This window comes from Deltaproteobacteria bacterium HGW-Deltaproteobacteria-6 (assembly GCA_002840435.1).
Taxonomy (GTDB): Bacteria; Desulfobacterota; Syntrophia; order Syntrophales; family Smithellaceae; genus UBA8904.
This window is the reverse complement of record PHAT01000005.1, coordinates 692057-748760: the sequence shown is the minus strand read 5'-3', so window position 1 is coordinate 748760 and position 56704 is coordinate 692057. Positions and strand designations below refer to the sequence as shown.

Genomic DNA, 56704 nt, shown 5'->3' with positions numbered 1-56704 from the left:
GCGCCTGAGCGCATTATCTCTGGTTGGGATGGTCATGACTCTGGCAGGCATCATTACGGCCATATTCAGACCGGGCGGCGGGAATGGGATGATAACCGTCAGCAAACCCGTCCTGGGTTTGCTGCTCGCCTTGGGCGGAGCAATGGGCCAGGCGCTGGGCATCGTTTTCAGCAAATACGGCATGCAGCAATACAGTCCGTTTGCCGCCACGCAGATTCGGATTATTGCGGGCATCGTCGGTTTTACATTGATCATTACCATCCTTCGCAAATGGGCATCCGTCAAATTCGCCCTGAGCGACAAAAAGGCGATGATGCCGATAGCGATCGGTTCATTTTTCGGTCCCTTTCTGGGCGTGTCTTTCTCCCTGCTGGCGATTCAGCATACGTCTACCGGCATTGCTTCAACCATCATGGCGCTGGTGCCCATATTCATCATTCCGCCGAGCATGATTATTTTAAAACATAAAATAACGGTCCGCGAAATTCTGGGCACCATCATCAGTTTATGCGGAGTCGCGTTATTCTTCCTGTAAAGGTTCGTTTGCCCGCTCAAAACACGGCAAGACATTATAAGTATTATTCCGTGTGATTAAGAGAAGCGGGCAGCGGATATCGCCATCAATTTTATTGACACACCCATCCCTTCCCTCTATACTTCGCGCACTCAAGGACACATTCGGGAAAAAATGAATTCGCTGTCATATTTACTTTTGTATATTAATAATTAAGAGGTCTTATGCCGCAAATCTATCGCTATGAATTAACCGTGCTGAAAGAAGCAGAGGATCAAAACGGGCATGTCAACAATGTAGAATACCTGCGCTGGATGCAGGACGCGGCAATGCAGCACTCCGAAGCAGCCGGTTGCACACAGGCCACCAATGCCGCGGGCGCGACCTGGGTGGTGCGCATGCATAAAATTGAATATTTAAAACCGGCGTTTGCCGGAGACCGGATTGTTGTGATGACCTGGGTCGTAAACTTTCGCCGGGTGCTGTCGCTGCGCAAATACCGGATCATCCGCCCGTCGGATAAAGCCCTGCTTGCCGAAGGAGAGACGGACTGGGTCTTTGTGGATGCACAGAAAGGCACGATGCGTTCGATTCCCAGGGAAGTCAAAGCCACGTTTGAACTGTTGCCGGAAGACAAAGAAGCGGAAGCTTTTCGTGATTAGAGACATACTCGGCCTTTTGGGTTTTTTTCAGAATGCCATAAGGATTTAATCGTCATGAGAGTTTAATTTCTCTAATGACTGTGATAAGGTGCATTCAACAGGCATTTTAAAAAAATTGTTCCGCCAGGGAATAGGACACTATGGAAAAAAAGATAATGGCGCAGGAGCAGGTATCTCCTGATGGAAATGCCGAAAATCTTTTTTCCGAATATCAGCGGGTTTCGGAAGAATTGCAAAAAGCGAAACTCGATCAGGAACAAATCAGAACCGATCTTGAAAATGCGATCGAGCGGGCGAATGTCATGGCCATGAAAGCCGAAATCGCCAATGTCGAACTGAACCAAATCATCAATACGTCCATCGACGGCATGTACCTGGTCTATCAGGACTTCACCATTAAAAGAATTAATGCAACCCTGCTGTCGTTTCTCAATATCAGCGAAAGCGACGCGGTGGGAAAAAAATGCTACGAACTGATGCCTTGTGACTGGTGCGGCACACCGAAATGCACCCTGACAAAACTGTTGCATGGCCAAGCCCAAATTGAACTGGATATCGAGGTTGCGCGACACGATGGCGTGCAGGTGCCTTTTATCTTTGCGGCGACACCCTTCCGGGGAATTGACGGTGCGGTGATCGGCATGGTGGCCCGCTTCAAGGATATTACGGATCGGAAATATGCCGAAAACACATTGAAAGAGGCCAACGAGCGGCTCAAGCGCCTCGCAACCAGTGACGGCCTGACTCAGGTGGCAAACCGCCGCTCGTTCGACCAGACCATGGAACGGGAGTGGAACCGCCTGCGAAGAACAAAAGAACCGCTGTCTCTGATTATGAGCGATGTGGATTTTTTCAAGCTCTATAATGATACCTATGGCCATCAGGGAGGGGATGATTGTCTGAAATCCGTTGCCGGGGCCTTAAGTGAAACCGTGCGGCGCGGCGGAGACTGCGTCGCGCGGTATGGCGGCGAGGAATTTGCCGTCATCCTGCCCGCAACAGATGAAAAAGGCGCCTTGCGGGTCGCTGAAAAAATCCGCCAGGCCGTGGAAAATCTGGGCATGGAGCACAAAAAATCCAGCGTCGCCCCATGTGTCACCTTAAGCCTGGGGGTTGCCGCAACTATTCCTTCCGAGGCGGGAACGCCGGAGCTCCTGATCAAGTGCGCCGACGAGGCTCTCTATTCGGCCAAATCTTCCGGTCGAAACCGCGTTGTGGTCCGGGAGTGCCGGGAGATTGCCGCAGAAAAAAATTGAATACCGCTGTGCATCAAATCTTTGCCGCAACCGGGTTGCTGGTCATCCAACTAACAGATATCTATAGTATTAACCTCCTATTCTCCTGAGATTTTATTACCATTGTCTTTACACTGTTCTCCGTTACATTAACTGCAACAAACCCGTTGGCTTGTCTCAAGTGGTTTTCCGGGACGAGAGACGAGGAGGAGTTGCGGCAGGAAGGTCTGATATAAACAGTAATAATTTCTTTCAAGGAGGTCACAATGAAAAAGAAGATCGGAATGTTATCGGTTATGTTGGGGGCGTTATTCCTTCTGGCCCTGTTGATCAGTTTTGACGCAAAGTTGTCTTTTGCCGCTGGTCCGCCCGAAGTAAGTCTTCAGGTGATCGGAACTGAAGGCGATAGACTACTGGCTGCAACGTTTGTCCATCCCGTAATGGATCCCATGACGGATTTTGTCAGATCCGTAGAAATCTATGTCAATGGGAGTTTTCACTCAGTATACACATACAACAGGCAGCCGGGCAAAAAAACATTCACCTACTACTACTATGATCTGCCGTTAGAGAAAGGCTACACAATCGAAGTCAGGGCGGATGACACGATGGGACATGGCGGCAAAGCAGCAAAAATAGTTGTCCCCTGAACCAGGCATCCTGTCGCGTAAAAAAATCTTAGACGCTGTCACTCACCGGCCACTTCATTTTCTCAGCCTGCTGATGCAGGCGTTCGAAAATAAGTGGCTGGTTTTTTTGTAACCGCAGGCAACAGGTTATTTTCAGGAAAGGATTGTAAAGAGCTTTATGCAACCGGCGTAAGCAAAATAGCCTGCAAACACCACCAGAAAAACGGCGCACAGCGCAATAAGACCGCGGTAGAGGCGATCCGTCAGAAAATGTTTTCCCCCGGTCACTGCGGCTGCAACCAGTGAATACCACACCAGATCGGCCAGAATATGCCCCGCAAAGAAAAAAGCCACGCCCCAGAGGCCAAACTGCCGGGAATAGAGAATATATCCCACGCCAATGGTCGCCCACCAGATAATCCAGTAAGGGTTCCCGATGCTCATTAAGATGCCGGAGACCACCGGATAGTTCAGCTTTTTTTGTTGACCTTCCCAGGACAGGCTGAGGGAGGGCAGCCCGCGGAACATACCGAACGCCATCCACAAAAGAATGGCGGATCCGGCGAGGGCGCTGATCACAAAAACAACCGGCATCTGAAAAAAAGGCGCCAGTCCCGTAAGCAGGGCAATGACCAGTCCCAGCTCCAAAATCGCATGGCCGGCAATCATCAACGGCCCGGCAATAAAACCACGCTGCGAACTTTCGCTGATCGTCGCGGTCAGGAGCGGTCCCGGCATCAAAGCGCCGGACAGGGCAATGACAAAAGAAGAAGCAAAAATTGTAAACAGGTTGATCAACATAAATTTTTTCCGTGATCCGGTCGTTGCATGAAGGCAGCTATCATTGGGCCGCATCATCCGGCATCAAAGCCTTTTATATATCAATTTTCAGCCCGTCATAAACGGAAAAAGTTTCAGGAAATATCATCCGCGCGCGCGCCTGCGCCTTTTCTCTTTTTGCCATGGTCGTATATAATGCGGCGTCGAAATGGGTAAGCGCAAGTTTTTTTGCTTTTGATTCAACCGCTAGTTTTGCGGCAAGCTGCGGATTCATGTGCGGCCAGGAGTCGGAGGTCTGCCCGCTGAGCAGCGCGCATTCAGAAATCAGCAGATCGGCATTTGCGGAAAGTTCCACGGAGTTCTTACAGTAGCCGGTGTCGGTGCAATAACTGATCACCTTGCCGTCAATTTCCAACCGGTAGCCGAGACACCTGGAAGCGTGAACCAGTTCACGCGCCAGAAATTTAAAAGGACTGCTGTGTCGGCCCTCTTTAACGTCTGTCACCTTGCAGGGAAAAGGCAATTTATGGACGGGGATGGAATATACGGGAGCGAGAAATTCTTTGATGATCGCTTTTGTCCCGGTTTGTCCCATGATCGTCAGCGATTTAAATTTGAATTTTGCCAGAATGTGGAGCCCTTCCATATGGTCGATGTGGAAATGACTGAGCAACAAATAAACCGGCAGATCTTTTTTGATATACCTGTCCGCTTTATGAATGCCATTTCCGGCATCAAGAATAATATACGCCGTTTTTGTCTCGATCAGCGTGCAAATCGTATTACCGCAATCCGTATCGTACCAGCCGTTAGTGCCCAGAAATGTGATCTTCATTTTACCTTCATCGATGCGTTTATCTGATTCCGAAAAAGCTTTTTCATGCCGGATAATATTTATTAGTCAATTTTACTACCTTATCAAAAATTGTTTTACAAGGAGAAGAAATCCATCAATGCGGAGGTCAATTTCCATCGGTTGCGCTCACGCGCCCGTGATAAATCGTAATGCGCAGCAGGAAGACCTTTCCAAGTCATCCCGTTGCAGGTATAATGATAAATCAATCCGAGACTGGGGGCGATAAACAGATGAACTATAAACTTGGGGCTATAGGCCTTGCGCCGCTCTTAATCGTGCAGGCCCTTTATGTCCGTGCCGTAACGCCCAGGCTGCCTGAGCCTTCTGGTGACCGGTCCGGCATTCATGGATCGGGACCGCTCTTCAATCTGCTCATTCTCGGTGATTCCGCGGCGGCAGGAGTGGGGGTATCAACACAAAGTGAAGCCCTGTCCGGTCAACTGGTTTCCGCTCTTGGCGGCGATTTCCGGGTGTCCTGGAAACTCATTGCGCAAACGGGCCGAAGAGCGAAAGATATCGTGGCAGAACTCGAGAGGCTTTCTCCGGAGACGTTCGATGTCGTCGTCACTTCAATAGGCGTGAATGATGTCACCCACGGAACGGACGCTGAAAAATGGATCAATCAACAAGCACGGATTGTGGAACTGCTTCAGTCAAAGTTCCATGCACAGCATATCATCCTGTCGAGCGTTCCCCCGATGCACCTCTTTCCCGCTCTTCCGCAGCCCTTGAGGTGGTATCTCGGCACAAGAGCTCGACGATTCAACAGGGCATTGGAAAAATTGGCGATGGTACATGAGCGGTGTGAGTTTGTTATGATAGACTTTCCTCTGGATACAGCCACCATGGCAGCAGATGGGTTTCATCCCGGAATACCGGCTTATTCCATCTGGGCTATGCATATTGCCTCCATCATTCGCAGCCGGCTGGGTATGTTAGCAGGCAGGAAGTGACAGACTGCTTCCGGCAGTCAAGCGTTCGGCATTTTTCCGGTGTATGCTCTGGCAGTGTTCTTTAATACCGGATTTCAACACTCTGGACAAATTTCACATGATATACTCACACACGGCTTTTAGTCCTTATTACCCAAAAATGCCGTGTGCCCGAATTTCTTTATGATTGATTTTATGATGATTTTTCACGTTGCATTTTGTTTTAGATAGAGTAAAATCGCAGCAAATTTCGGAAAATACTTGCCACGTATATTAATTGTTAAACGAAAAATGAGAGGGAAATGAAATATAACTTCGATAGGTCAAAGCCTTTCTATCCTTTGGTCATGTCGTATTTAGCCCAATTGCACGGTCTCAAGGAGATTTGCGCAATTGGAGCAATTGCCGTTGCGAATGGCAAGCGAGACTTTACTATTCCTTCACACTGTAACGATACTAGAAACGATATAGAAACAGGCATCAAAAGCTTGCTATCCCCATTGAATCTCGCTGTGACAGGAGATACAGAAAAGTTAGATGTGAGTATAGAATTTGTGGCTAAGGAAATGGCTCTTAATCATGGCTATCTTTTGCCATTCCAAGCACGAGCGGCATCGGCATGCCTTGCGATGGCGCATGAAATAACAAAATACAATGCATGCCGAACCAATGAAAAGAAGTGGGAATTTCTTCGGCATTGCCGTAATGCAATATCCCACAATGCAAAGTGGCATTTTCTGAATAAAGAACCTATAAACGAGGCTGAGTGGCGAGGTATAAAACTGGAGGCCAAAATGCACGGAGAACCGTTGTTTGTCCAAGCTGATGGAACTGGTAATTTGAAGTTAGGAGACCCTATTGCGCTTCTTTGGGATATTGAAAGTGAATATCCGAATATGACCGTTTAACAATCACATACAGCCGATCGCTGCGCTCCGGCTAATGTCGTCGTTGCACCTTTCCAAGCCTGATCAATAACATCTTGAATTTTCAAAATCGTTTATTTACTGGTGAAAGCAAGGTGCACAAAGATTTTTATCGGGCATCGTGAAGAAGTGCTTCGATTATCCTGCGGCAATCTGTTGTAAAAAATAGTTGAGCAGGAAACGGTTGCCCCGGTTTATGCCGAACAACCGTCCCCCACCAACCGGTAATAGTTTCTTTATTTATCCACGCGGATCAGCATGGCATCGCCCTGCGCGTGGCCGGAACAAATGCCGCAGACGCCATATCCGCCGCCGCGTCTTCTCAATTCATAGCCCAGCGTCATGGCAATACGGGCGCCGGTTGCGCCGATGGGATGGCCATAGGCCACCGCGCCGCCGTTGATATTCACCTTTTTAAACATGTCTTCTTTGGTCATGCCCAGAATGGAACGGCAGCTCACCAGCGCCACCGCGGCAAAGGCTTCGTTGATTTCGATCACGTCCATCTGATCGAGCGTCAGATCATTTTGCTCCAGAATTTTCTTAATCGCCAGCCCCGGCACGGTCGCGATATCTTTGGTCGGCTGCGACACTTCGGCATAATCGACGATGGTAAAGATCGGCTTGAGACCCAGTTCATCGGCTTTTTCCCGGCTCATCAGCAGACAGACATCACCGCCATCATTGACGCCCGGCGCGTTTCCGGCTGTGACACTGCCGGGCTTACCGGTGACGGTGCTGAGATGTCCGAACACCGGCGGAAGCTTGGCCAGCCCTTCCATCGTTGTCTCCGGCCTGGGCCCTTCGTCTTTATCCATGATGATGACTTTCTTTCCCTGTTTGATTTCCACGGGGAAAATTTCAGCATCAAGCTTTCCTTCGTTCATCGCGCGCACGGCGTTCATCTGGGAATTAAGCGCCCATTCATCCTGTTCCTCTCTGGTAAAGCCGAACTCATCGGCCACCTCCGAACCGTGAATCGCCATGTGGCGATTGTAGAAGGCGTCCCACAAACCGTCATAAACCATGGCATCCACCACGCGGCCGTTGGGCAGGCCCATCTTGGCGCCCCAGCGCATATCCGGGAGCACAAACGGACAGTTGCTCATGCTTTCCTGCCCCCCGGCGATGCAGATATCGGCGCGTCCCAGCAGAATCATCTGAAACGCCAGATCAATGGTTTTGATGCCGGATGAACAGACTTTATTGACGGTAATGGACGGAACGGATTCCGGCACACCTGCCAGAATGGTGGCCTGCCGCCCCGGGATCTGACCGCACCCGGCCGGAACCACCTGCCCCATGAAAATGTAATCCACATCAGCGGGGTTCACCTTGCCTTCGGTCCTTCGTAAAACCTCTTTAATCGCCAGGGCGCCCAGCTCCATCGCCGAAAAATCTTTCAGCGCCCCCCCGGAACGGCCATACGGTGTCCGGCAGGCTTCCACGCAGACGACCTCGCGAAATTTCTTATGAGGATTTTTTATCTTTCGCCCCATGGTGGTAAAGTCGGGCTTTCTTTCGCCATATTTGGCAATGGGCGCATCTTTATAGATTTCAGATCTTTTTCTTTCCAGTTTTTGCGGCACTTTCGACATGTCGTCCTCCCCCTCCATGATGATCAACAGGTACCCGGTATTGTTTTAAAATTTTCTTAAGAATGCGTTTTTCTTGCACATCCATTTCATTTAGTCAACTATTTTGAATCGGTGATGCCCGCCTCAATCGTCTGAAATAATCCCGGCTTTAAATAATTTGACGACCAAAAGATTATGAGGTAGTTTATCACACAAACTGCAGGAAGCCTTGGGAGAGATGTCTGTATGTTCGGGGGACTTTTCCAACCAATGCACCTTATCGTTAATTTTGATTATCATTCTGATCATTTTCGGTCCGGGGAAATTATCCGGGTTGGGAGATACAATCGGCAAGGCCATCAAAGGATTCAAGCAGGCCATGAATGAACCGGATAAAAAACCGGAAGAGGACGCGAAAAAATTGACCATCAAGCGAAGCAAGAGAAAGCGCCCGATTCCTTTATGAATAAACATCTCGTATTAAGATTTTCAATCCTTTTATTCCTCGCTGTTCTGGCCGCTTATCTTTTTGTCCATTTTGACCTGTTCAGATTTTTTAAAGACAAACAGCAAATCGTCCACTTCATCAAGTCCTACCGTTACGATGAATTGATCTTTATTGTACTCCAGATTGTCCAGGTTGTTGCCGCCCCGATACCGGGAGAATTAACCGGTTTTATCGGCGGTTATATTTACGGTCCTTTCTGGGGAACGATTTATTCCACTATCGGCCTGACGCTTGGCTCATGGCTCGCGTTCATGCTGGCGCGTTTTTTCGGCGAGCCGCTTCTGGAAAAAGTGGTTAAAAAAGAAGTCTTCGAGAAATTCGATAATTTCATGGAACACAAAGGTATTCTGGTTTCCTTTCTGCTGTTTCTGATTCCCGGTTTTCCCAAAGATTATCTTTGTTTCATCATGGGAGTCAGCCGTATTCCAACGTTGACATTTATTATTGTTTGCACCGTCGGACGCTTTTTCGGCACCATGATGCTGTCCATCAGCGGCAACATCGCCCACAATGAGCAGTATATGCTTTTAGCCGTTGTCACAGTCGCGGCTGTTATTGTTTCCATATTTGTCTGGCGGTATCAGGATAGAATTCTGGATTTGCTCAAGAATCAAAAGAAGTAGAAGTCCGCATACCGGCAACTGATGCGTGAGCACCTTCAAGAGGCAACCATAGGGTAAAGACCGGCCATGAAAATCAGCTTAAAGCCCTCTATAACCGGCAATGCCGACCCGCGTAAAACAGAATCCGTCCCCGCCTGGATCGCCTGGCGGCGCGCGCTTCGACTCTATTTTGTCCTGCCCAGCATCCTTCCCGCGCTTCTGGGCGGCGTGATCGCCTGGGCTCAGGGGCACCCGCTTCACCTATTTCATTTTGCACTGGTCGTTATCGGCGTCACCGTCAATCATTTCGGGCTCAACCTGGTGGACGATGTACTCGATTTCCGTCACGCTATCGACTTGAAAAAAGGAGACGAGAAAAATTTCTTTGCCGGCGGCAGCGGTGTTCTGCCGGAAGGATTGCTCAAAGACACGCAAATGCTGAAAGCGGCGGGCTTGTTTTTTATGACGACCGCGGCAATCGGCGTCTATCTGACCCATGCCTGCGGATGGCCTGTTTTAATGCTGGGAATTTTCGGCATGGCCTCTTCTATTTTTTACACCACGCCGCCGATCCGTTTTGGCTACCGGGGGTTTGGCGAACTGGGTTTGCTGGTCAATTTCGGGCCGGTCATTGTGATGGGATCCTATTACGTTCAGGCACAGACATTAGCCGTTGAACCGCTGATCGCATCACTGGTGCCGGGATTCATGATGTGGTCGATGATTATTATCAACGAGATTCCCGATTATGAAACGGACCGACGCGGCGGCAAATGGAATCTGGTCGCCCGCTTCGGCAGAAAAACAGGCGTGGTTCTCTACGGAATCGGTCTGACGGTTGCTTACGGAATCCTGATTGCCAGCGCGTTTTTGAACACGTTGTCACCCTTCATTCTTCTCGGCCTGATCAGCCTCCCCTTCGCCGTCAAGTCCTTTGCCGTTCTGCGACATCACCTGAATGATCCTCTTAAAATGGCCCCGGCCAATCTGGCGATGATCAAGGTGCACGGCATTACAGCGTTGGCCATGATTATCGCCTATCTCATCGAAGTCATTCGTCTCTAGGGTAAACACTCCGCCGGCCGGGAAAACATGAAGCGTCAACAGGGTCGCGTTTGTGCTTTCGAATGCAGGATGCCATTATCGCTATTGCGACAGGGCCCGATTTTATGGTAAAATTTCATATCTGGTGAACCTTCGGGAGGGGGTGCTGTATGAAAGAAAATCCCAGGTTTCCTCGGAAAATAGCCTGCAATGAAACGCCGACTATCTTTGAACGATCCTGCATGAATTTAGTGGTCAGCTTATTTAATAAAATAAGAACGGGAAGTCTTACTTTTCACCTGCCGGACGGCGGCGAAAGGCATTTCGGCGATCAAAATTCATCTCTCCGGGCCCGAATGATCATCCATGATTACCGCTTTTTTAAAGATGCGGTTCTCGGCGGCGACGTGGGCCTGGGCGAAGCTTACATGCAGGGCTTCTGGGACACGGATGACATCCCGGCGTTGTTCAGCGTTTTGATTAAAAATCGCGGGGCGCTGGAAAACGGACACATGGCCACGGCGTGGCTGATGCGTCAGAAAGACCGCCTCCTGCATACGTTGCGTGCCAATACGCTCAAGGGTTCGCGCCGGAACATCGGCAAACACTATGACCTCAGCAACGATTTTTTTCAGACGTTTCTGGACCCGACCATGCTGTATTCCTGCGGTTTATACGCGGATGAGAACGACACCTGCGAAGACGCGCAGCACCATAAAATACAGAGCATCATCGAAAAGGCGCATCTTACACCTGCGGATCACGTTCTTGAAATCGGCTGCGGCTGGGGCGGTTTCGCCATGGAAGCGGCGCGGGAAACGGGTTGCCGCATCACCGGCGTTACCGTTTCCGGAGAACAATACGAATTGGCGCGCAAACGAGTCCTTCAGGCAGGCCTCCAGGACAAAATCACCATCCTGTTTCAAGACTACCGGCATGTGACAGGACTCTTTGACAAGATCGTCTCCATCGAAATGCTGGAAGCGGTCGGCCATCAATATCTGGGAACATTCTTCACAACCTGCGATAAACTGCTTAAACCGGCGGGAAGGCTGGTTATCCAGGTAATCACCATTCCCGACCAGAGCTATGAGAATTACCGGCGCACGACAGACTGGATTCAAAAATACATTTTCCCCGGCGGCCACCTGCCGTCGGTCACCGCACTGGCCGAAATCGTAACCCGTCGCACCGGTTTGCTGATGGAAAACCTGGAAGATATCGGCCTGAATTACGCCCGGACGCTCAGGGACTGGCGATCCTCATTCACGCGCAATATGGATAAAATCAATGCGCTGGGATTTGATGAGGTTTTCCGGCGCAAATGGATTTATTATCTGGCCATGTGTGAAGCCGGCTTTCGGGAAAGAGCCATCGGCGACATTCAGGTGGTCTTTCGCAAACCGGCATAGATTGAAAAAACAGGACCAGGGCCAAAGGATCAACTCCCCTTGCTCTAAAGAATGAGTTTGTATTTTCCATGATCACTGAAATTTCGGACAGCTTCTATCGCATCACTCTGCCCATGCCTTTTCGTCTGCGTCATGTCCATGCCTACGCGGCGGTTGACGGGGGAAGCGTGGCCCTTTTTGACACGGGAATGCAAATGCCCGGCGCTTTTGAAAAGCTGGAAGAGGATTTGCAAAGCATCGGCCTTTCGGTTCACAACATCAGCGACATTTATCTCACCCACGTGCACACCGATCACTGCAGCATGGCGGGCATCATCCAGGATAAATCAAAAGCCCGCCTTCATCTGTCGGAAGCCGCCCATCAGGTTCATACGCATTTCCAGCAGGGGGAATATCTTATTTTGCAGGCCAGACGCCTCTATGCCAGGCACGGCCTGCCCGCCCGCGAGGTGGAAGCAATCGTCGAAGAGATTGAAGATATGAAGAGCCGTATCCCGCAATTTACGGTGAATACCTTTTTGCAGGAAAATGAAATACGCCGGTTCGGCAATCGTTCATTTGAAGTTATTTTCACGCCGGGCCACGCCGCGGGGCACGTCTGTTTTTTCTTCCGGGAAGACGGCCTGCTGCTGGCCGGCGATCATATCCTGCCTTATATCGCGCCAAGTCTCAGCCCCAATATTTATGATGAAATTTTTCAGCCGCTGAAAAACTATCTGGAGTCGCTCACCGTTGTTGAGAAGCTGCCGATTGCCACCATCTATCCGGGGCATGGAAATTCTTTCAGCGGCCTTGCAGAGCGCATTCGGGAAATCCGCGCGCATCATGCCTTGAAAAAGGAAGCGCTCCGGAAAAACCTGAGCACCAAGCCCAGAACAACCTATGCCATCTGCGCGGAGGTAATCGGCGAGGCAGCGGCTGATTGGGACGACTGGGATAAGTTCATGGCGCTCAACGAAACCTATGTGTACCTCCAGGAACTCAAACGCGACGGGGCACTGAAGGAAAGCCTGATCAACGACATATTGTTCTATACCGCCGCTTAATCTCAGGATGCGCTTCCTGTTTTTCCGACTGTTAAACACGGCTGCGGAACCATGCAGCTGCCGTTTACCAACCATGGATACTAACGACCCATCTGCGTACTCAGATCGAATACTTCCGAACCACCTTTTATGTTTAATAATTGGCAGAACTGTCGCCGGACAATCCAGAAATTTAAAATAATCAAATAATATTAAGGCTGTTGCTCGCCACCATTTGCCTGGCATGAGATATGCGTTATACAAAAGCAACGAAAGGTAAGCGAAAGGAGAATGAACAATGAAAAAATTAACCATGGCATTTGCCACAATTCTAGTCGTTACGGGTTTTACTTTTTCCGCATTAGCGGATCCGGGCTGGGGAAATGGCCGGCGCTTTGACGATCGCGGCAGGCAAGACCGAATACATCACCAATATAATCACAGAGATTATCGTGATCATCATTATTATCAGAGGCCTTATCGTCAGCCGGTGATTGTGGAAAGAATTCCTGTTTATGCCTCGCAGCCCGTTGTGCGTGTTTATGAACCTCATCAACCCGGGTTCAGTTTGTATTTGCCGAACTTCAGCATTCAGATTCGTTGAAAAAGAATGCGTGTGAAAGAGTCAAAGCTGACTTAACCCATCATGATTATCTCAAAAAATGCCCGGATATGTTTCAGTGAATGATTGTATCCGGGCATTACAATTTCCTGGAAAACTACGCCCGCTTTAACATCCGGTGTTCAAATTAATTTAATAAGTATCTGCAAAATGAACTGTAAGAAAAACAGCAGGATCATATCTTAGGTCATGGTAAAATTGGTCTTGACCGGCAAGGTCGTTCCTTGTATATACGCCCACCAATTCACATGAAGGTCCTGATCAAACGATGCCAAGCAAAAACAAAATATCCTCAACCGCCGGCCGCCGGACACAGGTGCGCAAGTCGGGTATTCACGGAAAGGGCGTCTACGCCGTCAAACCTATTCGGGAAGGCGAGAGAGTTCTGGAATACAAGGGAGAAATCATCACCTGGCGCAAGGCTCTGGCCCGGCACCCCCACGACCCCAGCCAGCCCAACCATACGTTTTACTTTCATCTGGACGACGGCCATGTCATCGACGCCAAGTACGACGGCAACTCGGCCCGGTGGATCAACCATTCCTGCGAGCCGAATCTGGAAGCCTGTCAGGACGGTTACCGCGTCTTTCTTAATGCTGTGCGCGATATCGACCCCGGCGAGGAACTCTTTTACGACTACAGCCTGACCATCGAAGGCCGTAAAACCACCAGGGTCAAAAAGGAACACGCCTGCCTGTGCGGCGCGGCCAATTGCCGTGGAACCATGCTGGACGTAAAAAGCTAGGCTTGGGGCACCAGGCCGCCTTGAAGCCCCGGGGGCACATGACGGCACATGGGATCTCGTCAACCGGAACCGAAGAGAACCGGCTGCCTATTCATATTTTGTCTGCAATGTTATTTTGCCACCGGATTATTCTCAACTTTCTGCAGTCAGGCATCCGCAATACCCGCGAACTGCTGCTTTTGTTAATAATCATCCATCAACACAGCCTCTTGACTTTTTCATGAATTAGACGCAAATATCAGTCTCAAGGAATTTAATTCGGCTCCCCTTGTATGGGTGATGGCATGAGGCAATAATTGAAACCCTGTTTCTGAAAGGAGATGTGGTTTAATGTTATCCATACCCGATCAATATTTTCATCAAATAAACCCATTCAAAATAAAGCTTATTGCCGCGAGCCGGCGGAACAGGGTCAGCTTTATATGGTCAATCATGTTGATTATCATTTGTTTTTCACCCGTCATTACCCATGCCGATGAGGCAGAAAAAAAACCTTACTATTTAAACATTTTTGCCGGTCAAATGACGACCAATCATTGGGAAAATTTTTTTGGTGTCGGTGAAGCGCTGGACTTTAAAAATTCCTATTTTGCGGCGGCCAGCATTGCCAGGCGGATAGGCGCCTTTAAAAAAATGGCGAGTTTTGAGATAGAAGGGCAAGTCGTCAAGCATTTTAACATTCAGAACCATTGGGAGCTGAACGCGCTTGTGACCGCCCGATGGGATGCGTTCTGGTGGGATAAATATATCGATACCAGTTTGGCTTTTGGACTTGGACCGTCTTACGCGACGGCGGACCCGGAAATTGAAATCATGAACGACGGAACGACGTCCAAGTGGCTGGCCTATTGGATGATGGAGTTAACCTTGGGGCTGCCTGAATACTCGCGCGTCTCTTTAATCACCCGTCTTCATCACCGGTCAAACGCCTATGGCCTTTTCGCGGATAAAGGCGGCTCCAATGCTCTGGCGATAGGACTGAAATACCGATTCTGACGGCCTGGAATGGCCCGCCCCGTTTCGTTGAACCTGCCCGATCAACAGCAAACATTTTGGGAAGAGGCGCACGGATGACTAATGCTTTTCCGGTCTGCGGATGCAATATGACCAGCCTTGCCGCGTGCAAAGCCTGGCGCGGCAGCACAAGGCTCTCCCGCAATCCGGCAGTAAATCCCCTGCTTGATGAAGGTGAGAAAAGCCGTTTCATCTCTCCCGTAAAGTTTATCACCCACAATCGGATAACCCATAGCCAACAGGTGCGCACGTATCTGATGAAGCCTTCCCGTTTCGGGAAAACACCGGACAAGCGACATATCACCGGCCGTGAGAATTTTCCGAAACCGTGTCAAAGCCTTTTGCAATCCTGCAGGATATGAAAAGCCAGTTTGACCAACTTCTCTGACTTGGCGCTACCGGATTTCCTTGACAGTCAAGTTCACGTTTCATATACTCGATATCGTAAAAAGATGTTTCTTAACAATTTTTCGATAATTTTATGATAACCATGCTGCTGAGTACCAGCGCTTGTCTGAACAATACCTCAAACGAATGTGAAAAACAGGGTTATGAGCAATAAAAAAATAAAATATTTGAAATACGCATACGGGTTGGTTTTAGGAATTTTCTTCCTTTTTGCGGCGGTATTCATCATAAACATGACTCTCAATCTTATTAGAATGCACTGCACCAGCCCGGCTGGGAAGAAGATAAATGACATCGTCATCAGCAAAGATGGTTTTGAATTTCGTGTTGTACCTCCTGAATATTACAACATACATTCTGCAGAGCCGGCTGATATTCTATTATATGGTGATTCCTGGACGTTCGGCTTCGGCGTTGCCCATGGTTACGCCTTTTCGGAATTGATTCGCGATCATTTCGGCAACAGGTATTCTGTGAAAATTGCGGGTAAAAACGGAAGTGACTTGGCAAGGCAGTATATCGCAATAAAAAATACTCCTTTCAAACCCCGCTTGAGCATCATTTTTTTCAATCTCGGTAACGACTATGAAGGGTCCATGATGCAAAGCCAGTATTGGAGTACCGACGAATATGTGACTTTCGGCGATGCGGACGGCAGTATTGTCATCAAACCTAGAGACGATTCACTTAAAAATGTCTTTAAATATGCCCCGGATTTTGCTTACATGAACAAATTTGTTGTAAGCAAGGATCTTATCAGAGACAGGTTGAATAACATAGCTTTCAAGCTAGGACTTAAGGAAGAGTTTCTTAATTATACATATTATCTCAAGCAGCATTTTTATTCCATCAATGGCGGATGGAAATATGTAATGAAGCATAAAGATCCCCAGATAGAGCGATGTGCCAACAATGGATATAAACTTATTGATGCCCTGTTTAATGATATGAAATCAAAACTCGATGGCAAGTTGATTGTTGTGTTACTCGAACCGCGGGAGTTTTACGGAATGGATATTTACCGTAGAATGTATGTCGTTGCTGCAGCGGAACGAGGAATTGATTACAATAATCTCGATTTCAATAAACCCAGAAAAAATGTGATATCAATACTTCAGAGGCATGGAATTAAATATATTGATGTGTACCCGACTATGGAAAAGGCCATACTAGACGGAAAAAACGTGTTCATCAACAATAATGATCACCCGAACTGGCTGGGGCATCGCGTTATTTACTCTGCCGTTATCGCAGAAATTGAGAAATTTATTGGCCGAGATAGATGAACTGCCGGAGGAGAATCTTCCTTTCCATGAAGATAGAACATGTTACAATATCTCTCTAGCAAGTTTGAGAAAAGAATTTTAGTGATTAAAATTTGGATACAAAGTTCAAGTTAAAAGTAACACCCCAGCAAACATTTTGGGAAGAGGCGCACGGATGACTAATGCTTTTCCGGTCTGCGGATGCAATATGACCAGCCTTGCCGCGTGCAAAGCCTGGCGCGGCAACACAAGGCTCTCCCGCAATCCGGCAGTAAAGCCCTGCTTGATGAAGGTGAGAAAAGCCGTTTCATCCCTTCCATAGAGTTTATCACCGACAATAGGATAACCTGCGGCCAGCAGGTGGGCGCGTATCTGATGAAGCCTCCCGGTTTCGGGAAAACACCGGACAAGCGACATATCACCGGCCGTGAGAATTTTCCGAAACCGTGTCAAAGCCTTTTGCACACCGCCCGGCCACGCTTTGTATTTCTTGCTCACGGCGGACTGGGTATCACGCCCTAATGGCAAATCAACGATCAACTCTTCATCAGGGAAATATCCATGCACCAGCGCCAGATACTCCTTTGATCCTTCTGCCAGCGCTTCGGATAGAACACCGGCCCGTCTCCCATCAAAGGCCAGGAGGATGACGCCCGATGTTTCGCGGTCGATGCGGTGCACCGGATAGACTTTACGCGCGCAGCGGTCCTCCAGCATTGCCGTCAGTGTGTGGTTGAAATATCGTCCCGATGGATGGACCGGCAGATTCCCTGTTTTATTGACAGCGACGAACCATTCATCTTCATGGAGGATCGTGAACTTTTCATCGACTTCCGGTTCAATGATCCCGCTGCCGTCCCAGGAAAGCACTTCCCCGCCTGTCAGCAATACTGCGGGATCGTAAACTGTGACATCATCCAGAGATAACTTACCGGCATGAATTTCCTGCTGCCATTGATCCTTTGTCAGATAAGAAAACCGGCTGGCACAATAACCGTCCAGATGTTGGACCGAGGGAAGGAGCGGAATCATGGATGTGATAATTCGCATTCTGGTCATATTCAAATACAAGAATTCTTTTGCATGGCGTTTTCCATTTCCCGGTCTGGAATCGTCGTACTCTTCAGCCGATAAGTTACTGCGGCGGCTATAGGGACGTCAAGACATATTCGAGAATGACGTCAACCTGTTTTGCCGCTGTAATGCTCACCCGGGGCGACAAAGCGGGATGGTCTGTTATATCGGATGTAAGATCGCCGACGATGACGAGGTTATTCCTGATTCTACGCACCCTAATCCGGTCCGTTTCCCCATAACCGCCAAGGCCGGAAGCGGCGACAATCAATTTTCCCATGGGTAATAGCTCCGAAACAAGCCGGCTCTTGGCCTCAGCACGGTCAAGACATTCAGCAACAATATCGCAATCACCGAAGATGTTTGTACCGTCACCCTCGCCAATCTTGACGGTAAGTGCCTCCACATCAAGCCCGGAATTGATTCTCAGCAGATTTATTTTGAGGGCGTCGACTTTTGCCATCCCCGTTTGATCAGTGAAATAGAATTGACGATCCAGGTTGGATGCCTCAACAATATCGAAATCAACCAGCTTGAGTCTCAAAAACCCGCAGCGCACCAGGTTTTGCGCACAGTTGGAACCCAGACCGCCGGCGCCGGCAATGCCGACTTTGACTGCCCGAAGTCTCTCAACACCTGCCGCGCCAATCTTTTGAATAAGAGAGGGTTCATAGATCATGGGGCACCCAATCGCTCAAGACCGGATCGTAACCCCTGGAGCGGATCAGTGCTGTCATTTGTTCGATGGTGCGATGATCCGCAATTTCAAACTGAGGCAAAGCGGCTTCCGCTGATGCCCGGTGGCCATGGCCTCCCACGGAGGTGACGGACCCGGCAGACATACGCGTAATCCCCAGGGGAATCAAATGATCACGAAACGTCTCCGTCTCTCGTGTCGAGAGCGAAATTCCGAGTCGCGGCAGAAACAGACGCAGGGACAGGATCGCCTGAACCAGATGAGAATCGGTCATGCCGCAGGCCCGTATAAAGGCGCCCTTGTGGGGCCTTAACCGCGGGACAGAGACTCCGATGTCGGCATCGGGAAAACGGTCCATAAGATAACGGGCATGACGCCCCAGGGCAAAGACTTCCTTACGCCAATCAGCAAGTCCCAGCAGGGCCCCGATATTGATTTGCCTCATATGGCTTGTGGCGGCCCGCTCCGGCGCATCCAGCCGAAAACGGTAGTCCTGTTTCGGCCCGGCAGGGTGTATGTCCCGATAAACGGATTCATCATATGTTTCCTGATATAGCGTCAGACCGTCCACCCCCCGCTCGATCAGCGCGGCATATTCCGCTTTTGAGAGGGGATAGATTTCAATCGCGATGGAATGAAAATATTTTTTCAAAACGGCTACGCAATCGCCAATATACCGGACGGGACTTTGCTTCCGCGACTCCCCCGTTAAAATCAGAAGATGCCTTAACCCCGTTGCGGCAATAACGGCCCCTTCCCGGTCCACCTCGCCCAGGCTGAGCGTCCTTCGGGGAAACGGATTCAAAGCGCTGAAACTGCAATACGTGCAGCGGTTCTCACAATAGTCCGACAGGTACAGGGGTGTATAGAGCTGGAGCGTTCTGCCAAAATGCCGCAGGGTCAGATCTTGTGAAAGCCGCGCCATCTGTTCCAGATAAACGCCCGCCGCGGGCGACAGCAAAGCCAGAAAGTCATCCGCCCCGGGATAATCCTTAGCCAGAGCCCGCTCCACGTCGGTTCCGGAAACTGAGGTCATCGTGTGATCGATCTTTGCATCACTGTATTGATTTAAGATAGGATAGAAGCTCATAAGTCTCTATTGGTCCCTCAACGATTATTTTTCACCGGTATCCCCGTGCAAAAATCCCGTCAGCGGCGAAGAAGCCCTTGCCGTTTCGGTCTGCCGGGCCATGCCATTCACATAGGCCATGCGGCCGGCATCTACGGCCAGCTTGAAAGCCGCGGCCATATTGACGGGATTGGGGGCAATGGCAATGGCTGTATTGACCAGCACGGCATCACACCCCATTTCCATGCATTCGCAAGCGTGGGACGGTTTACCCAGACCGGCATCGACAATAACGGGGATGGGAATCTCCCGGATCATGATCTCTACAAGTTCTTTTGTCCGAAGGCCGCGGCTGGAGCCAATAGGTGAGCCCAGTGGCATGACGGCAGCAGCGCCGCAATCAACAAATCGACGAGCCATGGACAAATCGGGGTTCATGTAAGGCAAAACGACAAACCCTTCCCTGACGAGACTCTCCGTCGCCCGCAGCGTCTCCAGGTTATCGGGCAAAAGGTATTTGTTGTCCGCAACGACTTCAATTTTAATCCAATCGCCGGCGCCCGCCGCGCGGGCCAAGCGGGCGATCCTGATCGCCTCGTCGGCATTTCGGGCGCCCGATGTGTTAGCCATGACAATGCACTCCGGGGGGAGAAAATCGAGGATGCTTCCCGATATCGCCCCGGCATCCACCCGTCTTAAGGCCACGGTAACAATATGGGCCCCTGATGCTGCAAGGGCCTCCCTCATCACGTCATTGCCGGGAAACTTTCCCGTGCCGACCAAAAGGCGGCTTTCAATCCTTCGTCCCGCTATTTCCAATCTGTCTTTCACTTTCAACCTCCTCCGACAAAACTGACGATCTCGATGGCGTCGTCATCGTTTAACAAAACCGTTCTCCATTGGTTGCGGGGTATGATCCGCAGATTCAACTCCACGACAACCCGCTCCGGTATGAGTCCCTTGCCAACGATCAACTGTTCAAGATTAACGGCTCCCTCTATCGCAGCCGGCGTGCCGTTGATGCGTATCCGCATATTCTTTCCTCCTACTTTTCCGGGCCATTCAAAAACATCCGGCCGGAAGCCCCCGTTAGCTTTCGTTTGTACCATCCTGTTCTTTCCACCACATCTTCCGCCTCCATGATATCCCTGATCAAAGCCACATTCGTCGCTCCTTTCTTGATGAGAATATCCAGATTGGCAGTCTGAATGCCGCCGATAAAAAAAACGGGCTTCGACGTGATGGCAACGATCTGACGGATATCCGCCGTTCCAATATGATAACTTTTTGTTTTGGTCTGAAAGACGGGGCCAAAGGCAAGATAATCGACATCCCGGGCAAGGGCTTCACGAAACTGATCGGGGTTGTGAGTCGACAGGCCGATAATCCTGCGGGGTCCGACAATGCGCCGAACCGTATCGACACTGCATGCGGTCAGATCTTCCTGCCCCATATGGACGCCGTCGGCGTCAAGGTCCACGGCAAGACGGGGATCGTCATTGACGATGAAAATGATGCCGCTTTTCCGGCACAAGCAGGAAAGGGCGGTTCCTAAAGCTGATAATTCCTGAGGCGACATATCCTTCTCCCGCATTTGAAGAATATCGATGCCTCCGGCAATAGCCCATTTTGCGATCTCCAGGGGGCCCCGGCCGCTGCCGCATGCCCCGCTGAGAACAAGATAGAGACTCCCTGGATTAATTTTCTTTTTTCCACCCATAAATAAATACCCCTTATGCCACGGTTCAATTGCATAAGGGGTATTTATTCTTGCGATCCCTACGCCGGCATGATCCGGATCAGGTAATGAGGGTCTTTCGCTTACTTACGAAACTCTCAGGCCGAAAACACGGCCTCCCCTTATGCAGTATGTTAATGCCGCGTAGCATAGCTTACAGCGTCTGTCAATCATTTGGGTTGATTTAGGGACCATGCAAAACAACAGGCTCAAGATGCCGGCTTCCGCGCCGGTACCCTTCGATACTGCTTTTCAACTATTTCTATTTTACTGTTTTTCGGCTTTCAGTTGCCTGACCAGAAAGCTGTCCAGTTGATTGGCAAAGGCCTGGCGGTCTTTCTTGCTGAAGGCGGCGGGACCGCCGGTGATCATGCCGTTATCCCGCAGCTCGCCCAGCAAGTCACGCATGGCCAGCCGGTCTTTGATGTTGTGCTCCGTGTAAAGCATGCCGCGGGGATTCATGGCAAACGCATTTTTAGCCACCACCCGGTCGGCCAGCGGGATGTCCGCTGTGATAACCAGATCACCCGGCTGGACCAATTGGGCGATGCGGTCATCGGCCACGTCCGGCCCTTCGGGAACCAGGATCAAAGACAGATGGGCCAGCTTCTCCAGGCGCAACGGCTTGTTGGCCACGAAGATCAGGGGAATACTCAGGCGCAGCGACGCTTTAATCAGGATGTCTCTGATCACATTTGGAAAGGCATCCGCATCAATAAATATCTGCATAAAACCTCTGTCTTCATTTGCGCATGACCGGTCCTGCGCGTCAACTTGTGTTCTTACCATTAATCAGCCGGAAAAGAAATCATCGCGGCGGGTTTTCGGGCAAGATGTTTAATTTCATCTTCCCTTTTTCATTCAGGAAGTATACAAACATAAACGTCTGCATTCCGCTCACGGTATACAGACTGCATTAAATTTTGAATCATTCATCAAAGCGGATTTCCGGCAGGCTTCCGGATTTGAGGTAAATGGCATGAGTGAGAAGATCAAGATCGAAAAACTTCAAAAGCAGATAGCCCGTCTTCGTGAACGGGTCCGGAAACTGGAAACCGCCGAGGCGCTCTGGAAAAAGGCGGAGGAGAATCTCCAGCAATCCGAACGGCAATACCGGACGATTTTTGAAAATACCGGCGCGGCAACGATCGTCATCGATCAGGATACGACGATCACCATGGTCAATACGGAATATGAGAAACTTACCGGAATTTCCCGGGAAGACGTCGAGGGCAAACGAAGCTGGAAGGATTTCATTTACCGCGAAGACCTGGAAAATATGGTTAATTACCATTACCGGAGGCGCAACGATCCCACCCTGGCGCCCCGGAACTACGAGGCCCGCGTCCTCAACAAGCAAGGTGAAGTCCGTTACTGCTATTTGACCGTGGCCGTCATTCCCGGCACCAACCAGAGTGTCGCCTCCCTTCTGGACATCACGGAACGGATCAATGCCGAGGAAGCCCTCCGGGCAGGCGAAGAGAAGTACCGTCTTCTCGTCGAGACGATGAACGACGGCCTCGGCGTCCAGGATGAACACGGGTTGGTCACCTATGTGAATGACCGGATGTGTCAGATGATCGGCTACCCGCGTGAAGAGCTGATCGGCCGTTCCGTCATCGAACTTATTGAGAGAGCCTACCGGAAAGTCTGGCTGGATCATCTCATGCGACGTCAGGATCAATACAGCCCCTACGAGGTGGCCTGGCGGAAAAAGGACGGCGGGACCATCTTCACCATCGTTTCGCCAAAACCGCTTTACGGCGCCAAAGGCCGATATGAGGGCACATTCGCCATTTTTACGGACATCACGGAAAGAAAAAAAGCCGAGGAGGCGATCCGCCATTCTGAAGAAAAATTCGCCAAGGCCTTCCGATCCAGTCCCGATGCCATGACCATCAGCACTTTAGAAAACGGGCGGTTCATTGATGTCAACGACACCTTCCTGCGCATCACCGGCCGGACCCGTGAGGAAACCATCGACCATACGTCTGTTGAACTCAATGTCTGGCCCTCCGAGGAGTATCGCCGCGGACTGATCAACAAACTTCTGGATCGGGGAGGGCTGCAAAACGAAGAAGTCTTTTTTCAGCCTAAGTCCGGGGAAACCCGGATGGGAATCTATTCCGCCGATGTCATCGAACTGGGCGGAGAAACATGCATCATCTCCGTCTTTGCCGATGTGACGGAGCAGAAGCGTCTGGAAAACGAAATTCTCGCCATCAGCGAGCGCGAAAGGCAGCAAATCGGCCAGGACCTCCACGATGATCTGCAACAGCACCTCATCGGGATTGAAGCCATGGGCATGCTGCTGGCCAAACGTCTGCGCGCACTGGACTTGCCGGAAGCCGATATTTCCGGCGAAATCGTTAAACTGATCCGGGGCGCCATCACCAAAACGAGGACCCTGGCGCGCGGGCTGTGCCCGATCTATCTTGATGAAAATACCCTGGCGCCTGCTGTCCGGGAATTTGCCGCCCATGTGAAGAGCATCTTCGGCGTATCCTGCAAAGTATTCATGGGAAAGACCGTGTCGATCAGGGATAATACGACGGCGGCCCACCTGTATCATATCATCCAGGAATCGGTAAACAACGCCATTCGACATGGCAAAGCCACGGCGATCGAGATCCGCATGGTGTCGCGAAACAATATCATCCGGCTGTCCATCGTCGATGACGGAATGGGAATCTCCGTGGCAAAGGGCAAGAAAAAAGGCTTGGGGCTCAGCATCATGAGTTATCGCGCCAGGATGATCGGGGGAGAAATAGAAGTCCGGAACAATTCAAAAGGAGGCACAACGATCCAATGTCTCGTAAAGCAAAAGTGATGATCGTGGAGGATCACCCCATATTCCGCAAGGGGCTTGCCCAGCTGATCAATGAAGAAAAGGACATGGAGATCTGCGGAGAGGCCGAAGACGTCATCGAAGCGAAGAAGATTCTCGTCAAGGCTCGACCGGATATGATGATCGTTGATCTCACCCTGAAGGGCGTCAGCGGCCTGAATCTGATCAAGGATTTTCATGAACATCTTCCGGATCTCCCGATTCTTGTCCTTTCCATGCATGATGAATCCATCTACGCGGAGCGGGTTCTCCGGGCCGGAGCCAGGGGATACATCATGAAGCAGGAGATGACCGATAAGGTTATTGTGGCGATCCGCCACGTTCTGGCGGGAAAGATGTTCTTCAGCGAATCCGTCGTCGAATCATTCCTCGGCATGATGACGGGAAAACCGGCGGCGTCTCCTCAAAATCCCATCGATACCCTTTCGGACCGGGAGCTGGAAGTGTTCACGCTTATCGGCAAAGGAACAGGCCGGAAGGAAATCGGGGATAAACTTCATGTCAGCATCAAAACCGTCGGAACCTACCGGGAAAAAATCAAAATGAAGCTGGGCATCAAAAGCTCGCCGGAACTGGTCCGCCGGGCGGTGGAATGGGTTCAGGAACAGGGAGAGTAAAAGCGTCACGATAGGTCTTTTGCCTATACCATACCCATCCTTTCATGCACCTTTTAAACAGCATCGTGCGGATTTTCAAATGTTTGCCTCCCGTTTATCTTATGGCCGTCAAGGGAACATAATTTAAATCGGGAGGGAAGCCATGAAACACAGAGAAGAATACGCGAATAAAAAGGTCGGCGCCGAAGAAGCAGCGAAAGTCATCAAATCCGGAGACTGGGTTGACTATGGACACTTTGCCTGTTCGCCCACCTATATGGACAAATATCTGGCCTTGCGGGTCGATGAACTGGACAATGTCAAAGTCCGCGCCGTAACGTTCCCGGGACTGGCCGCCGTGGCAACCGCTGATCCGACACGCGGGAAATTTCATTACAACAATTGGCATTTCGGGGGAGGAGACCGCATCCTCCACGACAAGGGGCTTTGCAATTACATTCCCCTACTTTACCACGAGGGCCCGTCCCTTTACGACCTGGTTGATTCCGATGTCTTCATGGTCAAAGTGGCGCCCATGAACGCCAAGGGATACTTCAACTTCGGACCGTCCAACTCCATCTCCAAATCCATCGCCGATCACACCAAAACGGTCATCGTCGAAGTCAATGACCGAGTTCCATATTGCTGCGGCGGACTGAATGAATCGATTCACATCTCCGAAGTCGATTTCATCGTTGAGTCGGACAACAAGCCCCTCATTTCCGTTCCCCTTCCGGCCATTTCAGAAGTGGATGAGAAGATCGCTTCCATCATTGTCAACGAGCTTGTTGACGGAGCCTGCATCCAGCTGGGCATCGGGGCCATGCCCAACGCCGTCGGGATGCTCATCGCCAAATCCGATCTGAAGGATCTGGGCGTTCACACGGAAATGCTCGTGGATTCCTTCGTGGATATGTATGAGGCAGGACGCGTGACCAACAGGAAAAAAGGCGTGGATGCGGGTAAAATGGTTTACACGTTTGCCCTGGGCAGCCAGAAGCTCTATGATTTTCTGGATCACAACCCCTGCTGCGCTTCCTATTCCGTTGATTATACCAACAAACCCGAACGGATCGCGTCCAATGATAATATGATGGCCATCAATAATGCCGTTGAAGTTGATCTCTACGGCCAGGTTTCTTCGGAATCAACGGGAATGCGTCAGATTTCGGGAACCGGCGGACAGTTTGATTACATCTACGGGGCCTACCATTCCAAGGGCGGAAAGTCCTTTATCTGTCTTTCCTCGACCAAAAAAGATAAACACGGAAATCTCAAATCGCGCATCCGTCCCTTCCTGGAGCCGGGTTCCATCGTCACCATTCCGAGGACAATTTCCCACTACATCGTTACGGAATACGGCACGGCTATCATGAAGGGCAGGAGCACCTGGGAGCGCGCGGAAGCCTTGATCAATATTGCCCATCCCGACTTCCGTGAAGAGCTGATTCAGGATGCGGAAAAGATGGGGATCTGGCGGCGTTCCAACAAAAAAGATGCCTCTAAACTTGCGGCGTAAAACTGAAAAAAGATTTTGCTGTCATGTTGCCTGTGTGCTTGTTGTGGGAAGGCTCAAACAAGCACACAGGTATTGGTCTTAGAAAGCTCAAATAAAATTCCTTTTCAGGAGAGATTCATAATACGTATGGGAGGCAGACAGAGCCCGCACCGCCTGTTCCGACGTCTCAAAGATGGGAATTTTATGTTTGGCGCGAATGGCAATCGATTTGGCGATGGCGTTCGGCGTGTAAATGGCCGCAGGCTTGTCGTAATGCTTGCACATCTTCAAGAGCTCGTGCAGACAATCGATCACAAAAGTCTGCCAGACGCTGAGCAGCGGCAAAAGACCGTCCACTTCGTCCGCCGATAAAAGAATTTCAAAAATATCCAGATAAGTCTGCGGCGGCGCGGGGCCGATATCCACGGGATTTTTAATATTGAAAACCTGGCCGGCTTTTTTCAGTCTCTCCTGGGTCTGCGGGGCAAGGTGCGCCAACTGCAGGCCCGCCTGCACCAGCAGGTCTGCGGCAATGCTGCCGAAGGCGCCGGAGTTGGTGAAAGCTGCTATTCGCTTCCCTTTTAACAGGGGCATTTCGGTAAACATCTTGGGAAGCGAATGGAGTTCGTCGATCGTCTGAAGACGGATAATCCCCGCCTGTCGGCAGGCGGCATCAAAAATTGAATCGTTGTTGGCCATTCCCGCCGTATGCGACATGGCGGCCATTGCCCCTTCTTTCGTTTTGCCCACTTTATAAATCAGAACGGGCTTGCGGGATCTTGCCGCGGCCTCCATGAGTTTGCGGCCGTCAGCGACATTCTCCAGGTAGATGCCGATGACTTCGGTTGCGTCCTTTTGAAAATAATCGATCAGGTCTGCTTCGTCCACATCGCATTTGTTCCCGATGCTGACCACCTTGTTGATGCCGACCAGATCATAGTAAAGGGATTCCATCACCAAGACGGCCACACCGCCGCTCTGAATGATGTAGGACATCGTGCCCGGCGACTCAAAGACCTGATTCATCTCCACCAGGCTGGGATTGACGCCGTAAAAACTGCAAAATTTATTGCGTGTGCTCAGCGTTCCCAGGCAGTTGGGTCCCATGATGCGGATGCCGTTTTTGCGGGCAACATCGTCCATTTCGCACTGCATCGCCTCGCCCGTTTCTCCACCCTCCGAGAAACCGGCGCTCTCAATGATGATGCGTTTGATGCCCTTTTGCGCGCAGTCCTGGATAATACCGGGAACGTTTCGCGCCGCTATAATAATGATGGCCAGATCGGGTGTTTCCGGCAAATCCAGAACCGATGAATAACCCGCACAGCCATTCACCATCTCGCCTTTGGAATTGACGGCATAGACGGCTCCGGTATAGCTGAGATAATCCTTCAGCATGTTACAGATTGTGGCTCCCAGATTGAAGGAAGAATTCGAGGCGCCGATAACAACGACGGATTTTGGATCGAAGAAGAGCTCCATGCATACCTGCCTGATATAGAATTATGCGACGATCAACCACCTTGCAGCAAGCGAAGGCTTATTAACGCTCATCCCGCAACGGCGGGATTAAAAAGTGCAAAACTTTCCGTTTTTGTCAAGAAGGAAAACCACCGTTCCGGAACGGGATGGTATTTTACAAGCTTGTCTGACGCCCCGGGGCATCAGACAAGTCACGATGGATCCGTCCCGCAACACCCGTCAGCCGCGGATCAGACCGCGAAACCGGGCATATTGAACCATGCGGGCAAAAGCGAACATCGCGCGCTCCGGCGTGGGATAGCACGGCACGCGAAGTTTCGCGAACCCCTCGTGAATGTGGCTGATCTCTTTTGCCGTCCCGCCGTAATAACTGGCATAGACGGGTTTGTGCGGATGTCGGCTGAAAATATCGGCAAAGGCTTCGGCAATGTCAAACACGCTTTCCGGCATGAGCACGAAGGTAATCAAAAGGGCATCCACATCCTTCTGGTTCAAAAGGCTCGAGGCGATGCGGCTGGATGCTTTTTTCGATCCATGCTGTTCAATGGCGGACCAGGTATCAATGGGATTGCGCACCGGCGCCCAGGGCGGAATCACCTCCGCCAGTTGCTTAAGTGTGGCGGGCTGAAGCGCGGGTAGAACAATCCCGTATTCCTCGGCGGCATCAGTGGCCGCAACACAGCCCATGCCCGTAATGGAGAGCACCCCCATGCGGTTTCCCCGCGGCAGGGGAAGCTTTTCAAACGCTGACAGGGTATCGAAGAAGGCTTCGGAATTATGCACGCGGACAAGCCCCGTCCTGCGGCAAACCGCGTCAAATACGGCGTCCGACCCGGCAAGCGATCCGGTATGCGAGGCAACGGCAGCCGCCCCGGCTTCGCTTCGGCCGGCTTTCATCACCACCACGGGTTTTTGCCTGGCAGCCGCGGACGCGGCTTTCACAAAACGTCTCCCGTCAATAACGCCTTCCAGATACATGCCGATAGTGCCGGTCTCGGAATCATCCGTCAGAAATTCCAGAAGGTCGCTTTCATTGATGTCGCCCTTATTGCCGATGCACGCCACCTTGGCCAGCCCGAAAGGTTTGGTGTCTTCTATCCAGCGCGCCCAGCCCGAGGAAAAAACGCCGGACTGCCCGATGATGGACACCCCGCCAGGCTTAATCGGATCAAGACCGACAATCGACGTGGCCAGGCCGGCCCGCGGATTGAGCGTGCCGATGCTGTTTGGCCCCATGATCCGGATGCCGGCCCTTCTTCCCTGATCGATGATGACTTTCTGCTCTTTCGCGCCTGCTTCTCCCATATCCGAGTAACCGCCCGTGCTCAGGATGATGTTGGTGACCCCCTTAGCGGCGCAGTCCGAAAGCGCTTCAGGCACGGCGGTTTTGGGGATGACGATCATGGCCAGATCCACAGGCCCGGGCACGTCACGGACCCTCGGATAGGCCCTGAGCCCGAGAATTTCCCTGGCGGTGGGATTAATGGGATGCAGGCCGCCCTTAAAACCGGCTTTGAGCAAATTGCGCAGAATGATGTTGCCCCCTTTGCCGGGGCTTCTGGAAGCGCCGATCACGGCCATGGAGGACGGATTGAAGAAAGGCGCTACCGTTCCCGGATCCGTGCGCTTTCGTGGAGATACGGCGGGACTCCCGGCAAGCCGCACCAACGCGTCAACGGCTATGGCCCCATCCGGATAAGCAATGAAAGGATTGACATCAATTTCGGAAATGTCCGGCCGGCTGTGGATGAGTCCCGAAAGAGCGGCAACGGCCTTTGCTACCGCGCCGAGGTCGAGAGGTTCCTGACCGCGATAGCCTGTAAGCAGCGCCATGCCTTTAAGACGCCGGATCATCGCCAGCGCGCTTTTTTCATCCACAGGGGCCAGGTCGATTACCGAATCTCGGAAGACTTCGGTAAAAATACCACCAATGCCCACCAGCACAACGGGTCCGAAGACGGAATCCCGCCTGGCTCCCAGAATCAACTCCGTCCCGGACTTCACCATCTTCTGAACCAGCAGCGCGTGGGGAACATCGGAAAAGTTTTTTTTCATCTCACGGCAGGCGAAGCCAAGCGATGCGGCATCCCTGATGTTGAGCACGACACCGCCCCGCTCTGTCTTGTGCGGAACAGCTTCGGAACAAATCTTCAGGACCACCGGAAAGCCCAGTCTCTCTGCCGCGGACTGCGCTTCGGATTCATCATGCGCCAGAACACCGTCTGTGACGGGAATTCCTGACTGTCTGAGCAGGGTTGCTCCTTCAAATTCGTTGAGTGTGGTGATGTTGTTTTTCAACCTGAAATACCTCCTGACATGAGCCGGCGCCTTTGCACTATCATTCCGGGCCATCCGGCATAGAGCGTGAGAATCCTTCCAGCCTGATGGACAAAGGCGCCCCGGCCATTAAAAAAGTTTGACGGTTTGAATGCCCCGTTTGTTTTTGAGCGCCTGATAAACAACATAAGCGCAGGAAATATCCTGAATGGCAAGCCCCGTCGAGTCGAAAAGCGTGATCTCCTCAGCGGATGTTCTCCCTTTCTTCTTTCCGGCCACGATGTCCCCCAACTGGGCATGCACGTCTCTTTTGCCGATCAGCTTCCGGCTCAGGGGCACATTAATTTCACCGGAGTGGGAAGCCTGCGCCCAGTCATCAATCACTACTTTGGCCTGTTTCAGTATTTCCGGATTAATTTCCTGTTTGCCCTGCGCGTCCGCTCCAATGGCGTTGATGTGGGTTCCCGCAGAAACACGGTTCACCAGCGGCAGGCGCGATGGTGTCGAGGTGACAACAACATCGGCATTCAGGGTCACATCGTCGATTCGGGAAGATACCACGGCTTCCACATGACAGGCCGCCTTTGCCCAGCGCCGGAAGGTCTGCGCGCATACCTTATCGCCCTCAAACTGCCATATCTTTATTTTCCGGATCTTACGCACATTTTGCAGACATGAAAGCTGTGATCTGGCCTGAGCGCCGCAGCCGACAAATCCGGCGACTTCCGCGTCTTCCCGGCTCAGGTACTTGGCGGCAATCGCTCCGGCGGCGCCGGTTCGAACGCATGTCAGATAAGTGCCGTCCAGGATGGCCAGCGGAAAACCGGTCCGGGGATCATTCAGAATGATAACGGCCATAACCGTCGGCAGGCTGCCCGCAGCATTTTGCGGATGAACCGTGACACATTTGATGCCGGCAATGTCAAAGCCCCCGCCATGAACATAAGCCGGCATGGACCGGAGATCTCCTTTCGGAAAATACAAATAGCTCTTAGGCGGCATATCGGTCTGCCCCAGGCCATAGGCGTGGAAAGCCTTCTCCACGGTATCATTGGTCACCGCAGGCGTTAGAATCCCTTCAACGTCCCGCCTTGTCAGAATCAGTGTTTTCATGTCCGTTCAAACCTTTTGCATATATTTTGTGAAAATTCAGAGGATCTCCTTGACCCGGCCCACTATCCCGCTTTCCAGATGCACCTTGATTCCGTGGGGATGGGTGCCGGATCTGGTCAGAATAGCCTGCACGATGCCGCAGGTAAGAAGCCCTGAGCGCTGATCCTGCTTTTGCACTACCTTGACGCTTGCCCCCACTTTGATATCCGCTCGGTTATTGCCGGTCATTGAACCTGCCCTTTAAAAAGAAGTTGAATAACGCTATCACGATTTATTTAAAGAATTCAACTTACATATTTTTGATGAACTGTTTTGTCCGGCTGCGGGTAAAACTGCGGTGATGCCGCCGCGGCAATATTCTTTATTGACATATTGCCGATCATGTCCTATGAAATGCTCATATCGTCGGAACAATAATTATCGTTATTTTTCAGGAGGTTCTTATGAAAAAATGCATCATAATTATTTCTCTATTCTCAGCAGTTGCCGCAGGCATCACACCGGTGTTTGCCCAGAACGTTTCTCAGTCAACGATCGATCAGGCTCTCAAAACAAAGGCTGCTCTCGCAACCCTGACCCAGACCAAGGCCAATATTTATTCCAAGGACATCCTGGATGAAGCGCGAACGAACATCACCAAGGCTCAGGAACGAATAGACACTAAAAAAGAAAAGGCCGCTCTGGAATCATTGGAAATGGCCCAGACACTCATGAATTACGCCAAGGTAAAATCCGAAGAGCGTGAAGCAGCCGAAAAAACCGCCGTGACCAGGGCAAAACTTGAGAAATTGCAGAAGAATCTCGATGACATTCTGTCCGGCAAGGAGGGCGCGCAATGAAAAAAACCATTATTGTTTTAACCATGTTATTGATGATCTTGCCGATCAATGGCCATGTTTTCGCCCAAAGCGATGATCTTAATTTCATCATGCAAAAAGCAAAATCATCCGTAGAGAAAATCCTCTCCCGCAGTCATGAAACAAAGCCTTTTACGGCGGATGTGGAGAGCGCGCAAAACTATCTGAAGAAAGCAGAAGCGGAATTAAAAGCAAAAACCAACTGGCGCGGCAAAGTTGAGGAAGCTGCCATTCCTACCGTCAAGCATTACGCGAATATGGCGGAGGTTATGTGCCAGGTTGTGCTGTCCCGGCTGGAAAAAGTAAACCAGGAACAGGAAAATTCACGTCTGGAGAAACTTATTCCGGAAACGGAAGCGAAGATAAAAATATTTGACGCTAAAAACAAAGAAATCAAGTTATTAAAAGATGAACTCGCCAAACCCCGGGGAGATATGAAAAATATTTCCAGTGAATTATCCGCCCTGAAACTCGAAAAAATCAGCATCGCGAAGGAAGTTTCATCGCTGAAAGCCGACAACGCCAATTTAACCGGCCAGGTGGCGGCATTAAACGGCGTGGTGACTTCTTTGAGAAATGACGTTGTTGATAAGACAAAGACCATCGAAGACCTGAAGACGCTGCAAAGCCAAAAGGGAGAGGATGCCGTAAAAATCCAGAATAAAGTAAGAGAATTGAATAAAGTTTCTTCTTTCTGGCAGGCGGTGAGCAAAATGGATGCCCTGTCCAAGATGACGGCCACAGGCATGACGCTGATCATTCCCAGACACGACCTGATCAAGACGCCGGCCATGAAATTGGCGCCCGGATCCGGAATAATCATCGACAGCATTGCCGATCTGATAAAGAGATATCCCGATGTGAAAGCTCAATTAAAAGTTTATGGTTTTGGAAAACCGGATAAAACAGAAAACACCAAAGCGACGGAGAATATGGCCGGAATGCTGAAGGAGGCTTTTGTCAAAGCAGGTGTCGCCACGGCAGGCATCAGTGCTTCCGGAGCCGGAACCGCCGAGCCGCTGTATTCAAAAAGCGCCGTTGAAGAAAACAAGAGAGTGGAAATTACCTTTTCGGATATTTTGTCCAGATAACAGTCCGGACGGCCGGGAAAATAACAATATCAACCGGCCGGGACAGCGACAAAGGTCTGCCGTCAGCTTATGAACGGCAGACCTTTTTTTATTGCGGCAATAACCATCCGGTCAATCTTGGACAAAGGCAGTTTCCTTATATCCGCAGGTGCTGCCCATCGCCACCCCCCGCAGCCAAGTGCTTCAGGTTCGCCTTTCAATAAAACAGCTTCGTAGGCATGCAGCGTCAGACGGAAATGGGTGTAAACATGATCCACGCAAGCTACCTCCTTCCCCACACGGACGGTAACGCCCAGCTCCTTTTTTACACTATGACGCAAACTGTTCTCCATTTTTTTGCCCGTCTCCACCAAACCCCCGGGCAATTTCCATAAGGACGCGAGTAATCCGGTGGCAGGCCGCTGCACCAGCAGCAGTTTGTCTTCCTGATTGCGGACAACGGCGGCTGACGCGAGCCTGCGGGGAATGGCGGGAGCCTTTCGCGTGACCGGCAGAATGTTTTGTAAATCGAGAAGGCGCGCGCGGCAAATGGACTTTACGGGACAACCCGGACAATCGGGATTTTTCGCCCTGCAAATCGTTGCGCCGAGATCCATCAGCGCCTGATTAAAATCGCCGGGGCGTTCAGCGGGGACCAGCTGGGCAGCCAACTCCCTCAACTTCATTTGTTCCCGGGGTTCGTCTACCGGCTGGCGGATGGCCAGCACACGGCTGAGAATCCTGCGCACATTGCCGTCCACAGCGGGAAGCGCCTGCCCGCAGGCGATGCTTAAAATCGCGCCGGCGGAATACTCGCCGATGCCGGGAAGCGTTTTGATTGCGTCGGGTGTGTCGGGAATCCGGCCGTCAAACCGGTCGACAATCATTCGTGCGGCGGCATGAATATTCCTGGCCCGTGAATAATACCCCAGGTTCTCCCAAACCTTGAGGACATCCTGCAGGGAAGCGCGGGCCAGCGTATCAACATCCGGAAACACTTTCAAAAAACGATGATAGTAGGGAATGACCGTATCCACTTGAGTCTGCTGCAGCATGATTTCCGAAATCCAGATACGGTAAGGATCGCTTGTTTCCCGCCAGGGAAGCGGACGCTGATGGCTTTTGTACCAGGCAAGCAATTTACGACTCAGAAGATTCTTGATTCTGACGGCATCTTTAATCATGGCTGATGGTATATCTCATTGCCGGGAGTATGGCAATCTCACGGTTTGTGAACAATTTTCCTCTTGACAGATAAACGTTTATAGGACAACCTGAACCCACACTTGAGACATACGAATCGTTGTTTTCCACATCGTTAGATTTTCTGGTTAACTCATCAATAGAAGAAATTAAGGAGAGGAACAAAAAATGAAAAAAGAGGATTGTATTTTATTCAGCGGCGGCGCACAGGGTGCGGAAGCGGAGTTCGGCCAAAACGCCGAGCGCCTGGGCATAGAAGAAGTAAACTTTACTTTCGAAGGGCACACCATTATCCGGCACAGGGGACTGCGCGTGCTGACGCACGAGGAACTGAAAAACGGCGATGTCTCGCTGGAATATATCTCACGCCTGATGAACCGCCGCTACACGGATAACGCGACCTTCCGTAAAATCCTGCAAACCATCTGGTATCAGATCAACAACGGCCAGGAAGTCTTTATTGTCGGCGAAATCCTGCCGGATAACACCGTCAAGGGCGGCACCGGCTGGGGTGCGGAGTTCAGCAAAATCTGCAACAAGCCGCTCTCCGTATTCGATCAGAAGAAAAATGCCTGGTTCACGTGGAATAAGCTCAATTGGGTTGAACACAGGAAAGGCGATGAACCGGTCATCACTCATACCCATTTTGCCGGCGGGGGCACGCGCTTTCTGGAAGAAAACGGCAAAAAAGCAATCCGGGAACTGCTGGAGCGGTCCATCAGCTGATCGGTCAGGCGACAAAAATAATTGCAGCGGCCATAAGGCGGTTGAAGCATCATGCTTCAACCGTTTTTTTTGCCGTCAAACTGTTTTAATCCGTCTTGACAGGGCTTGCTGGTTTTGCTAGCGCTGATAATATCAAATATCTTATGATAAAAGGAGGGGGTATGTCTGATTCGTTGAAATACAGAGATGTATATGAGCAGTCTATCAACCGGCCCGACGTTTTCTGGGGGAGAGCAGGAGAAGCCATCCAGTGGACGAAGCCCTGGGATAAAGTTCTGGACGACAGCCGCAAACCTTTCTACCGGTGGTTTGTGGGCGGCGAACTCAATACCTGTTATAATGCTCTGGATTACCAGGTGGAATCAGGCCGGAAAGATCAGACCGCCGTTATATACGACAGTCCCGTCACCGGCACCGTTAAAAAGATCACCTACGGAGAACTCCTCAGCCTGGTCTCCCGATTTGCGGGCGCTCTGACCGGATTAGGCGTCACGAAAGGCGACACGGTTATTATCTATATGCCGATGATTCCGGAAGCCGTGGTGGCGATGCTGGCGTGCGCGCGCATCGGCGCCGTACACTCCGTGGTTTTCGGCGGATTTGCCCCCAACGAGCTGGCCATCCGCATAGACGACGCCCAACCCAAAGTGATGATATCCGCCTCCTGCGGCATCGAAGGAAAAAAGACTCTGGCCTACAAACCGCTTTTGGATGAAGCGATTAAGATTGCCGCCCACAAACCGGAGAAATGCATCATCTACCAGCGCCCGCAGGTGCAGGCTGAGTTGACGCCCGGCCGCGACCTGGACTGGACGGCGTTGATGGAAGACGCCAGGGCCGTTCCCTGCGTGCCGGTTCTGGCGACTGATCCGCTTTACATTCTTTACACCTCGGGAACCACCGGCAAACCCAAAGGCGTCCTGCGCGACAACGGCGGCCATGCCGTGGCCCTGAAATGGTCGATGAAACACATCTATGACATCCGTCCCGGTGAAGTCTTCTGGGCGGCATCCGACGTCGGCTGGGTGGTCGGACATTCTTACATTGTTTACGCGCCATTGCTTTACGGCTGCACCACCATTCTCTATGAAGGCAAACCGGTGGGGACACCCGATCCCGGCGCCTTCTGGCGGGTCATTTCCCAGCACGGCGTATCCGTTCTGTTTACGGCTCCTACCGCCTTCCGGGCCATCAAGAAGGAAGACCCCAACGGGGATTACCTGAAGAAATACAACATTGCCTGTTTAAGATATCTGTTTCTGGCCGGTGAACGCCTTGATCCCGACACCTATCACTGGGCCGGCGACATGCTGAAAATCCCGGTAGTCGATCACTGGTGGCAGACGGAAACCGGCTGGCCGATAGCGGCCAACTGCATGGGCATCGAACCATTTCCGATCAAAGCCGGATCTCCCACCAAGCCGGTTCCCGGCTATAACGTTCAGATTCTGGACATGGACGGCAATGTCCTACCCGACGGAGAGGAAGGCGCCGTGGTGATTAAACTGCCTCTGCCCCCCGGCTGTCTGCCGACCCTCTGGAAAGACGACAAGCGGTATCTGGAATATGTAACCGAAAGACCCGGCTACTATGTTACCGGCGACGGGGGCCGCTTTGATACCGACGGGTATGTCTACATCATGGGGCGGATCGACGATGTCATTAACGTGGCCGGTCACAGGCTTTCCACCGGATCGATGGAAGAAATCGTTTCCAGGCACCAGGACGTCGCGGAATGCGCCGTTCTGGGCGCGGACGATCAACTCAAAGGCCAGGTGCCGGTGGGTTTTGTGGTATTGAAAGCCGGCGTGGACAGAAAGCCCGAGGAGATCATCAAAGAACTGGTGCAGATGGTGCGCAATGAACTGGGGGCGCTGGCCTGCTTCAAGGAAGCCGCCGTCGTGAAGGCTCTCCCCAAGACCCGTTCGGGGAAGATCCTGCGCAGCACGATGCGCAAAATCGTGGACGGCAAGGATTATGTCGTCCCCTCCACGATCGATGATCCGGCTGTTCTGCCGGCCATCGCGGAATCGGCCAGAACAATCGGTTACGGAAAAAAGTAAAACAGGCTGTCAGGCTGCATGCTAACGTAAGAAAGCCGGCCGGATAAATATCCGGCCGGCTTTCTTTTGCTTTGTTGCGAAGCCGCCTTTATTTGATCAGCTTGGCCAGACGGGTCCAGCGGACATTTTTTTCTTCCGCATTCCATGACCAGTAAAGAATAAATGCCTTGCCCTGAACGTCCTTCAAATCGACAAAGCCCCAGAAACGGCTGTCCAGGCTATGATCGCGATTATCCCCCATGACAAAAAGAGAATTGGGGGGAACGACCACCGGACCGAAATTATCGCGCGGCTGCACGTCGGCCGGATAAATGTTATCATCATCATAAACGCCGAAAGGATCCGCGTACGCCTGATTGTTGATAAAGAGTTTTTTATTCTTCATTTCAATTTTATCGCCGGCAGTGCCGATCACGCGCTTGATAAAATCTTTGGATCGGTCCTGAGGAAATATAAAAACGATCACATCTTCTTTTTTCGGGTCGGTAATCGGAATGATCGTTTTTCTGAAAAACGGGATTTTCACACCGTAGATAAATTTATTAACGAAAAGATGGTCGCCGATCAGCAACGTCGGAATCATGGAGCCGGACGGTATTTTAAACGCCTGGACCACAAAAGAAATGATAAAGGCGGCGATCAGGATCGCCGTCAGGATCGCTTCAATATATTCTCTGATTTTTGATTTTTCTTTTACCGGTAATGCTTCTTGTTCTTTCATCATGCGATAATCCCTTTTAATTAGTGAAGTAGCGAGACCCTTCTCAATCTTTCATGCGATAACTGAAAGAAGCAATAATGTGCAGACGCGACAGTTCATAATGCCCCGGCAACGGCTGGAAAGGCGCGGCCGCCCGGATAACGTCCAGCGTGCTGGCATCAAGCGTCACAAAACCGGAAGATGTCATCAGCATAGCCCGGGCCAAAGCGCCGTTCGCGTCAACCGATATTCTGACCACCACCACCCCTTCTTCATTCTTTTTATACGCGGCAACCGGATACGTCCAGAGACGCAGGATCTTTCTTTTCACTCCCGCTAAATAAGCCGCATATTTGACGTCGGAAGAACCGATATCCACCGTGTCTTCCCGTCCGCTTTCCGGCAGTGGTTTTCCGTTTTCAACGCGTCCGGGTAATTTATCCCGCACCGGCTCCTGCTCACTTTTCGGTTCGACAGCCGGAGGGTCTGTGATTTGTATCGTGAAGAGTTCCGCGGCTTTCACATTATCACGCAAATCCACCATACTGCTGGCCGTAATCAACGCGGCATGCCCGATAATGGATATAATAACCGGCACCAGGAAAATTTTTTTTGAATCCATCGTTATCTCGCTTGGTGATAATCATATACGGCATTTGCCTCAAAATCAACAATATGATAACGAAAAGGCCATAAAGAAGAAAAAGAAGAGGCACCGGATGCTGACGGATATCAATTTCATGAATATGGCGCTTGACGAGGCAAGAAAAGCGTTCGATCAGGACGAGGTGCCGGTCGGCGCGGTGCTGGTGCAGGATGGTCACGTCCTGGCGCAGTCGCATAACGCTCCTGTTGCCGGCAACGATGCCTCGGCACACGCTGAAATGCTGGCGATCCGGAAGGCCTGCGCTATCGCCGGTAATTACCGACTGAACGGCGCAGAGTTGTTTGTGACACTCGAACCCTGCATCATGTGCGCCGGCGCGATTCTTCAGGCCAGACTGGCGCGTGTGGTTTTCGGCGCCCGGGACCCGAAGGCCGGCGCTGTCTGTTCCCTCTACCATATTTTAACTGATAACCGCCTGAATCATCAGGTGGATGTGACGGAGGGAATCCTGCGGGAAGAATGCGGGGAAATTTTGAGTAGATTTTTTAGGGAAAAGAGGATAAGAGCCGAGTCGGCAATTAAATAAGCGCGGAGAGATGTCTGAGTGGCCGAAGGAGCACGACTGGAAATCGTGTGTATGCCCACAAAGGTGTACCGCGGGTTCGAATCCCGCTCTCTCCGCCAGATATTAACGATAGGGGCGTTGAATGCCAACGTCCCTATCGAAAAATGATCATGAGATAATCGGAGAGTTACCGAAGTGGTCGTAACGGGATCGACTCGAAATCGATTTGGGGGTCACAAGCTCCCACGGGGGTTCGAATCCCCCACTCTCCGCCATTAATTACAGCAGGTTAAATCTCACCCTTTTCATTCAGACATGTGTCCTTAAAATTTGGGTTGATTCCTGTCGATTTATCCATTAAGAGTCTGGATCAGGCAGAAATATGGCCGGGTCCCGTACAACGAAGGCTTGTGAACCCCGTCAGGTCCGGAAGGAAGCAGCGGCAGCAAATACCATCGTGTGTTGCGGTAAACCCGGTCACCTGTTTAATTTTAGCGAAACTCCAATTCCGAAAGCAAAGCGCATAACGTGATGCCTTAAGGGCACACAAGGTTACAAGTGGAATCGGTCAGTTGAACCATCCCGCAAAGCAGGAGTTATCCGGTACAGGAAACCCACAAAACGAGGTTCATTTGGAATACCTGGTTTTAGCACGAAAATTCAGACCGCAAACCTTTGACGACGTCGCAGGTCAGGAACCTGTGGTCCGGACCTTAAGTAACGCCATCGGACAAGGCCGGATCGGACACGCCTTTCTCTTTGCAGGCCCCCGGGGTGTCGGTAAAACATCCGTGGCCAGGATCCTGGCCAAATCGCTCAACTGCGAAAAAGGCCCGACCGCCACACCCTGCAACAAATGCCCAAACTGCATTGAAATCACGGATGGAAACGCCATGGATGTGCGCGAGATCGACGGCGCCTCCAACCGCGGCATCGACGAAATCCGGGAGCTCAGGGAGAATGTCAAATTCGCCCCGGCCGCATCCAAGTATAAAATCTATATCATCGATGAAGTCCACATGCTGACGCGGGAAGCGTTCAACGCGCTTTTAAAAACGCTCGAAGAGCCCCCCGGACATGTGATCTTTATTTTTGCCACGACTGAAAACAACAAAGTTCCGGCAACGATCCTGTCGCGCTGCCAGTGTTATGATTTCCGCCGCATTTCGCAAAGCGAAATTGCAGCCAATTTAGGCAAGGTGGCCGCCGCGGAAGGCATTGCGATCAGCCCCACGGCCCTTTCCTGGGTTGCCGAAGCGGGCGACGGCAGCATGCGCGACGCTCAGAGCATTTTCGACCAGGTCATTTCCTATGCCGGCCTGACCATTTCCGATGAGGACGTAGAAGACATTCTGGGACTGGCCGACCGCAAGTATCTTTACCGCCTCTCCGAAACCGTCCTGGCCCATAACGCCGGCAGCTGCCTGACGATCCTGGCCGAAGCCTATCTGGCAGGCATCGATATGAAGCACTTCTACTCCATGCTCTTGAAACATTTTCGTAATTTGCTTCTGGTCAAAATCGCCGCGGACAACAGTTCTTCTTTTGATATCGCACCGGAACAGGTGGCAAAACTCAAACATCAGACGCAAAATGTTTCCCGCGAAACATTGCAGCGTTATCTGGACATTCTGCTTAATGAAGCCGACAGCCTGCGCCGGAGCCAGGAAGTGCGGATGAAAATTGAAACCGTCCTGGTGAGAATGGCTTATCTGGAACCGGTCCTGCCGGTAGGTGAAATCATGGCGACGCTCGAAGCGCTGGAGCAAAAGCTTCAGAACGGTCCGCCGCACGCGAATGAAGGTTACGCCGAACAGGGCATGACCAAACAGACCCATTCGCCTTCGCCGACGGGAAGCGGTCAGCCATCGTCTTCCATGCCCCGGCAGGAAACGGCTTCCGTCCAAACGGAGCCCCGCCCAACCGCCAAACCTGCGCCAGGCGATGATTTGAAAAATTTCATTAAAAGTGAAAATCCGCCGCTGGGGGCGAAAATTGACACGGCGGAAGTTCTCGGACTGGAAGACGGTTGTCTAACGCTGGGTGTTCCCGGCAATTGCCTTTTTCTCGACGACATCACCAGATCGCCGCAAAAAGAAGAACTGGAGAGGATCGCGGGGATTTACTATTCACAAAAGGTTGCCCTGAAGATTCAAACCATTGAAACGCCAAAAACAAACGGCAATAATGTCAGCACACGCGGCGCCAAAGCAAACAACTTAAACGACATCAAGCGTGAAGCCATGAACTCGCCGATTTTCCAGAAAGTGCTGGCCCAGTTTGAAGGCGCGGAACTGATCGACATTAAACCAATTACTGAAAAAAAGATGGGGGGATAGCAAAGTGCATAACATCAATAACATCATGAAACAGGCCAAAAAGATGCAGGAAAAAATTGGCAAACTCCAGCAGGAACTGGAGAATAAAACCATCGAAGCGCAGGCAGGCGGCGGCATGGTTCGCGTTGTCGTCAACGGCAAGTTTGAAATTGTGTCGCTCAAAATTGAAAAAGAAGTCGTCAATCCTGAAGACATTGAAATGCTGCAGGACCTGATCGCGGCGGCGGTAAACGAAGGCATCCGCAAGTCGCAGGAAATGGCTTCCTCGGAAATGTCCAAGATCACGGGCGGGCTGGGAATTCCCGGGATGGGCATGTAAGGCGCCTCATGAAATCTTACGCACAACCTATTAAACGCCTGATTGAGGAACTGGCCAAACTTCCGGGAATCGGCGAAAAGACGGCGGCCAGGCTCGCTAACTATATTTTGCGCGCCACCCCCGATGACGTGGAAAAACTGGCGGAAAGCCTGGTCGAAGTAAAACGGAAAATCCGGCTCTGCCGGATCTGCCTCAATCCGACGGAAGAAGACATCTGCCATATCTGTAATAATCCGGCGCGCGATCAACACGTGATCTGCGTAGTAGAAGAACCGGACGCACTGGCGGCCATTGAAGAAAGCGGTTTTTTCCATGGAATGTATCACGTCTTACACGGCGCGCTGGCGCCGCTCGACGGCATCGGACCGGAAAATCTGCGCCTGGGTGAGCTGTCCAAACGAATCAGCGAAGGCCGGATAACGGAATTGATCCTGGCCACGAATCCCAATGTGCATGGCGAAGCCACGGCGCTGCTGATTACCCGGATGTTCAAAGATTCCAATATTCAGATCACACGCATCGCCATGGGGGTGCCCATGGGAGGCGATTTAAAATATGTGGACAAGATGACCATTTCGAAGTCTTTGGAATTCCGTCGCGGCATGTAGCATGGCGCCTGAAAACAGCCCCTGGCATACGCCGGGCTGCGCATATGCGGACTGTACATCGGGCGCATGCCGGATGCGCTTTCGGGCGCCTTGCCTCTGACTGTTTTGAGGCGGCATGTGGATAGTGGAAAAAAATAACTCATGGAAAATAAAAAAAGAAATACTTTACGGCGGATCACTGCCAGGCGGGTCACGGCAACCGTCAAGAACCTGTTTATAAAGGCTAATACCGAGCTGGGAGCGGATGTGGTTTCCGCTTTGCAAAGTGCGCATGCCCGTGAAGAATCGCCCATTGGCAGACAGGTGCTCACAAAAATTCTTCAGAATGCCGATATTGCCTGCCGCGACGCTATGCCGATCTGCCAGGATACGGGACTGGCGGTATTGTTTGTTGAAATAGGACAGGATATCCGTATTGTCGGCGGCGACTTGCGGGAGGCCATTCACGAAGGCGTACGCCAGGCTTACGAAGAAGGCTTTCTGCGCAAGTCCGTATGCGATCCTTTTACCAGGAAAAACACAGGGGATAATACACCCGCCGTTATCCATCTGGACATGGTGCCCGGCAATCAATTAAAAATTATCGCCATGCCTAAGGGCGGCGGCAGTGAAAACATGAGCGCGGCCAAGATGCTGACCCCTTCCGCGGGAATCGACGGCATTAAAAAATTTGTTATGGAAACCGTGGAGAAAGCCTCGGCCAATCCCTGTCCGCCGATTATCGTGGGCATCGGCATCGGCGGATCGCTCGAGCAGGCCTGTATTCTCGCCAAAAAAGCCCTCTTGAGACCGGTAGGCAAAAAGAATGAATCGGATGAACGCCTGAAACAAATGGAAAGCGAGCTTTACGAAAAAATAAATGCCCTGGGAATCGGTCCCGCCGGCCTGGGAGGCAGAGTCACCACCCTGGCCGTCCAGGCTGAGATGATGCCCTGCCATATTGCTTCGCTGCCGGTAGCCGTCAATATCCAGTGCCATGTGGCCAGACACCGGGAAGAAACGATATGACAGAAATGAACGCCCCTCGTGAAAACGCTCCCATCCGTATTCAGACGCCGCTGACCGCCGATATCTGCGCCTCATTGCGGGCGGGCGACATGGTGCTTTTGAGCGGCGAGGTTTACACAGCCAGAGACGCCGCTCACCGCCGTTTGTATGAGGCGCTCACCAAAGGTCTTCCCCTGCCGGTCGATTTATCGACTGCAACCATTTTCTACGCCGCCCCCTCGCCCACGCCGACCGGCAAAATCATCGGTTCGATCGGACCTACCACCAGCTACCGGATGGATGCTTTCACACCGGCGTTGATCAAACACGGGTTGAGAGGAATGATCGGCAAAGGTAACCGTTCGCCGGAAGTCGTGGAAGCAATCAGGCGATACCAAGCGGTGTATTTCGGCGCAATCGGCGGCATCGCCGCACTCGGCGCACAATGCGTGAAAAAAATGGAACTGGTCGCCTATGAAGACCTGGGGCCGGAAGCCATCCGCAAATTGACCGTTGTTGATCTGCCGATAGTGGTCATCAACGATTCCAAAGGCCGCGATCTTTACCAATCCGAACAGAGCAAGTGGCGCATCATATTGTAATATCAATCGAATTATGATACCGAGAAAAGATATTGACTCAAAATACCATCTATATTATGGAAGGCGGTCGTTTTGTGTAAAGTTTATGAAGGAGAAATAGGTAAATGATAGAAGTCAGATGGCATGGCCGGGGCGGTCAGGGAGCGGTAACTTCGGTGGAATTGCTTGCAGTTGCGGCAATTGCCGCAGGAAAATATGCTCAGGGATTTCCCAGTTTCGGCCCGGAAAGAAGAGGGGCGCCCGTTGCGGCGTTTACCCGCATTGATGACAAGAAAATTAACGTCCGCTCGGGCATTTATGAGCCCGATGTCGTTCTGGTGCTCGACTCCAGTCTGATCGGTCTGGTCAATGTTACCGACGGATTAAAATCCAGTGGAAAATTAATCGTCAACACACCTAAAACACCTGAAGAGATTCGCAAGGAGCTGAACTTCAACGGCGCGGTCGCCACGGTGGACGGCACCGGCATCGCGCGCAAGGAAATGGGTGTCCCCATTGCCAACACGACCATGATCGGTGCACTCCTCAAAGTCGTCGGCGTCATGGAACTTGACGCGATGAAGGATGCGATTGAACACCGGTTTGGCAGAATCGCCCAGAAGAATCTCAACGCGATGAAACGGGCATACGACGAAATCAAAATAATCAATTAAGAGGTAAGTATGACATTAAAGACATGGCGGGAACTTCCCATCGGCTGTGTTGTGTCCGAGCCGGGTAGCGCCAGCGAGTACCATACGGGAAGCTGGCGGTCGCAACGACCCATTTGGGACAACACGAAATGCATCAAGTGCGGCATCTGTTACGTTTTTTGCCCCGAAGGATGCGTTCAGCAAAGCGAAGACGGTTTTTTTGTGGCAAATATGGATTATTGCAAGGGCTGCGGCATTTGCTCGCATGAGTGCTGGCCCCGCGCAATCAAGATGATAGAGGAGGGATAACATGGGCAAACGCATAGGTATGGAAGTGGCAGTTGCCGTTGCGGAAGCCGTCGGACTTTGCAATATCGACATGGCAGCCGTTTATCCCATTACACCCCAGTCACACATCGCGGAACATCTGTCCGACCTCGTCGCAGACGGCAAAATCGATGCGGAATTCGTGACGGTTGAATCCGAACACTCGGCCATGAGCGCGGTGATTGGCGCATCCGGCACGGGAGCCCGTTCCTACACGGCTACCAGTTCGCAGGGACTGATGTATATGCATGAATTGCTGCCTATCGCTTCGGCAATGCGTCTGCCGATCACCATGGCGATAGCCAACCGGGCGGTCTCCGGCCCCCTGAATATTTTAAACGATCATTCCGACATTATGCCGCAGCGCGATTCCGGCTGGATCTCCATTTTTGTGGAAAACGGACAGGAATCCATTGATATGTCCATCATTGCCTTCAAAATCGCCGAGCACAAAGACGTCATGTTGCCGGTCAATATTAATATTGATGGTTTTCAGTTAACGCACATGGTGGAACCTTTTGAAATGCCGACACAGGAAGAAGTAAATCAATTCCTGCCCCCGTTTGTTCCCCACGCAACGCTTCATCCCGCAAAGCCGGCAACGATGGGCGCCTTCGCCATGTCCGATTATTTTACGGAAATCATGAAGGCCAAGGACGAAGCCATCAAGAACTCCAAAAAAGTCATTCTGGAAGTCTGGGACGAGTGGGGAAGATTGTTCGGCCGCAACTACAAGCCGGTCGAAACTTACAAGGCGGATGACGCGGACACCCTGCTTCTGACCATGGGCTCGATGGGTGAAACCGCTCAAATGGCCATCGATGAACTGCGCGCCAAAGGCGTTAAGGCGGGTCTGGTCAAGCTGAGACTCTGGAGACCCTTCCCGTTTGACGAGCTTAAGGCAGTCGTTAAAAACGTCAAGAAATTGATTGTGACCGACCGCGCCGTATCGTTCGGCGGTCCCGGCGGACCTGTTTTTTCAGAAATTAAATCCGCTCTTTTTGCCGAAACTCAACGGCCTTTGATTTACAATTACATTTACGGACTGGGCGGCCGCGACGTTACCGTGCACGATTTCACCGGAATGTTTGAAAAAGTTCTGGCGGACACGGGAAACCAGGCTGCTGACACCTATGAATTCTGGGGGGTAAGAGAATAATGAATATTATTGAAAATTTTGAATTATTTGCCCCGCGGCTGATTAATAAGCAGGAATTACTATCATCCGGCCACCGGGCCTGCTCCGGTTGCGCTGAAGTGCTGGCCGTTCGGCTGATGGCCAAGGCGCTGGGTGAAAACACGGTCATTGCTTCCGCGACCGGTTGTATGGAAATCGTCTCCAGCATGTTTCCCACGACGGCATGGCAAGTTCCCTGGATTCACGTGGCCTTCGAAAACGCAGCGTCTGTCGCTTCCGGCATTGAAGCGGGCCTCAAAGCGCTGCGCAAAAAAGGCAAAATTGACGACCGCTATGTCAAAGTTGTCGGCATGGGCGGCGACGGCGCCACGATGGACATCGGATTTCAGGCGCTTTCCGGCGCCATGGAACGCGGCCATGATATGATTTACGTCTGCTTCGACAATGAAGCTTATATGAACACGGGCATTCAGCGCTCCAGCGCTACGCCGATGGGCGCATCCACCACGACCGCTCCGGCGGGCAAAGTAAGCATGGGGCAGAAAACCTGGAAAAAGAACATGCCGGAAATCATGGTCGCACATAACATTCCTTATGTCGCCACCGTCTGTCCCAGCTATCCTCTGGATTTTATCCGCAAGATGGAAAAAGCCAAAAGCATTAAGGGGCCTTCTTATATTCACTGCTTCTCAGTTTGTCCGACCGGCTGGCGCAGCCCGTCACAAACGGCGGTATCCATGGGACGCCTGGCCGTGGAAACGGGTGTTTTCCCGCTGTTTGAAGTGGAAAACGGCCACTATCGCATGTCTCCGGACATGCCGAAAAAACTTAAACCGATCAAAGATTATTTCAAGCCTCAGGGCCGTTTCCGTCACCTGACCGCGGATGAAATCGATATGATCCAGGAAAAAATAACGGTTGAGTTTAAGAAACTTGTAGAAAAAGCAAAATTTCTCTAAACAGGCAATGCATAATGAATAACGGGGCTTTACCCCCCAAAGAATACCGAGGTGAAAAAAGCATGACAAACGTCAGTGAAATTAAGCAAAAAACAAAGCAAATCATCAAAAAGCACAAAAGCAACAAAAGCGCGCTGATTGCCGTTTTGCAGGATATTCAGGAAGCCTTCAATTACCTTCCGAAAGAAGCCTTGAAAACAGCGGCCAGCGTGATGAATGTGCCGATGAGCCGGGTGTATGAAGCGGCCACGTTTTACACCGCCTTCAGTTTGAAGCCGCGCGGAAAACATGTGGTCAAAATCTGCAAGGGAACGGCCTGCCATGTCCGCGGTGCATCCGCCCTGCAGGACAAGTTTGAACGCACGCTATGCATCAAGCCCGGTGAAACGACGCCCGATGGAAAGTTCTCACTCGAAACCGTCAACTGCGTGGGCGCCTGCGCGCTGGGACCCGTCGTCGTCATCAATACCGACTACCACGGCCAGGTAACAATGAACAAGGTTGATAAAATCATTAAAAAAATTAACGAAGAGGGGGCACAGCAATGAACGAAAAACCGGATACCCAAGCCCTCCAGATTTACGATAATTTGGCAAAATATTACGGCCCGAAGAAAAAGTTTGTCACCATTTGCGCCGGCACCGGCTGTCGTGCTTCCGGCAGTCTCAAGGTCAAAGAGGCCCTCGAGGCCGAATTAAAAAAACAAAAAATGGACGTGGATGTTCTGATGAACGTGGATGTCCTCGCTACCGGCTGTCTGGGGTTCTGCGAAAAGGGGCCCATGATCGTCATCCATCCCGACAAGTATTTTTATCAGCATGTGAAAGTCGAAGACGTCGCGGAAATCGTCTCCAAAACCCTGGCCAAAGGCGAAGTCATCAGCCGGTTGGTCTACCGCCATCCGGAGACGCAAAAAACCCTGTATCGCGAAGACGACCTGCCCTTCTATAAAAAGCAGAACCGTGTGGTGTTCGGCCAAAACGGTATGCTGGATCCGAGCCGGATCGAGGATTATCTGGCCATCGACGGCTACCAGGCGCTGGGCAAGGCGCTTTCTGAAATGACCCCGGAAGGCGTCATCATGGAAGTGAAAAAGGCCGGACTCAGAGGCCGCGGCGGTGGTGGTTTTCATGCGGCCGTCAAGTGGGAAGGTGTGCGCAGAGCACATGGCGAGCCCAAGTATGTCATCGCCAACGGCGACGAAGGAGACCCCGGCGCGTATATGGACCGCAGTCTCATGGAAGGCAATCCCCACAGCGTCATTGAAGGCATGATCATCGGCGCTTACGCGGTAGGCGCGCACGAAGGCTACATTTACGTGAGAAACGAATATCCGCTAGCGGTGACGCATCTCACGATTGCGATTGAAGCCGCGAGAGAATTGGGCTTCTTAGGGAAAAATATTCTGGGCACGGATTTTTCGTTTGATATTCATATCAACAAAGGCGCAGGAGCATTCGTCTGCGGTGAATCATCCGCTCTGTTTGCTTCGATCGAAGGCCGCGCCGGAGAACCGCGCGCCAAATATGTCCACGCGGTGGAAAAAGGCCTTTATGACAAGCCCACCGTCCTCAACAACGTCGAAACATGGGCCAACGTTCCGCTGATTATCAATAAAGGGGCGGACTGGTACGCTGGGATCGGAACAGAAGGGTCCAAGGGAACGAAAATTTTCTCTCTGGTCGGCAAAATCAACAACACGGGCCTGATTGAAGTCCCCATGGGCACCACGCTCTATGAAATCATCTATGACATGGGCGGCGGTATTACCAACGGCCGCAAGTTCAAGGCCGTGCAAACCGGCGGTCCGTCGGGCGGCTGCATTCCCGAAAGCCTGCTGGACATCCCCGTTGATTTCGACAAACTCTATGAAGTCGGCTCCATGATGGGTTCCGGCGGCATGATCGTCATGGACGACCAATCCTGCATGGTGGACGTCGCCCGTTACTTTCTCGAGTTCCTCAAGGAAGAGTCCTGCGGCAAATGCGTCCCCTGCCGTGAAGGTATTCGCCGGATGAGCGACATCCTGGAAGATATCTGCGCAGGGAAAGGCAGAGAAGGAGATATCGAGCTTCTGGAAACCATGTCGTCCGCGATTGCCGACGGGTCGCTTTGCGCTCTCGGCGGCTCCGCTCCCAACCCGGTTTTGAGCACGATCAAGTATTTCCGCGAGGAATATGAAGCGCACATCAAAGATCACCGCTGTCCGGCGGGTGTCTGCAAAGCGCTCATCACTTACAGCATCAACGCGGAAAAATGCACCGGCTGCGGCGTATGCATCAAGGCCTGCCCTGTGCAGGCCATCACCGGCGAAAAGAAGAAAGCTCACAGTATTGATAACGATAAATGCACCCGTTGCAGCGCCTGTATTCAGAGCTGTAAATTTGATGCAATCAACGTGAAGTAGAGGTAGAAGACATCATGGTAAATATGATTATTGACGGAAAAAATATATCGGCCCGGAAAGGTTCGATGCTTCTGGAAGCCATTCGCGGCGCCGGCATTTCGATCCCCACCCTTTGCGCGCATGAATCCGTGTCCCGATCCGGTGCATGCAGACTTTGCGTGGTCGAAATCAAAAAAGGCAACCGGACCCGAATTGTCACCTCCTGCCTCTACGGCGTGGAGGACGGTTTGATTGTCGACACCAAAAGCCCCCGGGTGCAAAATGTTCGACGCCTGGTCATGGAATTGCTTTTAGCCCGTTGCCCCGAATCCGACGTGCTCCAGAAGATAGCCGGGGAAATGGGCGTGGAACCCCAAGCCCGGTATGCCGCAGATACAGACAAAGGCAAGTGCATTTTGTGCCGCTCCTGCGTGCGCGTCTGTGAAGAAGTGGTAGGCGTGAGCGCCATCGGTTTATTTTCCCGGGGATCTTATAAAGAAGTCGGCACCCCTTATCATGAAAAATCGGATGTCTGTATCGGCTGCGGCGCCTGCGTCTATGTCTGCCCCACCGGCCATATTGAAATGCTCTCGACCGGCGATAAACGCAAAATCTGGGGACGCACCTTCAAAATGCAGACCTGTGAGAAATGCGGCAAATATTTCGCGCCCGTCGATCAGTTGAAATTCATCAGCAAAAAAACCGGCGTGCCTTTCAAGGAACTAACCACCTGCACGGAATGCCGCTAAGAAGCATCTGACCACCAAACAAAAGAAACCCGGCCCTTTGCGGCCGGGTTTTTTTATACCTTTCCGGCCATTGGGAGTCGTTAATATTGCTGTCAAAAAGATCAAAGACAGACCGTATGCCTTTGGCTTTCAATAAAGTAATGGCAAATTCATCAAATAATGGGGTATTATAAACACATGAAACCATCAGCTGCTGAAATCACCATAAACCCCGAAAAAATATCAGCCGCGCCCGTTGTTTCCTTTTCGCATCTTTCCTCATGCTTCGCTTCCGAAGCGATATTGAATGACGATCAAAGCACGATCGGTAACTTTTCAGCCCCGCAGGAAGAAGCACTTTATGAAACGGGTTATTTATTAAAAATCTTTTTGAGATGTTAAGACCAGACCGGCCGTAAGGCACGAACAGATTCTGACCCCCTCTTTTTGCACTCAAGGAGGACAGTTCAAACTGACTTTTGCCGGAAGATGGATTTCTATCGGACAAGCCCCGCATCGTTCCGGAGGCCGCAGACGGATCCCGGAGCGATGCGGTTTTTAATTGCTTTTCAGCTTTGAACTGAACTACATTTTTCCTTCATAAGTTACCGATAAACTGATATCGCCGATCTGTCCGCCGCAGGAATACCCGGCGCCGATCAGAGTTCGCGTTTCAGTTTTTTTGGTCGTCTTATCCATCCATTTACACTCTGTCTCGAGAGTAGGATCATTGAAATTCTTTTTTCGTTTATCAAGAGACATCTGGACAAACGGCTTGCCGTCGGCATCCTTAATACCTAAAATATTCCGGCCAACCAGTGCGGGAACTTTGACGTTGGCCATGGACATGCCGCTTAAAGTGACCGCCGACGGATAAGCATTTTTATAAATTTTAACAGACCCAGAAAATTGTCAAAAGCATCGATGAGATCGCGTTTCAGACCAATCTGCTGGCGCTCAGCGCCTCCGTGGAAGCGGCCCGCGCCGGTGAAGCAGGAACGGGCTTTGCCGTCGTGGCCGACGAAGTGCGGAATCTGGCCATGAGGGCGACGGAATCGGCAAAAGGATCCTCCGATTTGATCGGAGATATTGTTAACAAGGTCAAGAACGGAGAAAGTCTGGTGGGTATTACAAGCACTGCATTCAGTGAGGTCACAGCCAGTGCTAATAAAGTAGTCAATCTGATGAGTGAAATCGCTGTAGCCTCCAAGGAGCAATCCCAGGGCATTGATCAGGTGGGCCGGGCCATTGCCGAGATGAACATCACCACGCAAAAGACCGCCGGCAACGCGGAAAATCTGGCCAGTGTCATGTCCATTTTCAAGACGGAGCAAGATGATGCGGGCGAGGCATTCAAGTTTGCCGCAAAAACAGACAAGACCGGTTCAACCCTAAAAAAACAGACGGTCCTGATCGGTATGGGAAAAAAGGAGTTTTAACGGCAAAGCCGCTGGAAGAAAACATGTTGTGAGATAAACACGCGCACGGAAACCTTGAAAGCAGCACCCATACGGGGGTGCTGCTTTTTTTTTTAAAAACTGGGCTCGCCAGCCGCCGTCTGCGCCTGCTGTCCGGACAGCGTTTAAAAAAGTCTCCGGCTGAACGCGCAGGACCCTGACCATCAGCGCATGCCGGCCCGGATTCACGGACCGCACGGCTTCCCGCAATGTTATTTTTTAAATAAGGACTCCAGCCTGGTTTTTGGGTCAGACGCAACGGACTGGGAATCTTTCTTAACCGTTTGAAAGCGGAAGTAGTCGCAGAAATTCGAGCGGCTCTTATCCAAAACCCGCTCGGCCTGCGCTTCACGGCAGTCATTATAGACGCCGCGCTCATAAAAGGTGCAGTTGAGGCAACTGTGGAGATCTGCTCCGCAGAAGGGACACTGCTCCTGCCGACCGACAAAGAGATCAACGGGAATTTCTTTTTTACAGCTCCGGCAGATCTTCATGACTGCCAAAGTACAGGCAAGATGTATTGCTTGTCAAGCGGCTTTCAGCGGCTCTGCCTGATTCGTGATATGGCCGTGTCATTAAGACGTGAAATTCCGGTCTGGATGTGGTATGCGTCGTAACACATAATACTATTCTTCCGGAGGGTGCTATGGCGGATAAGTCGAAACTCGGCATGGAATTCCCGCTTTATTCGATAAAAGTCGAAAAAAACAAAATCGCTGAATTTGTCGCCGCCATTTCACAGAAGGATGATGTCGATCATATCAGGGATATTTATCGCGATGAAAATGCGGCTCAAAGCGCCGGTTTCGAAAACATTCCCATCCCGCCTACTTTCCCCTCGAGTTTTATATTCTGGACGGGCGGCGGCTTGCTGGGAACAGTCGACGCGCTGGGCGCCGATTTGAACCGGCTCCTGCACAGCGAGGAAGAATACGAATACTTTGCGCCGATCTGTGCGGGCGATGTGATTACCCGCAAAATGAAGGTTGTCGACATGTATGATCGTGGTAAGCCGGGACGAAGAGGCCTGCATATCCAGGTAACGGTTCTGGAAACGGAAATGATCAATCAAAGAGGGGAACTGGTTGTCAGAGCGCGCACGACCTTTATGGAAAGATAGGAATGACGACATGACAATAAATTTTGACGCGATAAAAGTCGGCGATGCCATCCCGGTCTATACGTCCGCGCCCATCACCCGGACGCAACTCGTGCGTTATGCCGGGGCATCCGGCGACTTTAATCCCCTGCACCACGATGACAGCTTTATCAGAGCCATCGGCATGGATACGGTCATTGCCCATGGCATGTTTATTATGGGGATCGCGGGGGAAGCCATCACCTCCTGGATCGACAACAAATATTTAAAAAAATTTTCCGTGCATTTCATGAGCATGACGCTGCCGGTTAATCTGGATGATTTCGAACAGACCAAGGACCGGGCAACCATCACCGTGAGCGGTAAGGTAATCGAAAAGTATGAAGAAAACGGTGAAAAAAGAATCCGCTGCGATATCATTGCTCAGGATGCGCAGGGCAGCCGGAAGCTTACAGGCTCTTTCGTGGCGTCTCTGCCTTAATATTTTTCTCTTCACCCGTCATAGCAGGTGTTTTTATGAAAGCCCGTATATTAGTGATTGATGATGACGCCGTCGCCTGTGAATTTCTCCAGGAAGTTCTGCTGCGCGACGGCTATGACGTTACCGCATTTACCTCCGCCCTTGACGCGCTGAGACAGGATCTGTCAAAATATGATTTACTCATGTCCGATATTCGCATGCCCGGCATGGACGGTCTGCAATTCTTAGGCGAAGTTCAGAAAAAATGGCCGAACCTGCCCGTCATCCTGATGACTGCCTACGGCTCTCTGGAAACCACCATGGAAGCGATCAGTCTGGGTGCTTGGGATTACATCAGCAAACCTTTTTCACCCGAAGACTGCCGCACGCTTGTTAAAAAAGTTCTGGAGGTGCGGGAGTTGCGGGAGCGGCGGTCGAACGGCCCGCTTGCCGCCATCGAAGAGGCGAAGCTGATCGGCTCTTCCGCAACTATGGTTGAGTTTTACAAACAAATTGCCCGGGTCGCCGATTCTCCGGCCAGCGTGCTCATTGAAGGCGAAAGCGGCACGGGGAAGGAACTGACCGCGCGCTCCCTCCATCACATGTCCACGCGCCGCCTGAAGCCTTTTGTGGTTGTGCACTGCGGCGCGATTCCCGACAACCTGCTCGAATCGGAACTCTTCGGCTATGAAAAAGGCTCCTTTACCGGCGCGGATCATCAGCATATGGGCCTGATTGAATCCGCTCAGGGCGGCACCATTTTTCTGGATGAGATCACGGAAATGTCCACGGCGCTGCAAAGCAAGCTCCTGCGGTTTATGCAGGACGGCGAAGTGCGCAGAATCGGCGGACACGACGTGCGCCATGTCGCGGTCCGCGTGGTTGCCGCCGCCAATAAAAATATTGATGAAGAAGTCAATTCAGGCGGTTTTCGCCTGGATCTCCTCTATCGTTTTATCGTACGGCTGCGCATTCCGCCTTTACGGGAACGCCGGGACGATATTCCCCTGCTGATCGAGGCCATGCTGAAGAAATTGGGATACCCCGGTGTGCGTGTTTCGATGGAAGCCCTGGAATTGCTCATGGCCTATGACTGGCCGGGCAATGTGCGCGAACTGGAAAACGTCCTGCAGCAAACCCTGCTGCTTTCGCCTTTTGTAGTCATCCTGCCGGAAAATTTGCCGGACCGTTTCCGGCAAAAGGCGGAACCCAAAAAGAGTCCGGGCCTGCAGGATATGACGCCGCTGGAAGAAGTGCAAAGGGAGCAAATTCTCCAGACCCTGAAAGAAACCTCCTGGAATCAATCCAAGGCCGCCGAGATTCTGGGCATTGACCGCAAAACATTGCGCATGAAAATCCGCCGCTATGGTCTCACGGATGAAAAATAATATTCCCTGTTTTTATTCGCTCACCTGATCAGCCATTCGTAAGTAAAGGATGACGGAAGTTCCGCTGCCCGGCATGCTTTGCATGTCCATCTGGCCGCCGTGCGCCTTAACAATATCACGAACGATGGCCAGCCCCAGACCGCGCATTCCTTCATCTTCATGGGAGCTGAAAAACGGTTCACAGACTTTTTTCAGGTGATCAGCCGCAATCCCCTGCCCGTTATCGGCAATCAGGATTTTAATGGTCTTTGCCGTACGGTCATCTTCGGCGGATATGTTGATTTTGCCGCCGGCGGGCATGGCGTCAATGGAATTCTGGATGATATTCATGAGCGCGGTCTGAATCCGGAAACGATCAACATATAAAGATGCGGTAGACCGGTCAATGTGCACATCAATGGTCACATGACTTTTCTGGATCAGAGGCTCGACCAGCGGCAGTGTGTCGTTCAAAATTTTATGCACGGTCATCAATTCAAAATGAAGTTCCGGAAGGCGCGTGGCTTTGCGCACATTCTGAATGACATTGTCCAGCCTCTGGGTCTGTTCGACAATCAAATTTAACTTATGCGCAACATCCGGCGGCCAGCCTTCCCGCTCCAGCATCAGTTTGGCAAGCCCCGCAATGGAATGAAGCGGTGTTCCTAAATCATGAGCCAGGTTGGCCGTTAATTGCCCCAGGGCGGTTAATTGTTTCAGATCATCAACCTGTTTTTGCAGTTGAACGACGTTGAGCGTTTCTTCGCGGACACGATCCGCCAGATGGCTGGTCAGATCGAGATTTCTGGCCATAACGTTTTGAATTTCGTCGGCCATCTGATTGAAATGATCGGCCAGTTGCCCCCATTCATCCTCCCGGACGATGGGAATGCGTTTCACATACCGCCCTTTCTGAAATTCATCAATCGTTTCGATAATCATTTTAAGCGGCCGTCCGATCATCCAGCCATAGCTGACGGCCAAGAGCAATAGGATGGCCAGCAGCAGCCCGGCGCTGCTGAAGATCAGCAATTGCCGCGCGCGGTTCATAATTTCCGCATTCGCCCGTGAAAACGCAATAATGCCGACGATGATGCGGGAATCCTTGGTTTCTCCGGAAACGGGATAGAGCAGCCCCAGAGAGGGTCCCGAGTCTGTTTCCAGCTTGACATAACGCGATTTTCCTTTGGCGCTGACTTCGGCCACAATATTATCCGGCCATTCATATTGGACACGGCTGGCGCCGGCAACATAATCAACATGGTTGCGGCGCGTATCAAAAATATCGATTCTGGCCAGACGGACGTCCGCCTGAATGTGATCCTTCAGGGCCAAATCAAGAGCGGCGATGCCCTGCCTGGTCGGAAAATGCTGATAAAATGTACTGACGGTATCCGCGACGCCTTCCATTCTTTTCACCTGCTGATCAACCAGAATTCTGTCCAGGGCGGTCAGATGGATAATCCCCCAGATAGCCATGGTAACGGCAAGACCTGCCACCGTCAGCGCCACAAGCCTGAACCGCACGGTTAAATTGCTGTTGTAATCGATAATTTTTGTCAGCAAATTTTTCAACATGGTGGAAAACATATAGCAGAAAGAAATAAAATAAACCACGAGGACTTTGCGCAAATCGGCGTGGTTTCATGGACGCCGCGTGCAAAAAAAAGGGATGAGTTTTCACTCATCCCTTTTCGTGCACAATCATAAGTTATAAAAACTTATTTTGCGGCCGGAGCAGCTTCTTCAGCTTTCTTCTCGTCGGCTTTCTTTTCGGCCTTCTTTGCTTTCTTTGCTTTCTTTGCTTTCTTTGCGGGTTTCTTTGCGTCTGCTTTCTTGTCGGCATCCGGTGCCTTATCGGTTGCTACGGCCTTGTCGGCGGGAGCTGCGGGTGCGGCTGCCTTATCGGCTGCCATAACTGACATAGAAAATGCGAAAACCAATGCAACAACTAACAATACAATACGCTTCATCTTAAAATCCTCCTTGTTAATAGTTTTTAAATAACCCCTCTTTTATTTAGGGACTCCACCTATAGAAAGGCATCGTACGAATTACTTCGCAGCAGATGCTGGTTTCTCTTTTGACTGCTTTATTCCATTTTTGCCGGGATTTTTTGCCCCCAGCTTGGCTACTCTCGATGCCGTCAGTTTCCCGTCTTTAACACTGTAAACGATTTTTACGGAATCATTCACTGCGATATCCTGCACCGGATTCTCCAGCGCTAACTCCATGATTTCCAGGTTGCCTTTAATGCCTCGTTCGATCTTGATGGCCTTGTCGGAAATTTCAACAACCTTTCCCCTGGCATTCATCTTAGCCGTTTTGACGTTAGTCGTTTTCAGTACGGCTCCCTG

Annotated in this window: 64 protein-coding genes, 2 tRNA genes, 1 other RNA gene and 1 riboswitch (2 of these 68 cut by a window edge); of the genes, 44 read left to right on the top strand and 23 right to left on the bottom strand. The window is 51.3% G+C overall.

The genetic code is table 11. The features are described from left to right. The 4 genes from CVU71_13630 to CVU71_13615 form a co-directional block, all read left to right on the top strand. On the top strand, positions 1-535 hold the 3' portion of the coding sequence (locus CVU71_13630) for an EamA family transporter (protein PKN18520.1). The gene continues 362 nt to the left of window position 1, outside the view; 535 of the gene's 897 nt are visible here — the last part of the coding sequence; its start codon lies off the left edge, out of view; it ends in the stop codon at positions 533-535. Between the two features lie 203 nt (positions 536-738). After that, positions 739-1176, top strand: coding sequence for an acyl-CoA thioesterase (locus tag CVU71_13625; protein ID PKN18519.1), 438 nt, complete (start codon positions 739-741; stop codon positions 1174-1176). Between the two features lie 140 nt (positions 1177-1316). Next, complete coding sequence (locus tag CVU71_13620) at positions 1317-2432, top strand: diguanylate cyclase (protein PKN18518.1); 1116 nt, start codon at positions 1317-1319, stop codon at positions 2430-2432. A gap of 245 nt (positions 2433-2677) precedes the next feature. Further along, the gene (locus tag CVU71_13615) at positions 2678-3061 is read left to right on the top strand and encodes a hypothetical protein (GenBank protein ID PKN18517.1); all 384 of its coding nucleotides are present in this window, start codon (positions 2678-2680) and stop codon (positions 3059-3061) included. A 132-nt stretch (positions 3062-3193) separates the two neighbouring features. On the opposite strand, the gene CVU71_13610 is transcribed toward CVU71_13615, so the two are convergent. Then, complete coding sequence (locus CVU71_13610; protein ID PKN18730.1) at positions 3194-3835, bottom strand: lysine transporter LysE; 642 nt, start codon at positions 3833-3835, stop codon at positions 3194-3196. A 79-nt stretch (positions 3836-3914) separates the two neighbouring features. After that, entirely contained in the window at positions 3915-4655 is a 741-nt protein-coding gene (locus tag CVU71_13605) for an MBL fold metallo-hydrolase (GenBank protein PKN18516.1), read from the bottom strand. Positions 4656-4906: 251 nt separating this feature from the next. Here CVU71_13605 and CVU71_13600 point away from each other — a divergent pair, with 251 nt between their 5' ends. Both CVU71_13600 and CVU71_13595 read left to right on the top strand, forming a co-directional pair. Further along, positions 4907-5629, top strand: coding sequence for a lipase (locus CVU71_13600; protein PKN18729.1), 723 nt, complete (start codon positions 4907-4909; stop codon positions 5627-5629). A 281-nt stretch (positions 5630-5910) separates the two neighbouring features. Continuing rightward, positions 5911-6516 carry a hypothetical protein gene (locus CVU71_13595; protein ID PKN18515.1) on the top strand — a complete coding sequence of 202 codons (606 nt, stop codon included), beginning with the start codon at positions 5911-5913 and terminating at the stop codon, positions 6514-6516. 254 nt (positions 6517-6770) lie between these two features. Here CVU71_13595 and CVU71_13590 read toward each other — a convergent pair whose 3' ends face one another. Next, positions 6771-8132, bottom strand: coding sequence for an acetyl-CoA C-acyltransferase (locus tag CVU71_13590; GenBank protein PKN18514.1), 1362 nt, complete (start codon positions 8130-8132; stop codon positions 6771-6773). A 217-nt stretch (positions 8133-8349) separates the two neighbouring features. Between CVU71_13590 and CVU71_13585 the strand changes: the two genes are divergently transcribed. The 10 genes from CVU71_13585 (at position 8350) to CVU71_13540 (ending at position 16777) form a co-directional block, all read left to right on the top strand. Next, positions 8350-8577, top strand: coding sequence for a hypothetical protein (locus CVU71_13585; protein ID PKN18513.1), 228 nt, complete (start codon positions 8350-8352; stop codon positions 8575-8577). Continuing rightward, complete coding sequence (locus CVU71_13580; protein PKN18512.1) at positions 8574-9242, top strand: TVP38/TMEM64 family protein; 669 nt, start codon at positions 8574-8576, stop codon at positions 9240-9242. The genes CVU71_13585 and CVU71_13580 overlap by 4 nt, the downstream gene beginning before the upstream one ends. Before the next feature lie 66 nt (positions 9243-9308). Continuing rightward, positions 9309-10286 (top strand): hypothetical protein, encoded by a 978-nt coding sequence (locus CVU71_13575; protein PKN18511.1) that lies wholly within the window; start codon positions 9309-9311, stop codon positions 10284-10286. Positions 10287-10435: 149 nt separating this feature from the next. After that, a complete protein-coding gene (locus tag CVU71_13570; protein ID PKN18510.1) occupies positions 10436-11677 on the top strand; it encodes an SAM-dependent methyltransferase in 1242 nt (413 codons plus the stop codon). A 68-nt stretch (positions 11678-11745) separates the two neighbouring features. Continuing rightward, positions 11746-12723, top strand: a complete 978-nt coding sequence (locus tag CVU71_13565) for a hypothetical protein (GenBank protein PKN18509.1) — start codon at positions 11746-11748, stop codon at positions 12721-12723. Between the two features lie 277 nt (positions 12724-13000). Next, on the top strand, positions 13001-13306 hold the full coding sequence (locus CVU71_13560; protein ID PKN18508.1) for a hypothetical protein: 306 nt from the start codon (positions 13001-13003) through the stop codon (positions 13304-13306). Positions 13307-13592: 286 nt separating this feature from the next. Further along, on the top strand, positions 13593-14069 hold the full coding sequence (locus CVU71_13555; protein PKN18507.1) for an SET domain-containing protein-lysine N-methyltransferase: 477 nt from the start codon (positions 13593-13595) through the stop codon (positions 14067-14069). Positions 14070-14399: 330 nt separating this feature from the next. Further along, on the top strand, positions 14400-15065 hold the full coding sequence (locus CVU71_13550; protein ID PKN18506.1) for a hypothetical protein: 666 nt from the start codon (positions 14400-14402) through the stop codon (positions 15063-15065). Between the two features lie 74 nt (positions 15066-15139). Next, positions 15140-15445, top strand: coding sequence for a hypothetical protein (locus CVU71_13545; GenBank protein ID PKN18505.1), 306 nt, complete (start codon positions 15140-15142; stop codon positions 15443-15445). 189 nt (positions 15446-15634) lie between these two features. Continuing rightward, positions 15635-16777, top strand: a complete 1143-nt coding sequence (locus tag CVU71_13540) for a hypothetical protein (protein PKN18504.1) — start codon at positions 15635-15637, stop codon at positions 16775-16777. A gap of 105 nt (positions 16778-16882) precedes the next feature. On the opposite strand, the gene CVU71_13535 is transcribed toward CVU71_13540, so the two are convergent. The 7 genes from CVU71_13535 to CVU71_13505 all read right to left on the bottom strand — a co-directional run bounded on the left by CVU71_13535 (position 16883) and on the right by CVU71_13505 (position 22063). Then, positions 16883-17815 (bottom strand): hypothetical protein, encoded by a 933-nt coding sequence (locus CVU71_13535; protein PKN18503.1) that lies wholly within the window; start codon positions 17813-17815, stop codon positions 16883-16885. Between the two features lie 88 nt (positions 17816-17903). Next, positions 17904-18509 (bottom strand): thiamine biosynthesis protein ThiF, encoded by a 606-nt coding sequence (gene thiF, locus CVU71_13530; protein ID PKN18502.1) that lies wholly within the window; start codon positions 18507-18509, stop codon positions 17904-17906. Then, positions 18499-19617: a 2-iminoacetate synthase ThiH gene (locus tag CVU71_13525; protein PKN18501.1), complete on the bottom strand. Its 1119-nt coding sequence runs from the start codon at positions 19615-19617 to the stop codon at positions 18499-18501. The genes thiF and CVU71_13525 overlap by 11 nt, the downstream gene beginning before the upstream one ends. 24 nt (positions 19618-19641) lie before the next feature. Next, entirely contained in the window at positions 19642-20427 is a 786-nt protein-coding gene (locus tag CVU71_13520) for a thiazole synthase (protein PKN18500.1), read from the bottom strand. Between the two features lie 2 nt (positions 20428-20429). Further along, positions 20430-20630 carry a thiamine biosynthesis protein ThiS gene (gene thiS / locus CVU71_13515; GenBank protein ID PKN18499.1) on the bottom strand — a complete coding sequence of 67 codons (201 nt, stop codon included), beginning with the start codon at positions 20628-20630 and terminating at the stop codon, positions 20430-20432. Positions 20631-20641: 11 nt separating this feature from the next. Beyond that, positions 20642-21316 (bottom strand): thiamine phosphate synthase, encoded by a 675-nt coding sequence (gene thiE, locus CVU71_13510; protein ID PKN18498.1) that lies wholly within the window; start codon positions 21314-21316, stop codon positions 20642-20644. 40 nt (positions 21317-21356) lie between these two features. Beyond that, positions 21357-21467: riboswitch (TPP riboswitch) on the bottom strand. Between the two features lie 134 nt (positions 21468-21601). Next, positions 21602-22063, bottom strand: coding sequence for a YaiI/YqxD family protein (locus tag CVU71_13505; protein PKN18728.1), 462 nt, complete (start codon positions 22061-22063; stop codon positions 21602-21604). A 250-nt stretch (positions 22064-22313) separates the two neighbouring features. Here CVU71_13505 and CVU71_13500 point away from each other — a divergent pair, with 250 nt between their 5' ends. The 3 genes from CVU71_13500 to CVU71_13490 all read left to right on the top strand — a co-directional run bounded on the left by CVU71_13500 (position 22314) and on the right by CVU71_13490 (position 26297). After that, a complete protein-coding gene (locus CVU71_13500) occupies positions 22314-24164 on the top strand; it encodes a hypothetical protein (protein PKN18497.1) in 1851 nt (616 codons plus the stop codon). Then, entirely contained in the window at positions 24143-24799 is a 657-nt protein-coding gene (locus CVU71_13495; GenBank protein PKN18496.1) for a DNA-binding response regulator, read from the top strand. The genes CVU71_13500 and CVU71_13495 overlap by 22 nt, the downstream gene beginning before the upstream one ends. A 142-nt stretch (positions 24800-24941) precedes the next feature. Next, a complete protein-coding gene (locus CVU71_13490) occupies positions 24942-26297 on the top strand; it encodes a 4-hydroxybutyrate CoA-transferase (protein ID PKN18495.1) in 1356 nt (451 codons plus the stop codon). A gap of 87 nt (positions 26298-26384) precedes the next feature. Here CVU71_13490 and CVU71_13485 read toward each other — a convergent pair whose 3' ends face one another. The 4 genes from CVU71_13485 to CVU71_13470 form a co-directional block, all read right to left on the bottom strand. Next, positions 26385-27758 carry a hypothetical protein gene (locus tag CVU71_13485; GenBank protein ID PKN18494.1) on the bottom strand — a complete coding sequence of 458 codons (1374 nt, stop codon included), beginning with the start codon at positions 27756-27758 and terminating at the stop codon, positions 26385-26387. A 219-nt stretch (positions 27759-27977) separates the two neighbouring features. Then, the gene (locus tag CVU71_13480) at positions 27978-30110 is read right to left on the bottom strand and encodes a hypothetical protein (protein PKN18493.1); all 2133 of its coding nucleotides are present in this window, start codon (positions 30108-30110) and stop codon (positions 27978-27980) included. 54 nt (positions 30111-30164) lie between these two features. Continuing rightward, positions 30165-31148, bottom strand: coding sequence for an ornithine cyclodeaminase family protein (locus CVU71_13475; GenBank protein PKN18492.1), 984 nt, complete (start codon positions 31146-31148; stop codon positions 30165-30167). 36 nt (positions 31149-31184) lie between these two features. Beyond that, on the bottom strand, positions 31185-31376 hold the full coding sequence (locus CVU71_13470; protein PKN18491.1) for a hypothetical protein: 192 nt from the start codon (positions 31374-31376) through the stop codon (positions 31185-31187). A 215-nt stretch (positions 31377-31591) separates the two neighbouring features. Here CVU71_13470 and CVU71_13465 point away from each other — a divergent pair, with 215 nt between their 5' ends. Together CVU71_13465 and CVU71_13460 are read left to right on the top strand one after the other, a co-directional pair. After that, positions 31592-31987: a hypothetical protein gene (locus CVU71_13465; GenBank protein PKN18490.1), complete on the top strand. Its 396-nt coding sequence runs from the start codon at positions 31592-31594 to the stop codon at positions 31985-31987. Beyond that, positions 31984-33096: a hypothetical protein gene (locus CVU71_13460; GenBank protein PKN18489.1), complete on the top strand. Its 1113-nt coding sequence runs from the start codon at positions 31984-31986 to the stop codon at positions 33094-33096. Before CVU71_13465 ends, CVU71_13460 begins: the two co-directional genes overlap by 4 nt. A 62-nt stretch (positions 33097-33158) precedes the next feature. On the opposite strand, the gene mutY is transcribed toward CVU71_13460, so the two are convergent. Beyond that, entirely contained in the window at positions 33159-34259 is a 1101-nt protein-coding gene (gene mutY / locus CVU71_13455) for an A/G-specific adenine glycosylase (protein PKN18488.1), read from the bottom strand. 187 nt (positions 34260-34446) lie between these two features. On the opposite strand from mutY, the gene CVU71_13450 reads away from it, so the two are divergent. Both CVU71_13450 and prpE read left to right on the top strand, forming a co-directional pair. Further along, on the top strand, positions 34447-35004 hold the full coding sequence (locus tag CVU71_13450; GenBank protein PKN18487.1) for a hypothetical protein: 558 nt from the start codon (positions 34447-34449) through the stop codon (positions 35002-35004). A gap of 161 nt (positions 35005-35165) precedes the next feature. Next, on the top strand, positions 35166-37067 hold the full coding sequence (gene prpE / locus CVU71_13445) for a propionyl-CoA synthetase (protein PKN18486.1): 1902 nt from the start codon (positions 35166-35168) through the stop codon (positions 37065-37067). 88 nt (positions 37068-37155) lie between these two features. Here the strand turns inward: prpE and lepB are convergent, their stop codons facing one another. Both lepB and CVU71_13435 read right to left on the bottom strand, forming a co-directional pair. Continuing rightward, positions 37156-37788 carry a signal peptidase I gene (gene lepB / locus CVU71_13440; GenBank protein ID PKN18727.1) on the bottom strand — a complete coding sequence of 211 codons (633 nt, stop codon included), beginning with the start codon at positions 37786-37788 and terminating at the stop codon, positions 37156-37158. A 43-nt stretch (positions 37789-37831) separates the two neighbouring features. Beyond that, the gene (locus tag CVU71_13435; GenBank protein ID PKN18485.1) at positions 37832-38389 is read right to left on the bottom strand and encodes a hypothetical protein; all 558 of its coding nucleotides are present in this window, start codon (positions 38387-38389) and stop codon (positions 37832-37834) included. On the opposite strand from CVU71_13435, the gene CVU71_13430 reads away from it, so the two are divergent. The 17 genes from CVU71_13430 (at position 38346) to CVU71_13350 (ending at position 50366) form a co-directional block, all read left to right on the top strand. Beyond that, entirely contained in the window at positions 38346-38960 is a 615-nt protein-coding gene (locus CVU71_13430; protein PKN18484.1) for a tRNA adenosine(34) deaminase TadA, read from the top strand. The genes CVU71_13435 and CVU71_13430 overlap by 44 nt on opposite strands. Positions 38961-38964: 4 nt before the next feature. After that, positions 38965-39058 (top strand) — tRNA-Ser (locus CVU71_13425). Positions 39059-39120: 62 nt separating this feature from the next. Further along, positions 39121-39214 (top strand) — tRNA-Ser (locus CVU71_13420). Between the two features lie 109 nt (positions 39215-39323). Then, positions 39324-39421, top strand: an RNA gene (gene ffs / locus CVU71_13415) — signal recognition particle sRNA small type. A gap of 81 nt (positions 39422-39502) precedes the next feature. After that, positions 39503-41278, top strand: coding sequence for a DNA polymerase III subunit gamma/tau (locus CVU71_13410; GenBank protein ID PKN18483.1), 1776 nt, complete (start codon positions 39503-39505; stop codon positions 41276-41278). 4 nt (positions 41279-41282) lie between these two features. Then, the gene (locus CVU71_13405; GenBank protein ID PKN18482.1) at positions 41283-41597 is read left to right on the top strand and encodes a YbaB/EbfC family nucleoid-associated protein; all 315 of its coding nucleotides are present in this window, start codon (positions 41283-41285) and stop codon (positions 41595-41597) included. Between the two features lie 8 nt (positions 41598-41605). Continuing rightward, a complete protein-coding gene (locus CVU71_13400; GenBank protein ID PKN18481.1) occupies positions 41606-42205 on the top strand; it encodes a recombination protein RecR in 600 nt (199 codons plus the stop codon). Between the two features lie 141 nt (positions 42206-42346). Further along, positions 42347-43213, top strand: coding sequence for a fumarate hydratase (locus tag CVU71_13395; protein ID PKN18480.1), 867 nt, complete (start codon positions 42347-42349; stop codon positions 43211-43213). 5 nt (positions 43214-43218) lie between these two features. Next, on the top strand, positions 43219-43794 hold the full coding sequence (locus CVU71_13390) for a fumarate hydratase (GenBank protein PKN18726.1): 576 nt from the start codon (positions 43219-43221) through the stop codon (positions 43792-43794). 104 nt (positions 43795-43898) lie between these two features. Beyond that, the gene (locus CVU71_13385) at positions 43899-44447 is read left to right on the top strand and encodes a pyruvate synthase (protein ID PKN18479.1); all 549 of its coding nucleotides are present in this window, start codon (positions 43899-43901) and stop codon (positions 44445-44447) included. 9 nt (positions 44448-44456) lie between these two features. Then, the gene (gene porD / locus CVU71_13380; GenBank protein PKN18478.1) at positions 44457-44735 is read left to right on the top strand and encodes a pyruvate ferredoxin oxidoreductase; all 279 of its coding nucleotides are present in this window, start codon (positions 44457-44459) and stop codon (positions 44733-44735) included. Between the two features lies 1 nt (position 44736). Beyond that, the gene (gene porA / locus CVU71_13375) at positions 44737-45912 is read left to right on the top strand and encodes a pyruvate ferredoxin oxidoreductase (protein ID PKN18477.1); all 1176 of its coding nucleotides are present in this window, start codon (positions 44737-44739) and stop codon (positions 45910-45912) included. Positions 45913-45920: 8 nt separating this feature from the next. Then, complete coding sequence (locus CVU71_13370; GenBank protein PKN18725.1) at positions 45921-46850, top strand: pyruvate ferredoxin oxidoreductase; 930 nt, start codon at positions 45921-45923, stop codon at positions 46848-46850. A 62-nt stretch (positions 46851-46912) separates the two neighbouring features. Next, the gene (locus CVU71_13365) at positions 46913-47398 is read left to right on the top strand and encodes an NADH-quinone oxidoreductase subunit NuoE (protein ID PKN18724.1); all 486 of its coding nucleotides are present in this window, start codon (positions 46913-46915) and stop codon (positions 47396-47398) included. Next, a complete protein-coding gene (locus CVU71_13360; protein PKN18476.1) occupies positions 47395-49257 on the top strand; it encodes an NADH-quinone oxidoreductase subunit F in 1863 nt (620 codons plus the stop codon). Before CVU71_13365 ends, CVU71_13360 begins: the two co-directional genes overlap by 4 nt. 14 nt (positions 49258-49271) lie before the next feature. Continuing rightward, positions 49272-49985, top strand: coding sequence for a (2Fe-2S)-binding protein (locus CVU71_13355; protein ID PKN18475.1), 714 nt, complete (start codon positions 49272-49274; stop codon positions 49983-49985). A 177-nt stretch (positions 49986-50162) separates the two neighbouring features. Continuing rightward, complete coding sequence (locus tag CVU71_13350) at positions 50163-50366, top strand: hypothetical protein (protein PKN18474.1); 204 nt, start codon at positions 50163-50165, stop codon at positions 50364-50366. Between the two features lie 183 nt (positions 50367-50549). Here the strand turns inward: CVU71_13350 and CVU71_13345 are convergent, their stop codons facing one another. After that, entirely contained in the window at positions 50550-50807 is a 258-nt protein-coding gene (locus CVU71_13345) for a hypothetical protein (GenBank protein PKN18473.1), read from the bottom strand. Positions 50808-50872: 65 nt separating this feature from the next. Between CVU71_13345 and CVU71_13340 the strand changes: the two genes are divergently transcribed. Beyond that, the gene (locus CVU71_13340; protein PKN18472.1) at positions 50873-51403 is read left to right on the top strand and encodes a hypothetical protein; all 531 of its coding nucleotides are present in this window, start codon (positions 50873-50875) and stop codon (positions 51401-51403) included. On the opposite strand, the gene CVU71_13335 is transcribed toward CVU71_13340, so the two are convergent. Then, complete coding sequence (locus CVU71_13335) at positions 51356-51631, bottom strand: hypothetical protein (GenBank protein ID PKN18471.1); 276 nt, start codon at positions 51629-51631, stop codon at positions 51356-51358. The genes CVU71_13340 and CVU71_13335 overlap by 48 nt on opposite strands. Positions 51632-51633: 2 nt before the next feature. Beyond that, positions 51634-51915, bottom strand: a complete 282-nt coding sequence (locus CVU71_13330) for a hypothetical protein (GenBank protein ID PKN18470.1) — start codon at positions 51913-51915, stop codon at positions 51634-51636. Positions 51916-52067: 152 nt separating this feature from the next. Between CVU71_13330 and CVU71_13325 the strand changes: the two genes are divergently transcribed. The 3 genes from CVU71_13325 to CVU71_13315 are packed head-to-tail and all read left to right on the top strand — an operon-like array spanning position 52068 to position 54368. Continuing rightward, the gene (locus CVU71_13325) at positions 52068-52541 is read left to right on the top strand and encodes a MaoC family dehydratase (protein ID PKN18469.1); all 474 of its coding nucleotides are present in this window, start codon (positions 52068-52070) and stop codon (positions 52539-52541) included. Between the two features lie 10 nt (positions 52542-52551). Further along, the gene (locus CVU71_13320) at positions 52552-53001 is read left to right on the top strand and encodes a hypothetical protein (GenBank protein PKN18468.1); all 450 of its coding nucleotides are present in this window, start codon (positions 52552-52554) and stop codon (positions 52999-53001) included. Between the two features lie 35 nt (positions 53002-53036). Continuing rightward, the gene (locus tag CVU71_13315) at positions 53037-54368 is read left to right on the top strand and encodes a hypothetical protein (GenBank protein PKN18467.1); all 1332 of its coding nucleotides are present in this window, start codon (positions 53037-53039) and stop codon (positions 54366-54368) included. Positions 54369-54380: 12 nt separating this feature from the next. Here CVU71_13315 and CVU71_13310 read toward each other — a convergent pair whose 3' ends face one another. The 3 genes from CVU71_13310 to CVU71_13300 form a co-directional block, all read right to left on the bottom strand. After that, positions 54381-55979 (bottom strand): hypothetical protein, encoded by a 1599-nt coding sequence (locus CVU71_13310; protein ID PKN18466.1) that lies wholly within the window; start codon positions 55977-55979, stop codon positions 54381-54383. A gap of 89 nt (positions 55980-56068) precedes the next feature. Then, complete coding sequence (locus tag CVU71_13305; GenBank protein PKN18465.1) at positions 56069-56320, bottom strand: hypothetical protein; 252 nt, start codon at positions 56318-56320, stop codon at positions 56069-56071. Between the two features lie 81 nt (positions 56321-56401). Further along, a protein-coding gene (locus tag CVU71_13300) for a hypothetical protein (protein PKN18464.1) crosses the window boundary here: on the bottom strand, positions 56402-56704 show its 3' portion. Its footprint extends 90 nt past the window's final position; the window shows 303 of its 393 coding nt (coding positions 91-393); its start codon lies off the right edge, out of view — the gene reads right to left on this strand; it ends in the stop codon at positions 56402-56404.

Coding starts and splice junctions, on each gene's coding strand:
- CVU71_13550 (PKN18506.1), top strand. CDS start 14,400: ATGTTATCCATACCCGATCAATATTTTCATCAAATAAACCCATTCAAA.
- CVU71_13350 (PKN18474.1), top strand. CDS start 50,163: ATGAAACCATCAGCTGCTGAAATCACCATAAACCCCGAAAAAATATCA.
- CVU71_13485 (PKN18494.1), bottom strand. CDS start 27,758: ATGGAGCTCTTCTTCGATCCAAAATCCGTCGTTGTTATCGGCGCCTCG.
- CVU71_13355 (PKN18475.1), top strand. CDS start 49,272: ATGGTAAATATGATTATTGACGGAAAAAATATATCGGCCCGGAAAGGT.
- CVU71_13400 (PKN18481.1), top strand. CDS start 41,606: ATGAAATCTTACGCACAACCTATTAAACGCCTGATTGAGGAACTGGCC.
- CVU71_13590 (PKN18514.1), bottom strand. CDS start 8,132: ATGTCGAAAGTGCCGCAAAAACTGGAAAGAAAAAGATCTGAAATCTAT.
- CVU71_13320 (PKN18468.1), top strand. CDS start 52,552: ATGACAATAAATTTTGACGCGATAAAAGTCGGCGATGCCATCCCGGTC.
- thiF (PKN18502.1), bottom strand. CDS start 18,509: ATGATCTATGAACCCTCTCTTATTCAAAAGATTGGCGCGGCAGGTGTT.
- CVU71_13365 (PKN18724.1), top strand. CDS start 46,913: ATGACAAACGTCAGTGAAATTAAGCAAAAAACAAAGCAAATCATCAAA.
- CVU71_13540 (PKN18504.1), top strand. CDS start 15,635: ATGAGCAATAAAAAAATAAAATATTTGAAATACGCATACGGGTTGGTT.
- CVU71_13450 (PKN18487.1), top strand. CDS start 34,447: ATGAAAAAAGAGGATTGTATTTTATTCAGCGGCGGCGCACAGGGTGCG.
- CVU71_13435 (PKN18485.1), bottom strand. CDS start 38,389: ATGGATTCAAAAAAAATTTTCCTGGTGCCGGTTATTATATCCATTATC.
- CVU71_13600 (PKN18729.1), top strand. CDS start 4,907: ATGAACTATAAACTTGGGGCTATAGGCCTTGCGCCGCTCTTAATCGTG.
- CVU71_13460 (PKN18489.1), top strand. CDS start 31,984: ATGAAAAAAACCATTATTGTTTTAACCATGTTATTGATGATCTTGCCG.
- CVU71_13595 (PKN18515.1), top strand. CDS start 5,911: ATGAAATATAACTTCGATAGGTCAAAGCCTTTCTATCCTTTGGTCATG.
- CVU71_13465 (PKN18490.1), top strand. CDS start 31,592: ATGAAAAAATGCATCATAATTATTTCTCTATTCTCAGCAGTTGCCGCA.
- CVU71_13580 (PKN18512.1), top strand. CDS start 8,574: ATGAATAAACATCTCGTATTAAGATTTTCAATCCTTTTATTCCTCGCT.
- CVU71_13500 (PKN18497.1), top strand. CDS start 22,314: ATGAGTGAGAAGATCAAGATCGAAAAACTTCAAAAGCAGATAGCCCGT.
- CVU71_13625 (PKN18519.1), top strand. CDS start 739: ATGCCGCAAATCTATCGCTATGAATTAACCGTGCTGAAAGAAGCAGAG.
- thiE (PKN18498.1), bottom strand. CDS start 21,316: ATGGGTGGAAAAAAGAAAATTAATCCAGGGAGTCTCTATCTTGTTCTC.
- CVU71_13475 (PKN18492.1), bottom strand. CDS start 31,148: ATGAAAACACTGATTCTGACAAGGCGGGACGTTGAAGGGATTCTAACG.
- CVU71_13555 (PKN18507.1), top strand. CDS start 13,593: ATGCCAAGCAAAAACAAAATATCCTCAACCGCCGGCCGCCGGACACAG.
- CVU71_13585 (PKN18513.1), top strand. CDS start 8,350: ATGTCTGTATGTTCGGGGGACTTTTCCAACCAATGCACCTTATCGTTA.
- thiS (PKN18499.1), bottom strand. CDS start 20,630: ATGCGGATACGCATCAACGGCACGCCGGCTGCGATAGAGGGAGCCGTT.
- CVU71_13360 (PKN18476.1), top strand. CDS start 47,395: ATGAACGAAAAACCGGATACCCAAGCCCTCCAGATTTACGATAATTTG.
- CVU71_13490 (PKN18495.1), top strand. CDS start 24,942: ATGAAACACAGAGAAGAATACGCGAATAAAAAGGTCGGCGCCGAAGAA.
- CVU71_13525 (PKN18501.1), bottom strand. CDS start 19,617: ATGAGCTTCTATCCTATCTTAAATCAATACAGTGATGCAAAGATCGAT.
- CVU71_13535 (PKN18503.1), bottom strand. CDS start 17,815: ATGACCAGAATGCGAATTATCACATCCATGATTCCGCTCCTTCCCTCG.
- mutY (PKN18488.1), bottom strand. CDS start 34,259: ATGATTAAAGATGCCGTCAGAATCAAGAATCTTCTGAGTCGTAAATTG.
- CVU71_13495 (PKN18496.1), top strand. CDS start 24,143: ATGTCTCGTAAAGCAAAAGTGATGATCGTGGAGGATCACCCCATATTC.
- lepB (PKN18727.1), bottom strand. CDS start 37,788: ATGAAAGAACAAGAAGCATTACCGGTAAAAGAAAAATCAAAAATCAGA.
- CVU71_13345 (PKN18473.1), bottom strand. CDS start 50,807: ATGGCCAACGTCAAAGTTCCCGCACTGGTTGGCCGGAATATTTTAGGT.
- CVU71_13430 (PKN18484.1), top strand. CDS start 38,346: ATGGATATAATAACCGGCACCAGGAAAATTTTTTTTGAATCCATCGTT.
- CVU71_13605 (PKN18516.1), bottom strand. CDS start 4,655: ATGAAGATCACATTTCTGGGCACTAACGGCTGGTACGATACGGATTGC.
- porD (PKN18478.1), top strand. CDS start 44,457: ATGACATTAAAGACATGGCGGGAACTTCCCATCGGCTGTGTTGTGTCC.
- CVU71_13575 (PKN18511.1), top strand. CDS start 9,309: ATGAAAATCAGCTTAAAGCCCTCTATAACCGGCAATGCCGACCCGCGT.
- CVU71_13395 (PKN18480.1), top strand. CDS start 42,347: ATGGAAAATAAAAAAAGAAATACTTTACGGCGGATCACTGCCAGGCGG.
- CVU71_13505 (PKN18728.1), bottom strand. CDS start 22,063: ATGCAGATATTTATTGATGCGGATGCCTTTCCAAATGTGATCAGAGAC.
- CVU71_13325 (PKN18469.1), top strand. CDS start 52,068: ATGGCGGATAAGTCGAAACTCGGCATGGAATTCCCGCTTTATTCGATA.
- prpE (PKN18486.1), top strand. CDS start 35,166: ATGTCTGATTCGTTGAAATACAGAGATGTATATGAGCAGTCTATCAAC.
- CVU71_13480 (PKN18493.1), bottom strand. CDS start 30,110: ATGGCCCGGAATGATAGTGCAAAGGCGCCGGCTCATGTCAGGAGGTAT.
- porA (PKN18477.1), top strand. CDS start 44,737: ATGGGCAAACGCATAGGTATGGAAGTGGCAGTTGCCGTTGCGGAAGCC.
- CVU71_13560 (PKN18508.1), top strand. CDS start 13,001: ATGAAAAAATTAACCATGGCATTTGCCACAATTCTAGTCGTTACGGGT.
- CVU71_13615 (PKN18517.1), top strand. CDS start 2,678: ATGAAAAAGAAGATCGGAATGTTATCGGTTATGTTGGGGGCGTTATTC.
- CVU71_13385 (PKN18479.1), top strand. CDS start 43,899: ATGATAGAAGTCAGATGGCATGGCCGGGGCGGTCAGGGAGCGGTAACT.
- CVU71_13305 (PKN18465.1), bottom strand. CDS start 56,320: ATGAAGCGTATTGTATTGTTAGTTGTTGCATTGGTTTTCGCATTTTCT.
- CVU71_13565 (PKN18509.1), top strand. CDS start 11,746: ATGATCACTGAAATTTCGGACAGCTTCTATCGCATCACTCTGCCCATG.
- CVU71_13330 (PKN18470.1), bottom strand. CDS start 51,915: ATGAAGATCTGCCGGAGCTGTAAAAAAGAAATTCCCGTTGATCTCTTT.
- CVU71_13570 (PKN18510.1), top strand. CDS start 10,436: ATGAAAGAAAATCCCAGGTTTCCTCGGAAAATAGCCTGCAATGAAACG.
- CVU71_13390 (PKN18726.1), top strand. CDS start 43,219: ATGAACGCCCCTCGTGAAAACGCTCCCATCCGTATTCAGACGCCGCTG.
- CVU71_13620 (PKN18518.1), top strand. CDS start 1,317: ATGGAAAAAAAGATAATGGCGCAGGAGCAGGTATCTCCTGATGGAAAT.
- CVU71_13315 (PKN18467.1), top strand. CDS start 53,037: ATGAAAGCCCGTATATTAGTGATTGATGATGACGCCGTCGCCTGTGAA.
- CVU71_13470 (PKN18491.1), bottom strand. CDS start 31,376: ATGACCGGCAATAACCGAGCGGATATCAAAGTGGGGGCAAGCGTCAAG.
- CVU71_13545 (PKN18505.1), top strand. CDS start 15,140: ATGACTAATGCTTTTCCGGTCTGCGGATGCAATATGACCAGCCTTGCC.